The organism is Rhodococcus sp. MS13 (assembly GCF_013277835.1).
GTDB lineage: Bacteria > Actinomycetota > Actinomycetes > Mycobacteriales > Mycobacteriaceae > Rhodococcus_F > Rhodococcus_F erythropolis.
Map to the genome: position 1 here is coordinate 57672 of NZ_VBTL01000005.1, position 57671 is coordinate 115342.

Below are 57671 nucleotides of genomic sequence, written 5' to 3' on the forward strand. Positions count from 1 at the left end.
CGGCCGCCGACTGCCTCGGCACGGTGCATCGCCAAGGCGCCCTCTCGGTGACGGAATTGGATTACCACGTCCCACCTCCGGCACGCCGCGATCGAGATCGCGACCCATGGCCGTTGTGGCCGCGGGTCCTACGCAGCTCGCCGGCAGACGAGGAGGGCAGTGACAAACGATTCCGATGGGCGGCGCAGGAATTTCTCGACGACGGTGGGGGTGCGGTCCGCGCAATCCGGATGGTTCCGGTAGCCGTGTCGCGGGGGACGAATGGACAACGGACCCTGGTGGAGACCGGCGACACGACGGATCTGGTGTGCGAGATGGTCCTGCTCGCTCTGGGTTTCGACGGCGTCGAAACCGCCCCACTGCTCACCGACCTTGATGTCGGCACCGATCCACTCGGCAGAATCGAGTGTGATGTCGGGTGGCAGACCCGGACACCCGGCGTATTCGTCTGCGGCGACGCGCATCGCGGCGCGTCGCTGGTCGTGTGGGCGATTGCCGAGGGACGGTCGGCCGCACGTGCCGTCGACATGTTTCTCACAGGCGAGTCGGCGCTTCCGGCTCCGGTTCATCCAAAGGCATTTCCGCTGTTCGTGAGCTGACCAACTGAATCGAGTAAGTACAGAAAGTGCAGGTCGCAAATGCCGGATAGAAGTGCGGTGGGGTAGCGACTAGGCTCGAGCCGTGAACCGACGGACAAAAATTGTATGCACACTTGGACCTGCGACAGCTTCTGGCGACCGCATCCGTGAGCTCGTGGAGAGCGGCATGGACGTGGCGCGCCTCAACTTCAGCCACGGCGAGCATGCCGATCACGAAGAAAACTACATTCGCGTCCGCGCCGCGTCGGACGCCACCGGAAAGGCCGTCGGTGTTCTCGCCGACCTTCAGGGGCCCAAGATTCGCCTCGGCCGATTCAAGGACGAGCGGACCACCTGGGCCAACGGTGAAGAGGTTCGTATCACCGTCGACGACGTCGAGGGAACGCACGATCGCGTCGGGACCACGTACAAGGAATTGGCGCGCGACGCCAAGGCCGGCGATCGACTGCTGGTCGACGACGGAAAGGTCGGCCTGGTCGTCACGTCCATCGACGGCAACGACGTCGTCTGTCGGGTCACCGAAGGCGGTCCGGTCAGCAACAACAAGGGCCTCTCACTGCCCGGTATGAACGTCTCCGTTCCAGCCCTGTCGGGCAAGGACATCGCCGACCTCGAGTTCGCTCTCAAGCTGGGTGTCGACTTCATTGCACTCTCCTTCGTTCGCTCACCGGCGGACGTCGAATTGGTTCACGCCATCATGGATCGAGTCGGGCGCCGCGTTCCCGTCATCGCGAAGCTCGAGAAGCCCGAGGCCATCGACAATCTCGAGGCCATCGTGCTCGCGTTCGACGCCGTCATGGTCGCCCGCGGTGACCTCGGTGTCGAGTTGCCGCTCGAGCAGGTCCCGCTCGTTCAGAAGCGCGCAATCCAGATTGCTCGTGAGAACGCGAAGCCGGTCATCGTCGCGACGCAGATGCTCGAGTCGATGATCGAGAACTCACGTCCCACTCGTGCAGAGGCATCCGATGTCGCCAACGCCGTTCTCGACGGCGCCGACGCAGTCATGCTCTCGGGCGAGACTTCGGTGGGCAAGTACGTCATGGAAACCGTTCGCACCATGGCCCGCATCGTCGAGGCCGTCGAGAACGAATCAACCCGTGTCCCACCGTTGACCCACGTCCCGCGCACCAAGCGCGGAGTCATCTCGTACGCAGCACGCGACATCGGCGAACGTCTCGACGCCAAGGCCTTGGTTGCGTTCACTCAGTCCGGTGACACGGTGCGTCGACTGGCTCGTCTGCACACGCCGCTGCCGTTGCTCGCCTTCACACCGCTGCCTGCGGTGCGCAGTCAGCTGACGCTGACGTGGGGAACCGAGACGTTCCTGGTCGATGCGGTGGCCACCACTGACGAGATGGTGCGTCAGGTGGACAGTGCGTTGCTCTCCCTCGGGCGGTACGTCAAGGGAGACCTCGTGGTCATCGTTGCCGGATCCCCTCCGGGAACTGTCGGTTCCACCAACCTCATTCACGTCCACCGTATCGGCGAAGAGGACCACTGAGTGACCCACGCGAACGCGTCCACCGACCTCGGTACTCTTCTCGGTCTGTTGGATCTGGAGCAGATCGGTGACGACGCGTTCCGTGGATACCACCCGAAACAGGTAGGTTCGCGGACGTTCGGCGGTCAATTGGTGTCTCAGGCACTGATGGCCGCCGGACGGACTGTCGACGGTGATCGCCCCATCCATGCCGTGAACGCCCATTTCATTCGGGGCGGAGATGTGAAGGCGCCTATCGAGTACCGGGTGGAGCGTCATCGTGACGGGAGGGCATTCGCCAACCGTCAGGTGACTGCCTATCAGGGTGAGAACGAATTGTTCGTGATGCTCGCGGCGTTCCAGGACTCCGGCAAGGGGCTCGACCATGCTGTCGAGATCCCGGATGTTCCACTTCCGGAGTCGTTGCCTCCCATCGGCGATCATCTGGTGGGGTACGAGGAAAAACTGCCGCATTTCAGTGCGGCGCTCAAGCCGATCGACATGCGGTACGCCAACGATCCGGCGTGGATCCTCAAGGGCACCGGCGAGAAACTCAACCACAATCGGGTGTGGATGCGCCCCGACGGTGATCTGCCGGACGATTCGCTCATTCACGCTGCGACGCTGGCATATTCGTCCGACACCACCGTGCTCGATTCGATTCTGACCACTCATGGTTTGTCCTGGGGTCATGATCGTATCGTCGCGGCGACGGTCAATCATTCGATCTGGTTCCATCGCCCGTTCCGGTTCACCGACTGGGTTCTGTACGCCACCGAATCGCCGGTCGCCGCAGGTTCGCGCGGTCTGGCAACCGGACGGTACTTCTCGGTGGAAGGACTGCTGTTGGCGACGGTGGTCCAAGAAGGAATGATCAGGCATTTCCCGCGTAAAGGGGAATGAGATGCGGGCCCGAGACTGAACTCGGGCCCAGAATCAAGCAGACTTGCGATATTGCGGTGAGAGTTCGTCGGCGCGGTCCCACGGAGACCAGTCGACTTCGCGTCCATCGAGTTGGGCCGCAACAACTTCCAAGCCCGCGTGCCAGCCGGCGGCGTGGGCGTACGCGGACTCTTCGTCTTCCATCGTGTGGGTGAGGGTCAGCCAGCAACCGCCGGTGCCGTCCGGTGCCAGTTCCCAATGCAGAGTATCTGCGTCCCAGAGGAATTCGAGAATTCGGTGCGGGTGGACGCTGATGACCGTCCCGCGCGTCACGTGATCTGCGGGCAGTCCGAATCGCTCGACTTGTTCCGGGGTCACCTTGAACAGCAGATCCGCGCCTGGAGTGAGATTGAAATCGACGTCCGCCGGGAACCAGGCGTCGAGGTACTCGCGTTCCGTTATCACTTTCCAGACCTTGTCCGGTGCGTGCGGAATTGCCAGTTGGAAGCTCAGTGACACCCGACCGTCATAGGTCAGGTTTATCTTGCCGTTGTCCATCGGTGCCTCCAATGCTTGGTGCCCGTGCGGTTGCCCCCATCGTGCCATCTAATTGCTTGGGATGGAATAACTGCAGGTCAGATCGTTACCTATTGATAGGTTATGTCGATTTGTCTCGTTTTGAGAGCGGCGTTCCGGATGCGTTTCGTGGCAGTGAGACAAACGCGCGGTACGCTGACCACGCACGACTGGCGCGGGTGGGAATTACCACCGGGGAGTGCACATCGCGAGGCATCGACCGCCTGGGTGCTTCACACATCTTGTGTGAAGGGGGATTCATGTCTACCGAAAATCTGTCTACCGAAAATCTGCCCAGCCAGAACGTGGCCGCTCGAATAATCGACGGACGCGCAATTGCCGATGCTGCGCTCGCGGACCTGTCAGTGCGCACGAGGCAGTTTCGTGATGAGACGGGGCACGTTCCTTGCCTGGCCGCCGTCATCGTGGGAGCGGACCCGGCCTCGAAGGCGTATGTACAGATGAAGGCCAAACGGTCTGTCGCCGTCGGAATGACGTCGCGGACGGTCGAACTCCCGGTGAGTACAACCACCGAAGAACTAGTCGACGTGCTGAGAGCGTTGTCGGCGGACCCTTCGATCGACGGCATACTGCTGCAGCACCCGGTGCCAGGCCACATCGACGAACGGGCTGCGTTCGATGCCATCTCGGCCGACAAAGACGTCGACGGCGTTACCTCGGCAGCGTTCGCGGCAATGGCGTTGACCGGTGGGGGATTCGAATCATGTACACCGAGTGGCATCCTGCGCCTGCTCGACGCCACAGGCGTCGAACTCACCGGAAAGCATGCTGTCGTGGTCGGCCGAAGCCCGATACTCGGATTGCCGATGGGAATGCTCCTCCTGCGTCGAGGCGCAACGGTGACGTACTGCCATTCGCGAACCGTCGACCTGGCCGCCCACGTCGCCTCGGCAGACGTCGTTATCGCGGCCGTCGGTGTTCCGGAACTGATCAAAGGGGCGTGGATCAAGCCTGGGGCAGTGGTGATCGATGCGGGGTACAACGAGGGCAACGTCGGAGACGTGGAGTACGTCGCCGCACTCGCACATGCCGGTGCGATCACACCGGTGCCGGGTGGCGTCGGCCCCATGACGGTTGCCGTCCTGCTGGAACAAACACTGGCAGCAGCAGTTCGAGCAGCGGAAGTTCGGGCATGCAGTGAGAGTTCGGGCATGTAGTGAGAGTTCGGGCATGTAGTGAGAATCATGACAGTCGTGTTGGACCGGACCCAGCAATCGCCTCGGATCGATTGTGAGACCTCGGTTTCGAGACGGAGTATTCATCCGCCCCTCGATAACCGAATTACCGCGTCGAGCACCGCTGCGCTGGAATGGCTGAGCTGAGCGCGCAATTGGGTATTCGACAGTCAGCTGTCTGCCGTGGGGATGTCGATCATCAACTGGGACGGTGAATCGGATGTCGATACGGTGTATGCCGGACGGGTGTCGACCGTGCCGACAAACGACTGCAGGATCGCACTGTTCCTGGCCGCACTGTCTATGCGCGTGATGTTTTCGCCCTCGTGAGATACGGAGTTGAGCGACGAATCCGATTGGACTCCCATCAGGTCGACTTGAAGTATCGATCGACTTCCGACGTCCACGACTGTGCTGTCACCCGCTCGGATTGCTTCGCTGACGTATTCGGTTTTCCAGAACACTGATCCATTTCCGTCGAATCGGTAGGTGATTCGGGTGAAACCATCTTGATCGGTCACGTCGATCTCGGTCACGTCGACGCGCGGATTCGGTGAAGGGATCTCCGTGTCGTTCGGGAACGGAGCAAGCGTGGAGATCTCGGTTGGTGGGGCATCGATCGGGGGAGTGCCGACCTGAAGGGTGCCTGTCTGTGTTGCAGCATCGAGGACGGTCTGGGTGGAAGATTCGCCGGCAGTGTTGGATTCGCCGGCAGTGTCGGATTGGTCGTCAGTCTGACACCCGGGGAGCAGCGCGAAAACAGATATGGCTCCGAGCAGAGCAATCAGGCGACGACCGTTCATGGATCGAATCTAACTGCGGTCGATCTGGGGTACAGCCGAATGCCGAAACCTTGCGGTACGGCCAACTGCGGCAGGTGGTGCCCTCGGTGAGACTCGAACTCACACTGGACGGGTTTTGAATCCGTTTCCTCTGCCAATTGGGATACGAGGGCTTGTTGCGATGACTACATTAGAAGATGCGATTTCAATGTCAAACACCGGTACCCTCTAATCGTTCGCGTCTCGTGTCGGGGCGGTTCGATGGAGGAGGATGGTGGCCATGAATTCGCCGCAGCCGCAAGGCAATCAGCTCGCACCCCGTCGTGTTGTCGTCGCTGAAGACGAGGCGTTGATCCGCATGGATCTGGTCGAGATGCTCCGCGAAGAGGGCTACGACGTCGTCGGTGAGGCCGGTGACGGGCAGGTTGCGGTGGAGTTGGCCGAGTCGCTCAAGCCTGATCTGGTCATCATGGACGTGAAGATGCCCAGGAGAGACGGCATCGACGCCGCTTCGGAGATTGCCGCCAAGCGGATCGCTCCTGTTGTCATTCTCACAGCGTTCAGTCAGCGCGAGTTGGTCGAGCGCGCACGCGATGCCGGCGCCATGGCTTACTTGGTCAAGCCGTTCTCGATCAGTGACCTCGTTCCCGCTGTCGAATTGGCGGTCAGTCGTTTCCGCGAGGTGACGGCGCTCGAGCGTGAGGTCGCTGATCTTTCCGACCGGCTCGAAGCACGCAAGCTGATCGAGCGAGCCAAGAGTGTTCTGATGGTTCGCCAAGCGCTCACCGAACCTGAGGCGTTCAAGTGGATTCAGCGCGCCGCGATGGATCGGCGCTCCACGATGAAGGCGGTCGCACAGGTCGTACTGGAAACTCTGGGCGGTGAACCGGACGCTTGAGCAAAGTGTCCGGGTTATCCGGCTGCACTGAGTGGCTGCGTCGACCGTCGAAACGTCGCGCAGCGCTACAGCCGTGTAAACACTGTGCGCCTTCAGATAACAGTCAGGTCACAGGGCTTTCTTGAAGGATCGCGAAACGGTTCCAAGGTCTAGCGTCTGATCCCACAGCGAGCGCCAGTTCGGGTGGCGCGAGCACCGGCTGATCTTAGGAGCGTGGGATGGCTAGACGAACACTTGTGCGTACTGCTGCAGTTCTCGGCGCGGCATCACTGGCACTTGCAGGCTGTAGCTCGGACAAGTCGGATGACTCGTCTTCGAGTGGCTCTACGTCCGGCGCTTCCGCCGCGACGACATCCGTCACGACTGATTGCACCCCGGAGCAGGCCAAGGCCGGCGCCACCCCGTCCACGGAAGCGCTGCGTATCGGTACGCTTCTTCCCGATACAGGCAGCTTGTCGTTCCTCGGGCCGCCGATGGTCGCGGGCACCCAGCTGGGAGTCAACGACGTCAATGCAGCCGGAGGCGTTCTCGGCCAACCGGTCCAGCTGATTCCCGGCGATTCGGGTGACACCACAACGGACACCGCCAACACCACCGTCGACCGCGAATTGGCTGCAGGCACTCAGGTCATCGTCGGCGCCGCGTCGTCTTCGGTCTCGCTCAAGGTGATCGACAAGATCGCCAGCGCAGGCGTCGTGATGTTCTCGCCTGCCAACACCTCGGACCAATTCGTCTGCTACCCCGACAAGGGCATGTACTTCCGCACCGCTCCGACGGACGTACTGCAGGCTCAGGCCGTCGCACAGCTCATTTCGGACGACGGTGGTCAGCGCGTAGCGATCATGGCCCTCAACGACCCGTACGGGACGGGTCTGGCGGACAACATCGAAAAGAATCTGATCGATTCGGGCGTCCCCTCCGATCAGATCGAGAAGATCATCTACGACCCGAACGCGCAGTCGTTCAACTCCGAAGTCGATCAAGTCAAGAACTTCAATCCGGATGCAGTGGCATTGGTGGGCTTCGAGGAGTCGGCGAAGATCATCACGCGCATGCACGAAGTGGGCATCGGCCCGTCGGACGGAATGGCGATGTACGGCGTCGACGGCAACATGGGTAACGCGCTCGGCGAATCCGTGGCGAAGCCGTTGCTCGACACCATGCAGGGAACCACGCCCCTGACGGACGTCGGAGCTGCCTTCCAGGATCGTCTGAAGGCTGTGAACCCCTCTCTGATCGACTTCAACTACGCCGGAGAGTCGTACGACGCGGTGGTGATCTCAGCGCTCGCTGCCGAGCAGGCGAAGTCGACGGCCGGTACCGACATCGCAGCCAACATCAACAGCGTCACCGAAGGCGGCACCAAGTGCACGTCCTACGTCGAGTGCCTGCCGTTGGTGAAGGCGGGAACCGACATCGACTACGACGGCATCACCGGTGAGTTGGACTTCAACGATTCGGGAGAACCGTCCATCGGTTCGTACGGAAAGCTCAAGTTCGGCCCTGAGAACACGCTGACCACAGAAGGATTCGTGGTCGTGGGCAAGTAAGCAGCCAACGAGAATGGGCCAGGGTCGAGAGACCCTGGCCCATTCTCGTGTCTGTCCTACTTCTCTTTGCTTCCGGCGAGCGTTCCCAAGTACAACTCGATCACCTTGGGGTCGTTCATCAGATTGGCGCCGGTGTCGGTGTACGCGTTCTTACCCTGATCGAGTACGTAGCCGCGGTCGCAGATCTGAAGGCAGCGGCGCGCGTTCTGCTCGACCATGATGACCGAGACACCCGCAGCATTGATCTTCTTGCAGCGGATGAACACCTCGTCCTGGAACATGGGGGACAGGCCCGCGGACGGTTCGTCGAGCAGCAGCACCGACGGATCCATCATCAGGGCCCGGCCCATCGCGACCATCTGGCGTTCGCCGCCGGAGAGTGCGCCGGCCTTCACCTTTCGCCGTTCACTCAGAAGAGGGAACAGTTCACTCACGAAGGCGAATCGTTCCGCGAATGCCTTGGGACGCAGATAAATGCCCATTTCGAGGTTTTCTTCGATGGTCAGAGTCTGAAAGACGTTCTGTGTCTGAGGGACGTACCCGACTCCCTTCTGAACGAGGACGTGAGCGGGCGCAGACGTGATGTTGTCCTCGCGTAGGGTGACCGACCCTTCGCGTACCGGTATCAGTCCGAACAGTGATTTCAGGAGTGTCGATTTGCCTGCGCCGTTCGGTCCGATGATCCCGACGATTTCCCCTTCCTTCAGGAAGAAGTTGCATTCACGCAGGATGTTGACGCCGGGAATGTAGCCCGCGACGAGGCTGTCGGCGCGGAGTAGGGCACCTGCCGACAGTCGCTGATGCTCCTCGGCCGTCGCGGCGAACTCTGCAGGCGTCAGTGAACGTGCGTGGTTCTCGCTCATGGCTTCTCGTGCCTTCCGCGCGGTTCCTCGGGACTCGATTCCAGCGTCGCGGCGAGATCGGCCGGAAGGCTGTCGACGTCGGGTTCCGACAGGTCCCCGCCCGACTCGAGGGTTTCGACCTCGGCTTCAGCCAGGGCGGCGGCCAGAACGGCCGTCTCGCCCACCGGATTTCCGTTGTCGTCGAACTCGAGGGCCTGGTCATGGTGGCTGCCCAGATATGCGTCGACGACGGCTGTGTTGGACGAGAGTTCGTCCGGGGTGGATTCGGCGATGACGCTGCCCTGCGCCATGACCACCACCCAATCGCTGATATCTCGGATCACGTCCATGTCGTGTTCGACGAACACGACCGTCATTCCGTCGTCGCGCAATGATTTGATGTGTCCGAGCAGGCTTTGCGTCAGAGCAGGATTGACCCCCGCCATCGGTTCGTCGAGCATCACCACCGAGGGCGAGGTCATGAGTGCGCGAGCCATTTCGAGCAATTTGCGCTGCCCACCGGAGAGTGAACCGGCGAGGTCGTCTGCCTTGGTGTCGAGTTTGAATCGTGCGAGGAGTTCGTTGGCGCGTTCGGTGATCTCGCGTTCCTGGCCTTTCCAGATCCACGGAACGAGGGATGCAAAAATGCGTTCACCACGTTGGCCGGTGGCACCGAGACGTACGTTGTCCAGCACGGTGAGTTTGGAGAGCGCCTTGGTCAACTGGAACGTCCGTACCACTCCTTTCCTGGCTACCTGGTGGGGATACATGCGGCCCAGCGATTGACCGTCCATCGACCACGTACCGGTGTCCGGCCGGTCGAAACCGGTGAGGAGGTTGAAGAGCGTCGTTTTTCCGGCACCGTTTGGACCGATCAGACCCGTGATGCACCCTCGTTGAATCTCGAGGTGATCGACGTCGACGGCCTTGAGACCGCCGAACGTCCGCGAGACGTTGTCAGCGACCAACACCGGGTCGGGTTTCGCCGATCCGGGAAGGTGAGGAACGTCGGCAAAGATCTGTGCTCTGGTATCGGCGTCAAGCATTGAGTTGCACCTCCCGCTTGTTACCCAGTATTCCCTGCGGTCTGAAGACCATCAGGAGAGCAATCATCAATCCGAGCAGGACATATCTGGTGGCCCCGACTTGCTGTTCCGTGAGTGAAAGCAGCGGATTTTCGCCGGAGATCGCCTGACGCAGCAAGGCATCAGGGATGGCGAGGAGGAACCAGAACAACATTGCGCCGACCACCGGGCCGAATACCGTTGCCGCCCCGCCCAGAATCAGTGCGCCGAACGCGAAGAACGTCTGCGCGGTCGAGTAGAAGTCCGGGTTGATGGACTTGGTCTGCAAAGCGTTGAACACACCGGCCAGACCACCGATCACACCGCCGAGAACCAGCGCCTGCATCTTGTACACGAAGACGTTCTTGCCCAACGATCGCGCTGCGTCCTCGTCTTCGCGAACCGCCTTGAGGACGCGCCCCCACGGACTGTGCGTCAACAGGTAGACAAATCCGCACAAGATCAAGACCAGCGTCCACCCCACGACCATCGACCAGAGGTCGTCTCCGTAGAACTTCACGCCGAGAAATGAGTACTGCTTGGCCGAGTCGAAGGGGCTCAGTGCGGTGAACGGGTCTGCGAAACCGAACAGGCCATTGGTGGAACCGGTCACCGAATCCGACGCGGTCGAGCGGAAGATCAGACGCAGGATCTCCGAAGCGGCGATGGTCACGATGGCGAGATAGTCGGCGCGCAGACGCAGCGTCGGGATACCGAGCACGAGCGCGAGGAGCCCGGCTGCGGTAAGTCCGACGAGGATGCCGAGCCACAACGGCTGGTCGTAGGTCACGGTCATGATGCCGACGCCGTAGCCGCCGAGGAGGGCAAAACCGATCTGACCGAAGTTGAGCAGTCCGGCGTAGCCGAAGTGCAGGTTCAGCCCGATTGCCAGCAGTGCGTAGAAGATTGCCGACGGCCCGATCAACTGGGCGAAGGAAACCTGGAAAGCTCCCATGATGTCCATGTTCGTCACCCGATCCTTTGTCTGGATCCGAGGATGCCCTGGGGGCGAACCACGAGGATCACGATCAAGACGAGAAGTCCGCCGATGTATTTGAGATCGGGGTTGATGATGAGCGTCGAGAGTTGGACCAGAAGTCCCACGATGACGCAGCCGAGTAGCGCCCCGTACGCGGTTCCCAGACCACCGAGGGTGATTCCGGCGAACATGAGCAGCAACAGTTTGAAGCCCATTTCCCACTGGACGCGTCCGCCGAGTTCGGAGATACCGAACAGCACACCGCCTAGGGCGGCCAGTCCGCCGCCGAGACCCCAGACGAACATGATCACGCGCTCGACGTTGATACCGGACGAAGCGGCGAGGTCACGATTGTCGGAGACGGCACGCATGGCCTTTCCGATGCGAGTCTTCTGCAGAAGCAGTGCGACGCCGACCAGGACGACAAGACTGACGATCATGACTATCGCGTTGGCGTCGGTCAGTGCGATCGGGCCCCAGTTCTTCTCGACCTGGCCCTGGTAGTCGTCGAACGGTTCGGCGCGGTCGGAGAAGAAGATCAGGATCAAGTAGCGCAATGAAATCGCGAGACCGATCGAGACCACCAATTGCGCGATCAACCCGGTTTTGCGCTTACGCAGTGGTTTCCAGACGATTCCGTTGGTCAGCAGGCCGATGCCGATGCCGACGAAGATCGCGAGGATCGTGGCGGGAATCAGCGGAACGCCGAAGGACGTGTTGATCACCCAGGCAGCAACGGCTCCTAACGTCACCATCTCGCCGTGAGCGAAGTTGGTCAGGCCAGTGGTGCCGTAGATCAGGCTCAAACCCACACCGGCGATCGCGATCACGAGGCCGAACCGCAGACCGTCGACCGTCGTGCGGATCAGCTTCTCGCCGAAGCTGACATTCGAGGCGGTACGTACCTCGCCGAACGAGAAGATCACGGTGTTCGCGCGGCCGGCCACCACCTCGCGTTCGACAGCGGCTTGCACACTGACCCCGTCGGGAAGTGTGTCGGCAACGATCTCGAAGGTGTAGGTGCCCGGTGCCACGGCCAGTTCCCAACGGCCGTTCGATGCCGATTCTCCGGTGGCGACTTCCGTACCGGAAGAATCGAGCGCACGGACGGTGACGCCCTCGAGGCGTGTGCCGCCGTTGTTGAGATTGCCGCTGACGGGGACAGCGTTGTCGGGAACCGGTGCTGTCGGTGTTGCGGATGCTGTCGGGGTCGGCGGTGTAGGGGAAGTGGTCGGTTCCTGAGCCGAAGCAGTTCCGGCCAGGCTGAGTAATGCGAAGAACGTCAGTAATGCAAAGGCCAGTAGTCGGCTGAGTGTCGCGAGGGTCTGCCGTTTCACTACGGGTGGGGCCACGTACGTCCTCCGAGCGGGTCGGGAATAGCGCGTCTGGACAAAGGTGCCGCGCAGCACAGGCATTGTTTCGTTGCTGCGATTTCCGGACTCTAACGGCTCCGTTCGCTTGAGATGGGGTTCTGAGATTTCCGGGATGTTTCGGTTCCGTATCGAAGGCCGAAGGCTGCATCAATTGTCCGATTCTTGTGTCTGTTCCTGCGTAAACAACGGCGAAGGCGTCGATGTCGGTCGCGATCCCTAGACTGATGAACCGTGAGCCCCGCAACCACAACTCGGTCCAGCACGTCCACCGCTTCAGCCGGCACCACCGGCAAGGCGGACGATCGCCCTCTTCTGATGCTTCTCGACGGGCATTCGTTGGCATTTCGCGCCTTCTATGCGCTGCCTGCAGAGAATTTCAAGACACACAGTGGGCAGGCCACCAACGCGGTGTACGGCTTCACGTCGATGCTGATCAACCTTCTTCGTGACGAGCAGCCCACCCACTTGGCCGCGGCTTTCGACGTGTCGCGTCAGACGTTTCGCGCCGACCTGTTCCCCGAATACAAGGCGCAGCGCGCGAAGGCTCCGGACGAATTCAAGGGCCAGATCGACATCACCAAGGACGTTCTCGGCGCGCTGGGCATCCCGGTCATGGCCGAGGAAGGTTTCGAGGCCGACGACGTGATTGCCACGTTGACCACGCAGGCGGAGGCACTCGGATACCGGGTTCTCGTCGTGACCGGCGACCGCGACTCGCTGCAGCTGGTGACCGACAACGTCACTGTGCTCTACCCGAAGAAGGGTGTCTCGGAGCTCACCCGATTCACGCCGACGGCCGTCGAGGAGAAGTACAGCCTCACTCCGTCGCAGTATCCGGATTTTGCTGCCCTGCGCGGCGACCCGAGTGACAACCTCCCCGGTATCCCCGGCGTCGGCGAGAAAACCGCTACCAAGTGGATCCGTGAGTACGGTGACCTGCAGGGACTGGTAGACAACGTGGACAAGGTCCGCGGCAAGGTGGGCGACTCACTACGAGAGAACCTCGCAAACGTCCTGCTCAATCGTCAGCTCACCGAGATGGTTCGCGACGTTCCGTTGCCGTACACGCCCGAGCAGTTGGTCTTGGCCCCGTGGGACCGCGAGAAGATTCATGCGTTGTTCGACGATCTCGAGTTCAAGGTTCTCCGCGATCGACTGTTCGCGACCCTGTCGTCGTCCGAGCCCGAAGCAGAGGAAGGGTTCGAGGTCAGCGGCGACGCACTCGCCCCGGGTGCGGTTGCCGCGTGGCTCGACGCCCACGCGCGAACCGGTGAGCGTCACGGCGTCACGGTGCTCGGAACCAGAACTCCGTTTGCCGGCGACGTCACTGCACTCGCGATCGCGGCCTCCGACGGTGAATGTGCGTACATCGCGGCGTCGACGGCAACACCGGAAGACGAAGCAGCTCTCGGTGATTGGCTCGCCGATGCATCGCAGCCGAAGGCGCTGCACGAAGCCAAGTGGGCGATCCATGCTCTGCGTGGGCGTGGTTGGACGCTCGGTGGACTGACCAGCGACACTGCTCTGGCCGCGTATCTCGTCCGGCCGGGCCAGCGCAGCTTCAATCTCGACGATCTCTCGCTCCGCTACCTCAAGCGTGAACTGCGCGCCGAAACATCCGGCCAGGAACAGCTTTCGCTGCTCGACGACACCGAACAGCTCGATGCCGAAGCAGCCGAGACCGCGATGCTCAGCGCTCAGGCCGTTCTCGACTTGGCAGCCGCACTGGACACCGAGTTGGAGTCGATCGAGTCCAAGTCGCTCCTCTCCGACATGGAACTGCCGTTGACGATCGAGCTCGCTCAGATCGAGGCCACCGGCATCGCCGTCGACAGCGCGCATCTGCACGATCTTCAGAGCCGTTTCGCCTCCCAGGTCGCCGACGCCGCAAACTCCGCGTACGAGGTGATCGACAAGCAGATCAACCTGGGTTCGCCGAAGCAGCTGCAGGTGGTCTTGTTCGAAGAACTCGACATGCCCAAGACGAAGAAGACGAAGACGGGCTACACCACCGACGCCGAGGCGTTGCAGGGTCTGTTCGACAAGACAGGACACCCGTTCCTCGAACACCTTCTCGCGCACCGTGATGCGACGCGCATGAAGGTGACCGTCGACGGTCTTCTCAAGGCCGTGGCCGAAGACGGTCGCATCCACACGACGTTCAACCAGACGGTTGCCGCGACCGGGCGTCTGTCGTCGACCGATCCGAACTTGCAGAACATCCCGGTGCGAAACGACGCGGGGCGCGAGATTCGCGACGGATTCGTAGTCGGGCAGGGGTTCGACGTTCTGCTCACTGCCGACTACAGCCAGATCGAAATGCGCATCATGGCGCACGTGTCAGGCGACGAGGGGCTGATCGAGGCATTCAACACCGGTGAGGACCTGCACAGCTTTGTCGGCTCGCGCGCATTCGGTGTACCGATCGAAGAGGTCACTCCTGAACTGCGTCGCCGGGTCAAGGCGATGTCCTACGGTCTGGCCTACGGGCTCAGTGCCTACGGATTGGCGTCGCAGCTGAAGATTTCGACCGAAGAAGCGAAGCAGCAGATGGATGCGTACTTCGCTCGTTTCGGCGGCGTGCGGGATTACCTCCACGCGGTGGTCGAGCAGGCACGTAAGGACGGCTACACCTCGACGCTCTACGGTCGTCGTCGCTACCTGCCGGACCTCAACAGCGACAACCGTCAGCGTCGTGAGGTGGCCGAACGTGCTGCCCTGAATGCGCCGATCCAGGGCACCGCAGCCGACATCATCAAGGTCGCGATGATCAATGTTCAGAAGGCTCTCGCCGAAGCCGGATTGAAGTCGCGCATGCTGTTGCAGGTGCACGACGAATTGGTGCTCGAAGTGGTCGCCTCCGAGTTGGAGGAAGTCACCGCACTGGTCAAGGACAAGATGGCCACAGCCATCGAGTTGTCGGTACCCCTGGACGTTTCGGTGGGAACCGGTCGAAGCTGGGACAGCGCGGCTCACTGAGTCGGCGTCAAGACAGTCTGGCTACGAAAAGAGCGCGCTCCGAATCGAATTCGATTCGGAGCGCGCTCTTTTCGCTATTCAGCTGAAGCGGTCTGCTCTGCGATCTGCTTGCGGACCTCGTCCATGTCGAGTGCCTTGACCTGAGTGACGAGCTCTTCGAGCTGAGCAGCGGGAAGAGCGCCGGCCTGGTTGAACACGAGTACGCCTTCGCGGAAGGCCATGATCGTGGGGATGGAGCGGATGTTGGCGGCCGCTGCGATTCCCTGCTCGGCCTCGGTGTCGACCTTGGCGTGAACGACGTCGGCATGCTTCTCCGAAGAGGCTTCGAACGTCGGTGCGAACTGGCGGCACGGGCCGCACCAGGAGGCCCAGAAGTCCACGAGGACGACGTCGCTGCCGTTGATCGTTTCGTCGAAGTTCTGCTGGGTGAGTGTCTGGGTGGCCACAGGGGTCCTTTCCATTGTGCGGGCTGTTGGTGTGTGCAACGCCCCGGAACCGCTGATTCTTCCCTGAGCCGATTTCAGCTTGCGTTCTCGGTCGCCCGAAACGTCCGGCGGTAGGCTTGGGGCGTGGTGCAGCGAAGCCGGATGAAGTGCTGGCGAAGCACGGCGCCGCCGCCGAAACCGACGCGTTCCGCGATGACATCGACGGAGAGGTCCGAATTCTCCAGGAGTTGCTGGGCGGCCAGTACTCGCTGATCGCTGAGCCAGCGGGCGGGAGTTGTTCCCGTTTCCGCTTGGAAACGGCGGGCAAATGTGCGAGCGGACATGTTCGCTCGGGCCGCGACCATTCCGACAGTGAGGTCGAGGGCGAGATTCTCCGTCATCCAGTCGAGGAGTGGGGCAAGGGTTGCACTCGGCGTCGAGGTGAGGGGAGTGGCGACGTACTGGGCCTGCCCACCGTCACGGTGGGGTGGCACCACCATCCTTCTCGCGATGCCGTTGGCGACACGAGAACCCTGTTCCTTTCGCACGATGTGCAGGCACAGATCGATTCCTGCCGCGGTGCCTGCGCTGGTGAACACCGGATCTTCGTCCACGTACAACACGTCCGGATCGACCTTGGCTTCCGGATACGTCTGGGCAAGCCTCTCTGCGTGCCGCCAATGCGTCGTGCATCGCCTTCCGTCCAGTAGTCCAGCCGCGCCGAGGACAAACGCTCCGGTGCACAGGCTCGCCACCTTGGCGCCCCGGGCTACGGCCTCGTTGAGTTTCACCAGCAGGGGATCGACACTCGAGTCGGGACTCGGTGAGCACATGTACGCGTCGCCGGCGTCGTAGGTTCCGCCGGCGGAAACGACGATGAGGTCGGCGTCGTCGAGAGAATCGAGGTTGTACGGAACATCGATGTTGTAACCGAACCGCGTTCGGATCGGGCCCGGAACTGCGGCGATCAGCGAGAAGTCGTACGTGGGGAGGCCGTCGTCGGATCGGTCGAAGCCGAAGACTTCACATGCCACGCCGAGTTCGAACGCCTCGGTCATCGGCATCAGTGGGACTACCACTTTCGCGAGCATCTTTCGAGTGTGACAGAAAAACAGGAAAGTGGCAGAAAATCGTCCAAGTCTGGCTTTTCTGCCACTACTGCCACGTGGGACATTCCGTCAGGCTGGACACATGGCAATCATCGTCGTCAGCCTCCTGGTCCTACTGGTCCTGAACGTACTAGCTCTTGCCGGCCGAACGCCCGATACTCGTCACGACGTCAGTCCGCACGGAGACTTCACCCTTTGAGGGCAAGTCTGGCCTTTCAATACACCGCAGCTGCGGTGGTGTGGGGAGCTAGTTTCCTCTTCATGAAGATCGGGCTCGAAGGTCTGTCCTTCACGCAGGTAGTTCTGTGGCGCTTGGTCTTCGGTGCGCTCGCGCTGGTTCTCGTGTCAGCGGTCAGCCGGATCGGCCTACCGAGGGAATTTCGTGTCTGGAAGCACCTGGCTTTTCTCGCAGCGACGCAATGCATCGTTCCGTGGCTGCTGTTCAGTTGGGCGGAGCAGGACATGTCCTCGGGACTCGCGAGCATCTACAACGCCACCACGCCACTGATGACTATGGCTGTCTCCCTTGCCTTTCTGCCGGGGGAGACGCTGACGCGATACAAGTCGCTGGGGTTGCTTCTCGGATTCGGTGGAGTGCTGATCGTGTTGGCGCCGTGGAATCTCGGCGTCGGCGGAACCCTCAGTGCGCAGGTGGCTTGCCTGGGAGCGACTGCGTCGTACGGGATTTCGTTTGTCTACCTCAGGCGTTTCGTGCTTCCTCTCGGCGTCGACACTCGTACGGTCGCGCTTGTGCAGATCAGTATCGGTGCTTTCGTGATGGTTCTGGCCTCTCCGGTCGTCGCAAACACGCCGATGCACCTCACGCCGGCAGTTGTCCTGTCGATGATCGCTCTGGGCGCACTGGGGACCGGGCTCGCATTCATCTGGAACACCAATGTCGTTCAGGGGTGGGGGCCGACTGCGGCGTCCACCGTCACTTATCTCAGTCCAGTGGTGGGCGTCGCTCTCGGCGCAATAGTCTTGGACGAAAGCGTTGGCTGGAATCAGCCGGTTGGTGCGCTGGCGGTGATCGCGGGAATCCTGGTGACCCGACGTGCAACCCGCTCTGTCACACCGGCGGTGTCAGTAACCATTCCGTCTTCTGTTCGCCGTCCCAGCGCCTGATCCCGCCGCTGCGCCCTTGAATCACGTCGGTGCCCAGCAGGGCGATGGCTTCACCCAGACGTGCAGGTTCGACGCGTCGGGCGAGCGTCACATGAGGCGTCCACGCGCCGGGCTCGACGTGGGCGGGAAGTGCCGTCGAGCCAACTGTTGACTCGGCTATTTCTCGGTGCAGGTGAAGGAGTGCACGCGAAGGAACAACCGAGCGCGCCAAGACCATCTGCTTGCCGCCGAACACGACGTAGCCACCCAGCCGGACCTCGAAGTCCGGGGCCGAGAAGCGCCGCACCAACAGTTCGTCGATCTCCGCGGGGATCTCACGGGCGACGAACAGCGTGATGTGCGGACGGTTGGACGGGCTGTGATGAGAGGCCTGACTCGGTAATCCGGCGTCGGCGAGAAGCTGCCATTGTGCTCGCACTGCCGACTCACTCACCGGATCGAGGAGCAATTCCACCGACTGGACCATGGTGAGCAATGATTGCCTGATGACAGGTGCGAGCGCAATCGGTACTCCGGCCATGCGGCTGGGACTCATGCACGGCGACGGAATTGGCCACGAAATCGTCCCGGCGACACGGCAGATCGTGGATGCGGCGCTGTCATCGGTTCACGCTCCGCCCGTCGAGTGGGTCGAGCTTCCGCTCGGGAGTACGGCCATCGACACTCACGGCACGCCAATTCCCGACGAAACCATCGATGGGTTGGGGCAGCTGCAAGGCTGGATCCTCGGACCCCATGACAGCGCGTCGTATCCCGAGAGGTTTCGCGGACAACTCACCCCCGGCGGCGTCATCCGGAAAAAGTTCGAGTTGTTCGCGAACATCCGACCGGCAGCAGCATTCCCCGGCGTCAAGGCGATGGTCCCCGACATGGATCTGGTGATCGTCCGCGAGAACACCGAGGGGTTGTACGCGGATCGGAACATGGCAGTCGGCAGCGGCGAATTCATGCCGACGCCAGACATCGCCCTGGCCGTCGGTGTGTTCACCCGCGCTGCATGCGAACGGATCGCACGCACTGCCTTCGCGTTGGCGTCGCGTCGGCGCAATCACGTCACGATCGTCCACAAGGCCAACGTCCTGACACTGACCACCGGCCTCTTCCGCGACGCCTGCCGAACCGTCGCCGCGGAGTACCCCCACGTAGTCGTCGACGACGAGCACGTCGACGCGATGGCGGCGCACCTCGTTCGACGCGGCGGAGACTTCGACGTCGTGGTGACCGAAAACATGTTCGGCGACATTTTGTCGGATCTGGCGGGCGAGCTGTCCGGTTCACTCGGAACCGCGCCGTCGATCAACGCTTCCGAGACGCAGGTCATGGCTCAGGCTGCGCACGGTGCAGCACCCGACATCGCCGGGAAGAATCGGGCGAACCCGACGGCACTGTTCCTCTCGAGCGCAATGATGCTCGACTGGCTCGGTGATGCGCGGGGAGATCGCTTGTTGTCTGCGGCGGCACGCCGCATTTCAGACGCGGTTCGCACGACCATCGCGTCGGGTATCGCGACCGCCGACCTCGGCGGTTTGGCATCGACCAGCGAATTTTCCGAAGTCGTGTACGCGCACACTCTGCGTCGCTGATTCTTGTACGACAGGCCGGAATCCTGCGAAGTCGGCGACGGTGGAACTCCTGCCGTAACCTACCGTTCGACTGAATTTCGGATGGACGTTGCAAGTGCGGCGATCGACGAGTGGAGAGCAGAGTCGTGGTCGATGAAAACGCACGGGCACCAAGGCCACGTGGCGTGGGTTATGGCTCGAGCAGTGGCGGGCGTATCCGCACCAACGTGGTGCGAGTCTTGTTGGTGGGCTTGATCGTCGCCCTGTGCGGCGGATGTGTCACCAACAACGAGGGCCTCGTTCCGGAAGGGCCGCCACTTGATGTCCAGAAGGTGCCCGAGATCGCCGCACTTCTGCCGTCCAAGGTCACGGATTCGGGCAAGCTGCAGGTCGGCGTCAACATTCCGTACGCGCCAAACGAATTCAAGGACGCGGACGGCAACATCGTCGGTTTCGACGTCGACCTGATGAATGCCGTTGCCGCCGTGCTCGGTGTCGAAGCTGTCTTCAACCAAGCCGATTTCGACAAGATCATCCCCGCTATCCAGTCGGGAAGCTACGACCTCGGCATGTCTTCGTTCACCGACTCCAAGGAACGCGAGAAGACGGTCGACTTCGTCACGTACTACAGCGCAGGTATCCAGTGGGCGCAACGGCCGGACAAGCCAGTCGATCCGAACAACGCATGCGGGCTTCGGGTGGCGGTGCAGACCACGACCACCGAGGACATCGACGAGGTGCCTGCCAAGAGCGAGGCATGCGTGGCCGAGGGCAAGCCCCCGATCGACAAGATCAAGTACGACAGCCAGGACGACGCGGCCAACGCGCTCATCCTCGGTCGAGTCGACGCGCTGTCCGCTGATTCACCAGTGACCGGCTATGCGATCAAACGGAGCAAGGGCCGGATGGAAGCTGCGGGAGAACCCTTTGATTCGGCGCCGTACGGCTGGCCGATCGTGAAGGGTTCCGCCCTTGGGCCCGCCCTGCAGCAGGCAATGCAGTACCTGATCGACAACGGCGTCTATCAACAGATCGCGCAGACCTGGAGTGTCGAGGCCGGCGTCATCGAAGTATCCAAGATCAACGGCGCGGAAAGCTGATGAACATGACAACAACTGAGACCGGCGATCCGGTGCCGATCAAGGCGATTCCACTACGCAGACCTGGTCGTTGGATTGCCGCGGTCGTCGTCGTGGTCCTCTTCGGACTGTTCGTTTACGGCGCGGCGACCAACGAAGCCTTTGCATGGGGGACTTACGGTCAGTATCTGTTCGACAAACGGATCTCCGCTGGTGCGTGGACAACGATCCAGCTGACGGTGCTGGCAATGGTGATCGCGATCGTCCTCGGTGTGATTTTGGCAGTCATGCGACTTTCTCCCAACCCGGTGCTTCGCGCCGCGGCCTGGGGCTATCTGTGGATCTTTCGAGGAACCCCTGTCTACGTGCAGTTGGTCTTCTGGGGCCTGTTCCCGTCGATCTACAAGAGCATCGATCTCGGTATTCCCTTCGTACATCAGTTTGCGCACATCAATCTCCAGGACTTGCAGGCAGCGTTTCTGTTTGCGGTGATCGGTTTGGCATTGAACGAGGCTGCATACATGGCCGAGATCGTCCGTGCCGGCGTGAGTTCGGTCAACGAGGGCCAGACCGAAGCATCTGTTGCCTTGGGTATGACGTGGAGTCAGACGATGCGCCGAACCGTTCTACCGCAGGCGATGCGCGTCATTATTCCGCCGACAGGTAACGAAGTCATCAGCATGCTCAAGACCACCTCGCTCGTGACGGCGGTCCCTTACAGCTTCGAGTTGTACGGTCGAGCGCGCGATATCTCGGGCGCCAACTTCGAGCCGATTCCCCTGTTGATGGTGGCGGCAACGTGGTACCTCGCGATCACGAGTCTGCTCATGATCGGGCAGTACTACGTCGAGCGTCACTATTCGAAGGGTGCAACCCGAGCACTGACCACACGCCAGCTTCAGGCACTGGCCGACGCGCAAGGAAAAGCTACGGTAGTGGAAACGCTTCCGGATACCCCCGGAGGAGAACGCAAATGACACCCATGGTGAAAGCAGACCGAGTTTGTAAGAACTTCGGCGCACTGGAGGTCCTGAAAGGGATTTCGCTCGAAATCGACCCTGGCCAGGTCCTCTGCCTGGTCGGTCCGTCCGGGTCGGGCAAGTCGACGTTCTTGCGCTGCATCAATCACCTCGAGCAGGTCAACGCCGGCCGACTGTACGTCGACGGCGACCTGGTGGGCTACTCGGAGAAGAACGGCAAACTGTACGAACTCCACCCGCGAGCAGCGGCCAAACAACGCCGCGACATCGGGATGGTGTTTCAGCACTTCAACCTGTTCCCGCACCGCACCGCTCTCGAGAACATCATCGAAGCGCCGACGCAGGTGAAGCGCGTCAGTAAGAAGAAGGCTGTCGAACGAGCAAAGGACCTCCTCGATCAGGTCGGGTTGAGCGCCAAAGCCAACGCCTACCCGGCCCAGTTGTCGGGTGGTCAGCAGCAAAGAGTTGCCATCGCCCGCGCTCTCGCGATGGACCCGAAGCTCATGCTGTTCGACGAGCCGACGTCCGCGCTCGACCCCGAACTCGTCGGTGAAGTTCTCACTGTGATGAAGCAATTGGCCAAAGAAGGCATGACGATGGTGGTCGTCACCCACGAGATGGGTTTCGCCCGCGAGGTCGCAGATCAGTTGGTGTTCATGGACGGGGGAGTTGTGGTCGAGGCAGGCGAGCCCCGGGAACTCCTGGCCAATCCGCAGCACGATCGGACCAAGGCGTTCCTGTCGAAGCTGCTGTAGCCGTCAGGGTTTGACGGCGCTGAAAATTGCAGTGCCCGGAAAGAGTTGGCCGCGCAGGGGACTCCACTGTCCCCATTCGCGGTCCAACCACTCCGGCCATTCGGGCTCGATGATGTCGCGCATCTGAAGTCCGGCCGCGACGATCTCACGAACCCGGTCGCCGATGGTGCGGTGATGCTCGACGTAGGTGGGGACTCCGTTGTCATCGACCTCGACATAAGGGGTGCGGTCGAAGTACGGGAGGGTCGCGGTCAAGCCCTTCGGCCCGGGATCGTCGGGGAAGATCCATCGGATCGGATGGTTGACGGCAAAGACCCACGATCCGCCGGGACGCAGAACCCGGGCGACTTCGTTCATCACTCGCTGCGAATCGGCAACGAACGGGACGGCGCCGAACGCAGAACAGACGATGTCGAAACTCTCGTCGGCAAATGGCAGGAGTTCCGCACTTGCCTGAATCAACGGGACTGCCGGTCCGCCGGCATTCATCGCGTCCTGCCCGCGGGCGAGCATCCCCATCGAGATGTCGAGACCGACGGCCCGAGCACCGTGTCCGGCGAGCCATCGGGCACACGGCGCCGAGCCGCAACCCACTTCCAATATGTCTTTGTCGACTATGTCGCCGAGTAAGTGGTGATCGCCCTCGTGCAGCCCTTCGGGGCACCAGACGAATTCACCTTCCGCGCTGTTCACGCCCAGAAACTCGCCGTGGGTTCGGTGGTAATCGTCGGCGTCGGCGTCCCACCACGCACGGCTGGCACGGTCGCTGGCACTGGAATCGACACGGACCCGGCCGACACCGCTGGTGCCGAGAATGGAATTGGCGGCGGCATGGCGCTCGTCAGACATGAACAACACAGTAGAACGGGCGATGCGGGCGCAGGGTACCCGGGTTTGCCCGGCAAGATAGCCGACGCGTAGTCTTACTCACGCGAGTGTCTGTCATCCGACCGATTGTCTATACGGGATCTTTACCAAGGTCTCGGAATCAGTTGGACCGAGGGAGCTCGCGGTGCGCTTCCGTGGTGTGGAATGTGATCCGGTATTCGGTTGTTCGTTATTGATGCAGCTGGGTACTTCGATCTAGTACTTCACAAAAGTACTTCCAACATTTGTACGCCACAGTTGCGCATCTCGTCCGACAAAATCCATCAACCGACCACAACTCGTCCGGAGCAATTCAACATATGCCCTCCACAACCGTCACCTCGCCGCAGGTTGCCATTAACGACATTGGCTCCGCCGAGGACTTCCTCGCCGCCATCGATGCCACGATCAAGTACTTCAACGATGGTGACATCGTCGAAGGAACCATCGTCAAGGTCGACCGCGACGAGGTTCTGCTCGACATCGGTTACAAGACCGAAGGTGTCATCCCTTCTCGTGAGCTCTCCATCAAGCACGACGTCGACCCCAACGAGGTCGTCTCCGTGGGAGATGCGGTCGAGGCTCTCGTCCTCACCAAGGAGGACAAAGAAGGTCGACTGATCCTGTCGAAGAAGCGCGCTCAGTACGAGCGTGCCTGGGGCACCATCGAGGAGCTCAAGGAGAAGGACGAGGCCGTCAAGGGCACCGTCATCGAGGTCGTCAAGGGCGGCCTCATCCTTGACATCGGTCTTCGTGGCTTCCTCCCCGCTTCGCTCGTCGAAATGCGTCGCGTCCGCGACCTCCAGCCGTACGTCGGCAAGGAGATCGAGGCCAAGATCATCGAGCTCGACAAGAACCGCAACAACGTGGTCCTGTCGCGCCGCGCATGGCTCGAGCAGACTCAGTCCGAGGTTCGCAGCGAATTCCTGCACCAGCTCCAGAAGGGCCAGGTCCGCAAGGGCGTCGTGTCCTCCATCGTCAACTTCGGTGCATTCGTGGACCTGGGCGGCGTAGACGGTCTGGTTCACGTTTCCGAGCTGTCTTGGAAGCACATCGATCACCCGTCCGAGGTTGTCGAGGTCGGCACCGAGGTCACCGTCGAGGTTCTCGACGTCGACCTGGACCGCGAGCGCGTCTCCCTGTCGCTCAAGGCAACGCAGGAAGATCCGTGGCGTCAGTTCGCCCGCACGCACGCCATCGGCCAGATCGTGCCCGGCAAGGTCACGAAGCTGGTTCCGTTCGGTGCATTCGTGCGCGTCGAAGAGGGAATCGAAGGCCTCGTTCACATCTCGGAGCTCGCTGAGCGCCACGTCGAGGTTCCGGACCAGGTTGTCGGCGTCGGCGACGATGCACTCGTCAAGGTCATCGACATCGACCTCGAGCGTCGTCGTATCTCGCTGTCGCTGAAGCAGGCCAACGAGGATTACAACGCCGAGTTCGATCCGTCCAAGTACGGCATGGCCGACTCGTACGACGAGCAGGGCAACTACATCTTCCCCGAGGGCTTCGATCCCGAGACCAACGAATGGCTCGAGGGCTTCGACAAGCAGCGCGAAGAGTGGGAGAACCGCTACGCCGAGGCTGAGCGTCGTCACAAGATGCACACCACTCAGATGGAGAAGACCGCTGCAGACGAGGCCGCTGAGGCTGCCACCGCTGCTGCCGGCTACTCCTCGGAGACGGCTGCTGCAGACGATGCTGAGGCTCCGGCTGCTGCCGGCTCCGCTCCGGCAGAGTCCGCTGGCGGATCGCTTGCCAGCGATGCGCAGCTCGCCGCACTTCGCGAGAAGCTGTCGGGCAACGCATAAGGATTACCGCTTGATCTGATCAAGCGAGATCTTTGAAGAACCCCGCCCCTGCACTTGCAGGGGCGGGGTTCTTTTCTCGGTCAGGTACCACTGGCACGCGAAGAACTCAGTGAGTGAACACAGAAATGACCGGCACCGTAGGGTTGCCGGTCATTTTGTACTTCGTGAAAAAACTCAGTTTGCGGGAGCAGGCACCCAGTAGGTGGCGGTCGCTTCGGCTGTGCGCTTACGCATCGATGCGAAGCTGTGTCGGCCTTGGCTCACGAGCATCGTGAACCACGTACGACGGTGCTCTGCCAGGGCAAAAGCAACTTCGGGAAACTCTATGCAGTGCACGCCGTTCGGCATTCCGAGGCGGTGCTGACCGTGATGGTCGCGATCTGCTCGCATGGCGTCCACTTTCTCGAGAAGGTGCAGGTACAGGTGCGTTCGCTAGAACATAACCGCACGGTCACCGAAATTGTGGTATTTGAGCCTCGAACGCCTCGGCGTGTTCGATCGGTAGGCGTGTCTCAATCTCTCGGGCGCGGAGATGAGAGACTGTCGAGTGTGTTGAGAGTAGGCCTCACTGGAGGCATCGGAGCCGGTAAGTCGACAGTGTCGAAAATCCTCAGCGAACTGGGAGCCGTCATCGTCGATGCCGACCTGATCGCCCGAGAAGTGGTCGAGCCCGGTACTCCTGGCCTTGCCGCTCTGGTCGACGCATTCGGCGACGGGATACTGTCGGAGGACGGCAGCCTCAACCGCCCCGCGCTGGCCTCGTTGGCGTTTGCCGACGACACGTCACGCGGAACTCTCAATGGCATCCTTCACCCACTTATCGGTGCGCGGACGATGGAGCAGATCTCGTCTGCACCGTCGGATGCAGTGCTCGTTCAAGACATTCCGCTGTTGGTCGAGGGTTCGATGGCGCCGGCGTTCAACCTGGTCGTCATCGTCTACGTCGACGAGGAGGAACGAGTTCGACGCTTGGTGGGCTCACGCGGTATGCCGGAATCCGACGCTCGTGCGCGCATCGCAGCGCAGGCACATGACGATCAGCGTCGTGCGGTTGCCGACGTGTGGCTCGACAACAGCGGAGAGCCGGGTTCACTCGACGACGTGGTCCGCGACCTGTGGGCGAATCGACTTGTACCTTTCGAGAAGAACCTCCGCGAGCGCACGGTAGTACGTGCACTGCCGGAGCTGGCTCCAGCTGACCCGTCGTGGCCGGCACAGGCCGAACGGATCATCGGCCGGTTGTCGCTGGCGTCCGGCGACCGCGCGCGCCGTATCGATCACATCGGATCGACCGCGGTGCCTGGTCTCGATGCCAAGGACGTGATCGACATTCAGATCACTGTCGAGCACCTCGGCGTTGCCGACGACCTCGCGGAAGATCTGGCCGCTGCCGGGTTCCCCCGGATCGAGCACATCGTCGCCGACGACCCGAAACCGTCGTACCTCGGTGGTGAAACCGATCCGGCGGTGTGGGCAAAGCGGATTCACGGCAGCGCCGATCCAGGGCGCCGCGCGAACATTCACATTCGGGTGGACGGTTGGCCCGGTCAGCAGTTCGCGATCCTCTTCCGCGACTGGCTTCGCGCCGATGCGTCGGCGCGTGCCGAGTATGCCGAGCTCAAGGTCAAGGCAGCCGAGAGTGCCGCAGGCATCGACGACTACGCCGCTGCGATCGACGCTTACCTGGGAGTCAAGACGCCGTGGTTCGACGCCGCTTTCCACCGGGCGTGGGAGTGGGCCGAGAAATCAGGCTGGTCCCTCTAACCGCTCAGCGCCACGTGACCGGCATGCCCACCGAGGTGAGCCAGGCGTCGAGATCGTGACCGTGGGCGGCGATGCCGTCGATAGCGCGGGCCGCGTTCAGCATCGCGCGCTCTGACGTCTTCGGGTCGAGAATCCCGGCGGTGTTCGCCTCGAGTAATTCGTCGACGTCGAGCAATTCGATGGTGTGTCCGGTCCGCACGATCAGGTCGAGGTAGTGGTCTTCGGAGGTCCAGACATGCTCGCCGCGGATGAAGTCGCCGATGTCGACATAGAAATCCCAGTCGCGGACATGCTCTGGTGTGAAGTGGAAAATCGATGCTCGAATTCCGAGTTCGGGAATGATCCAGGACTCCAGGTAGTGAAACCGGGGATGGTCGGCGTGGCGCGCCATGTACAGCCCCCACGGTTCTTCGCGGTAGTGCTCGACAGGGCGAACGAAACCCTTGGGATCGACGTTGGTGCGAGCTGCGATGTCGAAGGTTTCGACCTTCGGCCGGTGAATGTGGGGACGTTCCTCGCTCATGGTCGAAGAACCTACCGCCGAACTGCATTTTCGGCTGAACGCGGACGAGCAGGCATTGTGTCGGTGGGTGCGCCTACCCTGGTTTCATGGCGTTTGCTTCCGAACATCCCGTGGTCGCGCATTCCGAGTTTCGGCCGGTTGGTGACATCGAGCGCTCAGACGCGCGCTTCGAGGTCGTCAGCCCGTACGAACCGGCAGGCGATCAGCCGGCAGCTATCGCCGAGCTTGAAAAACGGATCAATGAGGGAGAGAAAGACGTTGTCCTCCTCGGTGCGACCGGTACCGGTAAGTCCGCGACAACAGCGTGGTTGATCGAAAAGCTGCAGCGCCCGGCTTTGGTGATGGCTCCGAACAAGACCTTGGCGGCTCAGCTCGCGAACGAGCTTCGGGAAATGCTTCCCAACAACGCGGTCGAGTACTTCGTCTCGTACTACGACTACTACCAACCCGAGGCGTACATCGCCCAGACGGACACTTACATCGAGAAGGATTCGTCGGTCAATGACGACGTCGAGCGGCTTCGCCACTCGGCAACGTCCAGCCTTCTGTCACGACGGGATGTGGTCGTGGTGGCCTCGGTGTCGTGCATCTACGGCCTCGGTACACCGCAGTCGTATCTCGATCGCTCGATTCAGCTCGACGTCGGTGTCGAGGTACCGCGCGACGCGTTCCTCCGTCTGCTCGTCGACGTTCAGTACAACCGCAACGACATGGCGTTCACGCGAGGTTCGTTCCGCGTGCGCGGCGACACGGTCGAGATCATTCCTTCCTACGAAGAGCTGGCGGTCCGCATCGAATTCTTCGGTGACGAGATCGAGGCGCTGTACTACCTACATCCACTGACCGGGGACATCGTTCGCCAGGTCGACACGGTTCGCATCTTCCCGGCGACGCACTACGTCGCCGGCCCTGAACGCATGGAGCGTGCAGCCAAGGACATCGAGGCGGAACTGGAAGAGCGGCTCGCGGAACTCGAGGGCAAGGGCAAGCTTCTCGAAGCTCAGCGTCTGCGCATGCGAACGCAGTACGACCTAGAGATGATCAAGCAGGTCGGATTCTGCTCCGGCATCGAGAACTACTCGCGCCACATCGACGGCCGTGGCCCCGGAACTGCCCCCGCAACTTTGATCGACTATTTCCCCGAAGATTTCCTACTGGTCATCGACGAGTCACATGTGACCGTTCCGCAGATCGGCGCCATGTACGAGGGCGATATGTCGCGCAAGCGCAACCTGGTCGAATTCGGATTCCGGCTACCGTCGGCAACCGATAACCGCCCTCTGACTTGGGAAGAATTCAGTAAGCGGATCGGTCAGACCGTCTACCTGTCGGCGACGCCCGGTAAGTACGAGTTGGGTCAGTCCGGCGGTGAGTTCGTCGAGCAGGTGATTCGCCCGACCGGATTGATCGATCCCGAGGTCATCGTCAAACCCACCAAGGGGCAGATCGACGATCTCGTTCACGAGATCCGCGAGCGTGCCGAACGTGACGAGCGTGTGCTGGTCACGACGTTGACCAAGAAGATGTCGGAAGACCTGACCGACTACCTTCTCGAACTCGGAATTCGTGTCCGGTATCTGCACTCGGATATCGATACGCTCCGGCGAGTCGAGCTGCTCCGGCAGCTCCGCCTGGGTGAGTACGACGTGTTGGTCGGCATCAACCTCCTGCGAGAGGGACTCGACCTCCCCGAGGTGTCGCTGGTCGCGATCCTTGATGCCGACAAGGAAGGCTTCCTTCGTAGCTCCACCAGCCTCATTCAGACGATCGGTCGAGCGGCTCGAAATGTGTCCGGTCAAGTGCACATGTATGCGGACAAGATCACCGCATCCATGGCGCAGGCCATCGAGGAAACGGAGCGGCGGCGCGAGAAGCAGGTCGCCTACAACGAGAAGATGGGCGTCGACCCACAACCTCTACGCAAGAAGATCGCGGACATTCTCGATCAGGTGTACGAGGAGGCAGAGGACACTGCGGCGTCCGTGGACGTCGGTGGTTCGGGTCGCAATGCGACGCGTGGTCGGCGTGCGCAGGGTGAGGCCGGTCGTGCGGTCAGTGCCGGTGTGTACGAGGGTCGCGACACCAAATCGATGCCTCGGGCCGAATTGGCAGATCTGGTCAAGGAACTCACGGATCAGATGATGAACGCTGCACGCGACCTTCAGTTCGAGTTGGCTGGGCGATTGCGAGACGAAATCTCGGATTTGAAGAAGGAGCTCCGAGGGATGGACGCCGCGGGTCTCAAGTAGGTCGCCTCGCGTGGGTTCGTGCTCTCGACCGCTACGGTTTCAGGTATGGATGCACAGACTGCAGGCAAGACCGCGCGGACTCTCGAACTTCTCCACTCGTTGGCGTACTTCGTCCCGGAGACGGAGAAGGAGCTTGTCGGCGTCGGGTTGGAGCCTGGCCGAATGGTGTACTTCGCAGGGCGATCAGCACCGCTCGGCGCTCCACCCGCGACTGTCGTCACGGCCACCTTCTTCAACTTCAATCCCGAACTGATCGCCAGCGTCATCCCACGTGCCTGGGAATTGGCAAGGCCCACAGAGGTTGTCGCCGCGCGGTATCGGGCAATCGACGCGGCGTACGTCCGCCTGTTCGGTGCGGACGTGACAGGATCGGCAGACATGGCCGAGGCCGCCGAACTCGTGTCGATCGCGGCTCAGAACATCCCCGGAGTGGACGGCCGCCCCCTGTACGCGGGTTGGGCGTCGCTCGACTGGCCGATCGAACCGCACCTGCGTTTCTGGCACGCGCTGACACTGCTGCGTGAGTATCGCGGCGACGGTCACATTGCGGCTCTTCAGACCGCGGGATTGAACGGCCTGGACGCGTTGATCACGCACACCGCGACGGGAATCGGGTTTCAGCGCAAGTTCGCGCAGACTCGCCGCGGATGGTCGCAGGAACAGTGGGACGAGGCCGTCGAGAGTTTGAAGAACCGCGAACTGCTGGATCGTTCGTCCGGTGCACTGACCGAGGACGGGCAGGAACTGCGTGACGTCGTCGAAGACCTGACGGACGACCTCGCTTTGGCTCCGTGGGATGCGTTGGGTGAGGAGGGTGCCAAGCGGTTGCTGGAATTGGCGACGCCGTGGCGTACCGCCCTGGTCGAGCAGGAAGTTTTTCCGGCGGCGCTGTTCGGGCCCCGCTTCGGCAAACTTCGCTGAGTGGTCACCGCCGCACAAATGTGTCTGTGACGAAGAATCACATTCATTGTGGGCTTGTGGCGTGTACTGCAAATAACACTATCCGCGGCACAATCCCGCTAATGTCAGCGCAGCGGTTGTCGAGCGGGCGCAACAGCGTTGCGCCCGGTGCCGGCCGTACCGTCCGTCCCGTAACCATGGAGGAATGAATGAGTGCCTACCGGACCGTTGTCGTAGGAACCGATGGCTCCGAGTCGTCACTGAAGGCAGTCGACAGAGCTGCCGCCATTGCCAGTGGCTCGGACGCTCAGCTCGTCATCGCGTGTGCGTACTACCCGGCTGATCCCAAGGACGTCAGCGCTGCCGCTGATGCGTTGGGTAACGAGGCCTACCAGGTCACCGGTTCCGCTCCGACCTACGAGATCCTTCGCACCGCTCGTGAGCGCGCACATGCCCAGGGTGCCAAGGATGTTGTCGAGCGCGCTATCGTCGGCGCTCCCGTCGAATCGCTTCTCGCTTTGCTCGACGAGGTCAAGGGTGACTTGCTGGTCGTCGGAAATCGCGGATTGAACACACTGACCGGGCGTCTGCTCGGATCGGTGCCTTCCGATGCGGCGCGCAAGGCGACATCCGATGTCCTGATCGTGCACACCGTTCGCTGACCTACCGGCAGTAGTCGGCCTCGGCCGCATCGACGAACACTTCAGCCAGCTGATCGGCGCTGGGGGGCGTTGTCGATGCGGCCGAGTCGTTTCCGGTGGTGACCATCGGTTCGCTCGCGCCGTTCAGCGATACCGTCCGCAGATTCGCGATGATCATCGCTCGATCCGTGCCGGCCGCGAGCTGCTGGCAGACACCGTCACCGAGCGCCTGCAACATGTCGTCGGAAAAGGCTGGCTTGACCCCGGTAGATGCAAGCGCCGCCCGCAGCCGTTCTGCATCGTCTACCGGTTTTTCGGTCGGTGCGGCAGCAACAGCAGCGATGTCGTCGCTGCCTGCAGCAGTCGTTGAACTCGAATCATCCTCTGAACAACCGGCTGTCACCGCCGCAAGCATCCCGACACAGATCACCACGCGAGCGATCTTGCGGAAGGGTGCGGCGGAACTTGCGGGCAGGCCAAGCACGAGGGGTCATTCCTTCAGTCGTCGACACAAATTGGGGTGACACCACGATTCGTGGTGTCACGCACGAACCTACTCCGTGAGGCTCACGAATCGAAGGCCAACTCTGCTGCCGCGACGCCGTCGAGAACCGCGGGGAGCGATTCGACGTGAATGATGCCGAGCCTCTGGGTAGCGCGGGTCAACGCGACGTAGAGGTCGTTCATTCCGCGTGGTGACTCGTCGAGAATGTCGGCAGGTTCGACGATCAACACGGTGTCGAACTCGAGTCCCTTGACGTCCTTGACCGACAGGACACTTACGGTCTCACTCGCAATGCCCGCCAGATCGGCAACGACCTCGGAACCGGCGATCACTGCGGTGATACCGGGATGCGACTCGGACTCGATGCAACGGCGCACGGTCGATTCCAATTCTTCGGCCGTGGTCTTGAGTGCCCACGGCGCGAATCCGCTGTCGCGTACCGACCGGGGCACGGATTGCTCCGGGTCGATCTCTTCGAGCACACGGTGCGCGACATCCATGATCTCCGAGGGAGTTCGGTAGTTGACGGTCAGTTCGGTGAGCTTCCAGCGCTTGGCGACGTAAGGCTCGAGAATCTTCTGCCAGGACGAGGTTCCCGCGGGATCACCGGTCTGAGCTGTATCGCCGACCAACGTCATCCAGCGATTCGGTATGCGCCGCATCAGCATTCGCCACGCCATTTCGGAGAGCTCTTGGGCTTCGTCGACGATCACGTGACCGTAGGTCCAGGTTCGGTCGCCGGCAGCGCGTTCTGCCGTGGTCTGGCGCTGGCCCTGATCGTGGCGCTGGGCGAGTTGGCTGGCGTCGATCAAGTCGTACGCCATCAAGATCTCGGGGTCCATCTCGTCTTCGAGATCCTGTGGTGCAGAGCCGGTGAGGATGTCGAGGGCGCCCTGGGCGTCGGCGATCTGCGCGCGCCATTCACGTTGTGCGCGTTCGCGTTCGGCGGCATCGTCGACTCCGAGGATCTCGGCCAGTTCATCGAGGAGGGGAGCGTCTGCCGCACTGAAACCTGGTCCGACGCTCTGCAGAAGCTCGTCGCGTTGGGCGTCGTCGAGTTGCGGCGCTGCCTTGGCCAACCTCGCCGGAGAGGTCCACAGTTCCGCGAGGATTTGCTGCGGCGACAATTCAGGCCACAGCTTTCCGATGGCGGACATGATGTCCGCGTCCTCACGCATCTCGTCGCGAATGTCGGCGATGTCGTCGCGACTGAGGAGTGAGCCGCCGTCGACGAGGTTGCCGCCGATGAGTTCGGCCATCTGCAGTGCCAACGCCTCGATGACTGCTGCCACGAAGATCGGGCGCGCCAGGTTGTGTGGGCGACGCGACGACCGAGCACGTCCGCGAGCCTTCGTGACAGTCTTGCGATCCAGCTTCAAGTCGTACGTGTCGAATCGAAGGGTGATCGGCTTCGACGGGACTTCCTGCCGATCCCGGACGGCGTTCTTGAGTACATCGAGGATCGCGAGGGAACCCTTGATCTCACCGGCGGCGAGGGAATCCGTACGAGTCGCACGCACTCCGGGGTACAGGTCCCCGATCGTCGAGAGCAGAACTCCGGTCTCACCGAGTGAAGGAAGGACCTGGCTGATGTAGTCGAGGAACGTCGCGTTCGGCCCGATGATGAGAACACCGGCCTTGGCCAGTTGCTGGCGGTAGGTGTAGAGCAGGAACGCGGCACGGTGAAGGGCGACTGCGGTTTTGCCGGTACCCGGACCGCCCTGGACCACCAGAACGCTTTTGTGCTCGGAGCGGATGATGGCATCCTGCTCACTCTGAATGGTCTCGACGATGTCGTTCATCTGACCCGTACGCGCTGCGTTCAGAGCGTCCAGGAGTGCGCTCTCACCGGCGACGCCGCCGGCTTCGGTCACCACGCCGGCGGCTCGGGCAGCGTCGAGGTCCAGGTATTCGTCGTTGATTCCGGTGACTGTTCGGCTCCGACTGCGGATATGGCGTCGTCGCTTGACGCCCTCAGGTGCCGCGGGCGTCGCCAGATAGAACGGGCGTGCCATCGGAGCTCGCCAGTCGAGCAGTAGCGTTTCGTAGTCGTTGTCGGTGTCCAGAATTCCGAGTCGGCCGACGTAGCGTCGCTCGTCGTCGAAGTCGATGCGTCCGAAACACATTCCGTTCTCGGCTGCGTCGTACTTGGCGAGATCCTCGGTGTACATGGCATTGAAGGATTCGCGTTCACTGCGTGCTTGCGGGGTTCCGCCGGTCTCGAGGAGGACCGTGCTCAAGCGAGTTTGGGCATACTTTCGAAGATCGTCGAGACGGGAGTACAACATCGTCACGTACTGCTGCTCGAGCTCTTGCTCGTTCAGTGACGGGTCCGCGTCGGGCAAAGGATCTCCTAGGCTTGATGAGAAATTCACGCGCTGCAAAAGCGCCAAGACAGTCTAGTTCCCCCAGATGAACTGCCGCATAGATACAGGTCAGGCCACCCGAAGGTGGCCTGACCGTGTTTTTCGGTGCACTCAGTGCGTCAATTCGTCCTTCTTGGCGCGAGCCTTTTCGAGCGCCTTCTCGGCGCGCTTTCGGGCACGCTTACCCAGCACCTCGGTCTGCTCCGACGCCGTTTCGGCCCACTCGTTGCTCTTTTCGAGCGCGAGTTCGGCGAACTCGGAGCTGCGCTTGCTCGCCAGCTCTGCCAGTTCGGCGCTGCGCTCGCGTGCGGTCTCGGCCAGTTCGGAGCCGCGCTTCTGCGCGACTTCGAGGATGTCCGGGCCGCGTTCTTTGGCGACCTCTCCGAATTCCGCGGCACGCTTGCTCGCGATCTCCGCGAACTCGGAGCTGCGCTCCTTGGCAAGTTCGAGCCAATCCGTGCCGTGCGCCTTCGCGGTTTCGGCAAGTTCGGAACCGCGTTCGGACGCCACCGACAGAGCGTGTTCGACGCGATCGCTCGTGTGATCGGTCTGCGATGCGACCAACGGAAGTGCCGCGGCGATAGACGCCTGAGCCTTCTTCGCGGCGCGGCGGCCACGCCAGCCGAGCGACGGCTTGCCCTCTGTGTCGACGGACGCGATCATCAGTCCGCCGAGCAGGCTGACGTTCTTGATGAAGTTGGTCCGCTGCATCGCTCGCAGTGACGGATCGGTTTCGTTCCAGAAGTCGTGACCGGCAAGCGTGGTCGGTACCAGGCTCCCCGCGAGGACCAACGACGCGAGACGCGGCGCCTTGCCGGTGGCCAGCAGGGCACCGCCGCCGATCTGGACGGCGGCGTTGATCTTGACGAGTGTTTCCGGATCAGCAGGCACCTTCTGCGTCACTGCTCCTGGCAGCGTCTCGACGGATTTGTCGATCAGCGGCGACGCTTTGGCTGCTCGCTGAGCGGGGTTGCGCAAAGCATCGATTCCCCCGGCGATGAAGATCGTGGAAAGCAGTGGACGAGCAATTCGACGTACCAGCATGTTTCAAGCCTCCCGATGTAGGTTCGTTTTCCACCCTAGCGATCTCACAAGGAATTGGTCCGGTTCGGCGATCCCGCGACGCCTGACCCGGTTGACGGATTCCTGGTCGCCGAAGCGCGCTGTACTGCGTCGATGACTTCTCCACCGATCCGGACACACCGTTCTGAAGTATCCGTTACCGCGTATCCGCATACGGCGTGTTCGAAGGTGTCACACAATGCACACCGATCAACCACCATGGTGCGGTGACCACGAAGGTATCGCTGAGCCGACGCCGTCCGTGGTCTTCGATTTGGGTGCGGTGCCAGCTGCGACTCCAGGGGCGTGGGCCGCTCGAGTTGATGCGATCAACGCCGAAGCGTTGCGCTGTTTTGTCATCGATTGGAACGACGATCCCAACTTTGTCGTCCTGGACTGGCAGGATCCGGGCTACACCTTCTGCCATCCGTGGGAACGCACGCTGTGTGTTCGGGGAACGGATGGTCGAAGGACTCGGCCGGACTCTGTCGACCTGGCTTCCGCGACTTCGCGTCGACGGTGAACAGGTCGACGGCGAACAGGTCGATAGTCAGGAAGTCGGCTAGCGGGGTCTAGTACGGAACAGGTGAAACGTCACCAACCGCGCTCGCGCCATTCCGCCAGGTGCGGGCGCTCGGTACCCAGCGTCGTGTCCTTGCCGTGCCCGGGGTAGACGACAGTCGCGTCGTCGTACCTTCCGAACAACTTGTTTTCCACGTCGTCGAGCAGGGAAGTGAACTTCTCGGGGTCGGCGGTCTTTCCGACGCCTCCGGGGAAGAGTGAGTCGCCGGTGAAGAGGTGAACCTGCCCGTTCGGTTCGGTCAGAGCCAACGCAATGGAACCGGGCGTGTGGCCGGACAGGTGGATGACGTCGAGGCTCAGATTGCCTACTGTCACCTTGTCGCCGTCTTCGAGGAGTACGTCCGGGGTGACGGGAAGGACCTCCGCGTCGAGAGGGTGAGCGGCGGTCGGCACCTTGGTGGCAGCGTGGACGTCCTGCAAAGCCAACCAGTGATCGCCGTGTTGATGGGTGGTGACGATGGAATCGAAAACAGGTGCTTCCTGTTCGATGAGCGCAATGATCTTCTCGGCCTCGTTGGCCGCATCGATCAGGAGAGATTTCCCGGTCGCGGAACAGACGACGAGGTAAGTGTTGTTGTCCATGGGGCCGACCGACATCTTCGTGATGACGGCACCGTCGACTGTGCGCCGCTGAGGGGCAGAATCGGGGGAGACCTGACCGGTGTAGGAGTCGTCGATCACGATGGGCTGATTCGTCATGAAACGCAGGCTACCTTCGAATAGGGGCAGGTAGAGCGATGGGCTCGCCTGGTGAGATAAACGTGTCGGTGGCTCGGCCTACGATGACGATCGCTCGAGGACTCGCGTTTGCGAGGCCACTCGAGACTTCTCCGGGGGGACGGCCCCGGACGATTGACAATGAAGGGAATTGGTGTGGCGGATCGCCTGATCGTGCGGGGTGCGCGTGAGCACAATCTGCGAGGAGTCGATCTCGACCTCCCGCGAGACAGCCTGATCGTCTTCACCGGGTTGTCCGGCTCCGGCAAGTCCAGCCTCGCGTTCGACACGATCTTTGCCGAAGGTCAGCGCCGCTACGTCGAGTCACTCTCGGCATACGCGCGTCAGTTCCTCGGTCAGATGGACAAGCCCGATGTCGATTTCATCGAGGGTTTGTCGCCGGCGGTGTCCATCGACCAGAAGTCGACCAACCGCAACCCTCGTTCGACGGTGGGCACGATCACCGAGGTCTACGACTACCTCCGGCTCCTTTATGCCCGCGCAGGTTCGGCGCACTGCCCGGTGTGTGGTGAGAAGATCGCACGTCAGACGCCTCAGCAGATCGTCGACCAGGTGCTCGAGATGGAGGAGGGCATCAAGTTCCAGGTCCTCGCACCAGTGGTCCGTACTCGTAAGGGCGAGTTCGTCGATCTCTTCGATCAGCTCAACACCCAGGGCTACTCGCGTGTGCGCGTCGACGGAGTCGTCCATTCGCTGGCCGATCCGCCGAAGCTCAAGAAGCAGGAAAAGCACGACATCGAAGTAGTGGTCGACCGATTGCAGGTCAAGGCGAGCTCGAAGCAGCGCCTGACCGACTCGGTCGAGACCGCACTTCGATTGGCCGAAGGCATCGTGGTCCTCGACTTCGTCGACCGTGAAGAAAATGCACCTGATCGTGAGCGTCGTTTCTCAGAGAAGCTGGCCTGCCCGAATGGCCACGCACTCGCGATCGACGATCTCGAACCGCGCTCGTTCTCCTTCAACTCGCCCTACGGCGCCTGCCCGGAATGCACCGGCCTCGGTATCCGCAAGGAGGTCGACCCGGATCTGGTGGTTCCGGACCCTGACCTGAGTCTCGAAGACGGTGCAATCGCGCCGTGGTCGATGGGCCAGAGTTCCGAGTACTTCGGACGCCTGCTGTCCGGCCTCGGCGACATTCTCGGATTCGACATGAAGACGCCGTGGAACAAGTTGCCGGCGAAGGCCCGCAAAGCAATCCTCGAAGGCAGCGAAGAGCAGGTGCACGTCCGGTACAAGAATCGATACGGCCGTACCCGTTCTTACTACGCGGAGTTCGAAGGTGTGATGCCGTTCTTGCACCGCCGGCTCGAACAGACCGAATCCGATCAGATGAAGGAACGCTACGACGGGTACATGCGCGACACCCCGTGCCCGGCGTGTGGTGGTGCTCGCCTGCGCCCCGAAATCCTGTCGGTAACTATCGCGGCTGGAGACTTCGGCAGTAAGTCCATCGCCGAGGTCTGTGAACTGTCGATCTCCGATTGCGCGGATTTCCTGAACAGCCTCACTCTCGGCTCGCGTGAAGAGGCAATCGCGGGTCAGGTCCTCAAGGAAGTTCAGGCGCGCCTCGGCTTCCTGCTCGACGTCGGCCTGGAATACCTTTCCCTCTCGCGAGCCGCGGGCACGTTGTCCGGTGGCGAAGCCCAGCGAATTCGCTTGGCAACGCAGATCGGATCCGGGCTCGTCGGTGTGTTGTACGTGCTCGACGAGCCGTCCATCGGGCTGCACCAGCGTGACAACCGGCGACTGATCGAAACCCTGACGCGCCTGCGCGACCTCGGCAACACGCTGATCGTCGTCGAACACGACGAAGACACGATCCGTACATCCGACTGGGTGGTCGACATCGGACCGTACGCCGGCGAGCACGGCGGCAAGGTCGTCCACAGCGGACCGTACGAAGAACTGCTGACGTGTGAAGAGTCTTTGACAGGCGCCTACCTGTCGGGTCGCAGCTTCATCGAGGTTCCGGCCATTCGTCGGCCGGTGGATCGCAAACGTCAGGTCACGGTGGTCGGAGCTCGCGAGCACAATCTCGACGGCATCGACGTGAGTTTCCCGCTGGGTGTTCTCACCGCTGTCACCGGTGTCTCCGGTTCGGGCAAGTCGACGTTGGTCAACGACATTCTCGCGACCGTCATGGCGAACAAGCTCAACGGTGCACGCCAGGTGCCTGGCCGTCACACACGAATCAACGGTCTCGATCAGCTGGACAAGCTCGTGCAGGTCGATCAGTCTCCGATCGGCCGGACTCCGCGATCGAATGCGGCGACGTACACCGGTGTGTTCGACAAGATCCGAACCCTGTTCGCGGCCACCACGGAAGCGAAAGTCCGCGGTTACCAGCCCGGCCGATTCTCGTTCAATGTCAAGGGTGGACGCTGCGAGGCGTGCTCCGGCGACGGAACCTTGAAGATCGAGATGAACTTCCTGCCGGACGTGTACGTGCCCTGCGAGGTATGCCACGGCGCTCGGTACAACCGCGAAACGCTCGAGGTCCACTACAAGGGCAAGTCGATCGCCGAGGTACTCGACATGCCCATCGAGGAAGCAGCCGAGTTCTTCCAGCCGGTCACCTCTATTCACCGGTACCTCAAGACGCTGGTCGACGTCGGACTGGGCTATGTCCGACTGGGTCAGCCGGCTCCGACCCTGTCCGGTGGTGAGGCGCAGCGCGTCAAGCTGGCCGCCGAGTTGCAGAAGCGGTCCACCGGTCGCACGGTTTACATCCTCGACGAGCCCACCACGGGTCTGCATTTCGAGGACATCCGCAAGCTCCTGATCGTGATCAACGGTCTGGTCGACAAGGGCAACAGCGTGATCGTGATCGAGCACAACCTCGACGTGATCAAGACGTCGGACTGGGTCGTCGACATGGGGCCCGAAGGTGGATCCGGCGGCGGAACCGTTGTGGCGCAAGGTACCCCGGAGGACGTTGCCGCGGTCCCCGAGAGCTACACGGGCAAGTTCCTCAGTGAGGTTCTCACCGCACAGCACCCGCCCGTCAAGGCCAAGCCGATCACCAAGAAGCGTGCAACGAAGGCAGTTGCCGCAAAGAAGGCGGCGCCACGGAAGAAAGCTGCTTCCGTGAGCTAGTAGAAGGTGAGCAAGTAGAAGTCGGTCAGTGATGCCGGGTCGGAATCCGATCCGGCATCACTGCTTTGTCGATCAGGAAGCGGCGGCCTCGAGGATCACCTGGGCGACGTCTTCGGGGCGCGACCACATCGGCCAATGGCCGGTCGGGAGGTCGACGTACGTCACGGGGAGTTTCGCCAGTTCTGCGGCCATCGGATGACCTCCGTCGGCCATCTGGGCAATCACCGCGGACGGGAACGTGCTGCAAACGACGGTTGACGGCACCTGGTAGCGCTTTTCGTTCGTCAGGACAATTGGCTCACGCGCCGGCCCGGCCGGTTCGGGGACGGCGTTGGCGCGAAACGCCTCGAGAGCCTTCTCGTCGAGTCCTTCGAGGCTGCTGCCGTCTGCTTCAAGTTCTGCCCACGTCGGCAGCGGTACCTCGACGACGTCAGCGGCCAGATCCGGTCGCAGCGCCGCGCCGTCGGGCATGGGACCTGAATCGACGTAGACGATCCGCGCGACCCGATCCGGGATGCGATCGGTTACCGCGTATCCCACCGGGCCGGCGCCGCTGTGCACGACCAGTACCGTACGTTCGTCTGAATCCGATACAGCGTCGATGACTGCGCGGACGTGGGCGTCGAAGGTGACCGCTGATCTATCTGCATCGACGGCGTCGAGTCCGGGCAGCGTCAGGCTGGTCACGCGGGTGGTGTCGGAGCGCTCGAGGTGGGGGAGGACTGCGTCCCAAGCCCATGAGCCGAGCCAGAATCCGGGAACAAGAACGATGTGAGTTTTCATGGACTCACTGTGCAATCAGGTTGGTGACAACAGAGTGTCACCAATTATGTCACTGTTTGGTATCGAAATCTGCGACACTGGTGAACGTGAATCGAGCTGCGAGATTGCACGCTCTCGTCGAAGAGCTTCGGCGACAGGGCGATCGAGGGGCTACGTGTTCCCGATTGTCCGAGGAATTCGGTGTCACCACCCGGACGATCAAGCGGGATATCGAGACTCTGATGATGTCGGGCGCGGCGATCGAGGCGCGCTCGGGCCCCGGGGGTGGATACCGACTCGCAGGTCGCGCCACGCTACCGCCGGTCAATTTCACTGTTCCTCAAGCAGTTTCAATCGCGTTGGCCTTGACGGCGGCCGGTGACGCCCCGTTTGCGCCGGACGGACGAGCAGCTCTGGCGAAACTGCTCGACGTGATGGACGAGGAGAGTCGTCGTAAGGTCGCCGAACTCGGTGGCCGTGTGTGGATTCGCGGCGACGGCGGGGTAGTAGCGGATTCGCGCACGAACCGGCGGGCCGTCGAGCAGGGGCTCGAACAGAGTCGCGTCGTGTCGTTGCACTACGTGGATGGGGACGGTGCGGAGACGGTGCGGGCAGTTGAGCCGCACATTCTGGCGCAGGACCGTGGGCAGTGGTTTCTCATCGGCTGGTGTCGCCAGCGCGACGCGGTGCGGTGGTTTCGACTCGATCGAATGCGTCGGGCCACGCTCACGAACGATCACTTCACACCACGGGATTCGACCCTGTTCGGCCAACCGCCCGAAGACGCTCGGCCTGTAGCCCCACGAAGGTGACCTGTTCAGTCGATCATGTTGCGGGCTGCGGCAACGGAATCCGCGATCAGTTCGGTCAGGACTGCCATGTCGACGTCGCTCAGCCGTTTGACGTACAGGCAGCCCTTGCCGATCTTGTGCTTGCCGAGGCGCGCCAGTGTGTCGGTGTAGTCGTCGAAGTTCAGCGACAAATACAACGTGAGCGCGGTGGCCCTGGGGGAGAACCCGATCAGTGGGGTGTCACCTTCGTGGCCACTCGCATACCGGTAGTGCCGTGCCCCGAAACCGATGATGCTCGAGCCCCACATCACGGCAGGCTCGCCGGTCGCGGCCGACAGCAAGGAGATCAACTCCACGCTGTCGGCACGCTTGCGGTCGTCGACGCGTGAAATGAATGCGTCGACGTCACCGGGCGTCGGTTGAGTCTTGTTGGCGGTTGCCAACTCAGTAGACCGGACCGGTGAACTTCTCGCCCGGTCCCTTTCCTGGCTCGTCCGGGTGCGAGGAGGCCTCACGGAATGCGCGCTGCAGGGCTTGAAGGCCTTCACGGATGGGTCCCGCGTGGGGGCCGAGGTATTCGACCGACGCAGTCACGAGTCCGGCAAGCGCCGTGATGACTCGACGAGCTTCGTCGAGGTCCAGATAGGGACTGGAAGACGGATCGGCGTCGGAGAGGCCGAGTTTTTCGGCAGCCGAACTCATCAGCATCACTGCGGCGCGGCTGATGACCTCGACCGCGGGAACTTCGGAGAGTTCGCGGACGTCGGGGTTCGCGCCGTCGGTGTTCTGATCTGCCTCGAAGTTCTCACTCATGGTTGTAAGGATTCCATCAGGCCGTGGTGGTGTTGAATCGGGCCTCTCCCGGCAGCACTGGGAGCGGCACCGATTTCTTTCATCTGTGGCGACCTGTTACTCTTGTTGCAACGACCGCCTCCGACTTGTTCGGGGGCAGCAAGTGGAGTCCGACTCCCACCTCTGCACGGCAGGTGAAACTGCAGTTCAGTGGTTCCGGTCACCTGTTATCGGAGATCAATTCTTCGTCAGGTTCCTCGCTCAGTCGAGGAGATAGGTTTCGGCGTGAGCTGGATCTTATGTGATCGGTCGACATCGGGCCCCGCGGATGAGCAATCATCACAGCGGGGCTTTTTTGTTGGGGTGCGGGCGGTACGGGCTGCGTGCGGTCATGAAGACCGCACCGTTCAACCTAGGAGGCCCCATCAGCACTGAGACCCGCATCAACGATCGTATCCGCGTTCCCGAGGTTCGTTTGGTCGGACCTGGCGGGGAACAGGTAGGCATCGTGCGTGTTGAAGATGCACTCCGCTTGGCCCTTGAGGCCGACCTCGACCTGGTCGAGGTAGCTCCTGATGCCCGTCCACCGGTCTGCAAGATCATGGACTACGGCAAGTTCAAGTACGAGGCTGCGCAGAAGGCACGTGAGTCACGTAAGAACCAGCAGCTGACGGTCATCAAGGAGCAGAAGCTCCGACCCAAGATCGACGACCACGACTACGAGACCAAGAAGCGCAACGTCGTTCGCTTCCTTGAAGCCGGTTCCAAGGTCAAGGTCACGATCATGTTCCGCGGACGTGAGCAGTCACGCCCCGAACTCGGCTACCGCCTTCTGCAGCGTCTGGGAGCAGACGTCGCAGATCTCGGATTCGTCGAAACCTCGGCAAAGCAGGACGGCCGAAACATGACGATGGTCCTGGCACCGCACAAGGGCGCCAAGACTCGCGTCAAGGCGCAGGAGAGCGCTCAGGCGCCAGTGGCTCAGGCTGCTCCGCGTCCGGCTCCGGCCGCACCGGCTTCCAGTGAAGCAGCTCCGGAAGCACCGGCGACCGGCGATGCCGCTCCCGAGGCTCCGGCCAGCTAGTCGATTTCCCAAGATCCACCACGTAACAAGAACTGAGGACTCCATGCCCAAGATGAAGAGCCACAGCGGCGCCTCGAAGCGATTCAAGGTGTCCGGCAGCGGAAAGCTCATGCGCCAGAAGGCCGGCCGTCGCCACCTTCTCGAGCACAAGTCCAGCAGGGTTACCCGTCGTCTCGACGGTGTCGCTGTTGTCAGCCCTGACGACGCTCCGCGCATCAAGCGCATGCTCGGCATCTGAGTCGCCCCCTTACTGACCACCCGGGGCCGTATTTTCAGCCCCTAGATTGACAGGATTTTTCAAGTGGCACGCGTAAAGAGGGCGGTCAACGCCCAGAAGAAGCGTCGTTCAATTCTTGCTGCATCCAGCGGCTACCGTGGACAGCGTTCGCGTCTGTACACCAAGGCCAAGGAGCAGCAGCTCCACTCGCTCACCTACGCGTACCGCGACCGTCGTGCGCGCAAGGGCGAGTTCCGCAAGCTGTGGATCACGCGTATCAACGCTGCAGCTCGCGCAAACGACATCACGTACAACCGCCTCATCCAGGGCCTGCGTCTGGCAGAGGTCGAGGTCGACCGCAAGATCCTGGCCGAGCTCGCTGTCTCCGATGCCGAGGCCTTTGCCGGCCTGGTCGCACTCGCGAAGGCAGCTCTGCCGGCTGACGTGAACGCTCCTGCCGGAGAAGCAGCCTGATTCACGCATCACAGCAACGGCCCGTGGACCCGCTCACCGAGCGGACTCCGCGGGTCGTTTCTGCTGTCAAGCTCCTGCGCACAGCAGAACGACGCAAAGCAGGACGTTTCCTCGTAGAGGGCGAGAACTCGGTCACCGAACTGTTGAACGGTGCACTCTCGCACGGCGAGGCCCGCCCGGTACACGACCTCTTCTACACCGAGGACGCAGCCGAGCGCTATCAGCACGTCATCGATCGGGCGCTGACCGCTGGAGTTCGTGTTGCTCTTGTGACCGATCGAGCAATCAAAGCTCTGAGCGACACCGTCACGCCGCCCGGTCTCGTTGCCGTCAGCGATCTACTGGATGTACCGCTGAGCGCAGCCGTCCATCAGGAGACCCGCCTGCTCGCAGTGCCGGTCGAGGTCAACGAACCAGGTAACGCGGGCACCGTCATTCGCATCGCCGACGCAGTGGGTGCCGATGCGGCAATCCTCGCCGGTGACAGCGTCGATCCGCACAACGGCAAGGTCGTTCGTTCGTCGGCGGGCAGCCTCTTTCACCTGCCAGTCGTCCGCGATCGAGACACGGTGTCGGTGATCGAGCAGATTCGCGCAGCCGGCATTCAGATTCTCGCGACTGCAGCTGACGGCGAGGTCGATCTCGACGAGGCCGACGAGTTGCTGAGCAAGCCGACGGCTTGGCTGTTCGGTAACGAAGCTCACGGTCTCGATCCGGCGATCGCCGCGCAGGCTGATCATCGGGTCAGGATTCCGATCCATGGCCGCGCCGAAAGCTTGAACCTCGCGACAGCGGCGGCAATTTGCCTGTACGCAAGCGCGCGGGTGCAAAATCGCGCCGCCGATCACGGCTGAAAGCGCACGCGAAGACCTCACGGAATCCCATTTGCGGAAGCCTGAGACAATACAAGAGCAGAGACAATGCTCGAGCGAGTTCGAATGCTCGCTCGCAGTACAAGAAGTAAGCAGTACAAGAAGCACGCAGTACGAGAAGTAAACCGAGAAGCGACAGGAGCGTCACAGCCGTGGCCAAAAATGAGGGCGCGACACCGCCGGAGGTCGACGCGAGTGTACTCACCGAAGAGGCGTTGACCGCTGCGGCTGAGAACGCCGAGAAGGCGCTGGCGGACGCCGCTGACCTGGACGCGCTGGCGCACGTCAAGGTGGAGCACCTGGGGGACAAGTCCCCGATCGCCCTCGCGCGCCGGGGACTCGGCAGCCTTCCGGGCAAGGAAAAGGCGGACGCCGGTAAGCGCGTCAACATCTTCCGCACTCGGATCAACAACGCGTACGACGCTCGTCGTGAGGTTCTCCTCGCCGAGCGTGACGCCGCGGTGTTGGTTGCCGAGGCAATCGACGTCACTCTGCCTTCCGATCGCCACCCCGTCGGGGCTCGTCACCCGATCAGCCTGATTTCCGAGCAGGTCGCCGACGTATTCGTCGCGATGGGTTGGGAAGTTGCCGAGGGTCCGGAGGTGGAGACCGAGCACTTCAACTTCGACGCGCTCAACTTCTTGCCGGATCACCCTGCGCGCACGATGCAGGACACCTTCCACCTGGCACCCGAGAACTCTCGCCAGGTGCTGCGTACCCACACCTCGCCGGTGCAGGTCCGCACCATGCTCTCGCGTGAGGTGCCGATCTACGTGGTGTGCCCGGGCCGCACGTTCCGCACCGATGAACTCGATGCGACCCACACGCCTGTCTTCTCGCAGGTCGAAGGCCTGGCCGTCGACAAGGGCCTGACCATGGCCAACCTGCGCGGGACTCTCGACGCGTTCGCTCGTGCCCTTTTCGGCCCCGAGACCCGTACCCGTATGCGCCCCAACTACTTCCCGTTCACGGAACCGTCGGCCGAGGTCGACGTCTGGTTCGCGAACAAGAAGGGCGGCGCAGGCTGGGTCGAGTGGGGCGGCTGCGGCATGGTCAACCCGAACGTTCTGCGCGCCAGCGGTATCGATCCCGACGAGTACTCGGGTTTCGCATTCGGCATGGGCCTCGAGCGGACCCTGCAGTTCCGCAACGGTATCCCGGACATGCGCGACATCGTCGAAGGTGACGTGCGTTTCACGCTGCCCTTCGGTGTCGCAGGCTGACCGATCCGGTCCGCGGAACTTTCACAAAGACTTATCGACAAACGAGAGAGCTGAGCAGACGTGCGAGTAGCGCAATCCTGGCTGACCGAGATCCTGCAGCGGGCAACTCCGGACTGGGAGGTGACCCCGGAAGAGCTGGACGCCGGGTTCGTCCGGGTGGGACTCGAAGTCGAGGAACTCGACACACTCGAGGCGATCGACGGCCCGTTGGTCGTCGGCAAGGTCGTCTCCATCACCGAACTGACCGAGTTCAAGAAGCCGATCCGCTTCTGCCAGGTCGAGGTCGGCGAACCCGAGCCTCGCGGCATCGTCTGTGGCGCACGCAATTTCAACGAGGGTGACCTCGTCGTCGTTGCGCTGCCCGGCGCGGTGCTGCCCGGCGGATTCGAAATCGCCACTCGCAAGACGTACGGCCAGGTGTCCGACGGCATGATCTGCTCCGTCTCGGAACTCGGTATCGGCAAAGACCATTCGGGCATCTTGGTGCTCGAGCCTGGTACCGCCGAACCCGGCGCAGATGGCAACGAGTTGCTCGGTCTCGGTGACACGATCATCGAACTGAACATCACCCCGGACCGTGGTTACTGCTTCTCGGTCCGCGGTCTCACACGAGAGCTCGCGTGCGGCTTCGATCTCGAATATGCCGATCCCGCTTCGGTTCCCGCGCACCCGGCTGAGGGTGAAGCCTGGCCGGTGCGCCTCGAACCGGAGTCCAAGGCTTCGCGTTTCGTGATGCGGAAGATCACGGGTATTGATCCGCAGGCAGTGAGCCCGTGGTGGCTGCAGCGTCGACTTCTGCTCTCGGGTGTTCGCCCGATCTCGCCGGCCGTCGACGTCACCAACTACGTGATGCTCGAACTCGGCCAACCTCTGCACGCGTTCGATGCGACCTCGGTGCAGGGCGACCTGGTGGTCCGTCGCGCCAAGGTGGGGGAGAAGCTGACGACGCTCGACGACGTCGAACGCACGCTCGATCCCGAAGACGTTGTCATCGCCGACGATTCCGGAGTCATCTCGCTGGCTGCCGTCATGGGCGGCGCAACCACCGAGGTGGGAACGGCAACGACGGACATCCTCCTCGAAGGAGCTACTTGGGATCCGCTCGCAGTCTTCAAGACTGCGCGCCGGCACAAGCTGCCGAGTGAGGCGAGCAAGCGTTTCGAGCGCGTCGTCGATCCGGCGATTCCGCTCGCGGCCGTCGACCGCGCAGCCGCTCTGCTGGTCGAGATTGCCGGCGGACGGATCGAGCCGGTCCTGACCGACGTGGGCGATGTTGCCCCTCGCGCTGCCATTCGCATGGATATCGACCTGCCCGATCGTGTCGCCGGAGTCACGTACCCCAACGGCACCGCAGCTCGCCGCCTCACCCAGGTTGGCTGCAACGTCGAGGTCGGCGTCAGCGAAGAGGGACACGGCCAGTTGGTCGCGACGCCGCCGTCGTGGCGTCCGGACCTGGTGCAGCCTGCGGACCTCGTCGAGGAAGTTCTTCGCCTCGAAGGTCTCGAGCAGATCCCGTCGGTGCTTCCCGCCGCTCCGGCCGGACGCGGATTGACTCCGTCGCAGCGGCGTAAGCGCATGGTGTCGAAGGCCGTGGCTCACGCCGGTTACGTCGAGGTACTTCCTCCGGTCTTCCTGCCCACCAACGTCTTCGACGTCTGGGGCCTCGACGCGGATGATCCGCGCCGCAACACCAGCAAGGTCCTCAACCCGCTCGAAGCCGATCGTCCGGAGTTGGCGACCACGCTGCTCCCGGGTCTGCTGGAGATCCTGGCTCGCAACGCTTCTCGCGGTCAGCGTGATCTTTCGCTGTACGGCATCGCGCAGGTTGTCCTGCCGGGCCCCGATACCAAGCCGGTGGATGCATTGCCGGTGGATCGTCGCCCGACGGACGAGCAGATCGCGAACCTGATCGCGTCGTTGCCGGCTCAGCCCGTGCACATCGCTGCAGTGTTGAGTGGTTTGCGTGAGCCGAGCGGCCCCTGGGGTCCTGGCCGTCAGGCCGAGGCTTCGGACACTTTTGCAGCAGTGCGGGTCATTGCAGCTGCAGCAGGCGTCGAGGTGGAACTGCGTGCGGCGCAGTACCTGCCGTGGCATCCCGGCCGTTGCGCCGAGGTTGTCGTTGACGGCAACGTAGTCGGTCATGCGGGCGAACTGCATCCGGCTGTTCTCGAGCGTGCGGGATTGCCTGCGCGCACTTGTGCACTGGAGATCGACCTCGACGCTTTGCCGTTGGTCGAGAACCTGCCGGCGCCGCGCATTTCGCCCTTCCCTGCAGTGCTCCAGGACGTGGCGGTTGTTGTCGATCGCGATATTCCTGCGGCGAAGGTCCAGGAAGCTCTGCGTTCCGGCGGCGGCGAACTTCTCGAAGACATTCGCCTCTTCGACGTCTTCGAGGGCGAGCAGGTCGGTGAAGGCCGCAAGTCGCTCGCGTTCGCGTTGCGATTCCGTGGTGTCGACCGGACACTGACCGAGGACGAGGCAAGCGCGGCTCGCGATGCCGCGGTCGAGGCTGCCTCCAAGGCCGTCGGTGCGCAGATGCGCGGCTGATCTACTCAACTGATCACAGAGCCCACGTCCACTCCCGGTGGTCGTGGGCTCTGTCGTGTTATCGGTTTTCCGGTGAATCGGTGCGGCTCGGCAACCACACATCCGGGGCGATCGTCGAGGTTCTGCGCCCGTCCTGATCGAGTACGTGACCGAGCAGTTTGCGCAGGTGCAGCACGATGGATCGTTCGGTGACGTAAAGCCCCGAAATCTCCTTGCGCAGACGAATTTCGAATGCATCGAGTTCTGCAGGAGAATGCAGCCACAACTGAACCACCAGATTGTCGGCGCCCACCACCGCAAAACAGTTTCGGACTTCCGGCGCTCGGCTCAGTAATCGGCCCGCAGTATCGAGAAGTTCGGGTTCGACGCGGCACCACAGTGTGGCGAGCACGGGAAGCCCGGCCAGCGGCCGGGCAAATTCACACCGCAGCGCCACCAACCCCGAAGACGTGAGCCGGTCGATCTGGCGTTTGCACGCAGCCGGACTGACACCGATCGCGTCGGCCAACTCCTTCATGGGAGTGCGCCCGTCGTAGGCGAGGATCGTGAGAACCTTGCGATCCTTTTCGGAAATGCCGGTCGACCGAGCGCGCACGGCAGTACGGTTTTCGCTGGTGGTCAGCACACCCTTCTCGGACGGTGCCAGCGCATTGAGTCTCCATCGCCCACCTTCGGTGAACCAGCGTGTGATGATCGAGGTTCGTGTCGCGAGTACGCCGTCGATGGTTGCGATCTCTTCCGAGATGAAGCGCGACATCGACGCCAAGTCTGCAGTACCGGCTGTGACGAGCAGATCGGCTCTACCTGTTGATACTTCGATGGTCACGGCGTGGGCCAAGACGGTGAGACGTGCCGCGACGGTGTCGAGAAGTTCTGGTGAGCAATCGATTTCGATGATCGCTGTGACGATGGTGCCCAGCACCTGTGGCCCCGGAGTAACCGTGACCCAGGCCAACGACGATTCGGACAGTCGATTCCAACGCCGGGCGAGAGTCGCGGCGTCGAGTTCGAGTGGGCCGGCCAACGCAAGCCACTTCGATCGCGGAGCGAGCTGCAGCGCATTGATTATCCTCAGATCGATTTCATCTATCCCGCGATCGTTGTCGGCATCGAGTGCGCTCATAACGTCATTATCCTGCACATTGCCGCAAGATTCGAACTATCTGCGACGCTCGACCCATGAGCACAGAGGGCAAGTACGCGCTGATCGGAGCGGGTCCGTCTGGATTGGCCGGCGCACGAAACCTCGATCGAGCCGGCACAGCGTTCGACGGCTTCGAGAGCCACGACGACGTCGGTGGGCTCTGGGACATCGACAACCCGCACAGCACCGTCTACGAGTCGGCGCACCTCATTTCGTCGAAGGGCACCACCGCATTCGCGGAGTTCCCGATGGCGGATTCGGTTGCCGACTACCCGAGCCACGTCGAACTTGCCGAGTATTTCCGCGACTACGCCGATACCCACGATCTTCGCAAGCACTTTGCCTTCGGCACTACCGTCATCGACGTTTCGCCGGTCGATTCGCTGTGGCAGGTCACAACGCGTAGTCGCAGCGGTGAGACGACAGTCGCGCGGTATCGAGGCGTGATCATCGCGAACGGAACGCTGTCGAAGCCGAACGTACCGACGTTCCGGGGCGACTTCACCGGCACGTTGATGCACACGAGCGAGTACCGCAGCGCCGAGATCTTCCGCGGAAAGAGAGTGCTGGTCATCGGAGCGGGCAACAGTGGATGCGACATCGCCGTCGATGCCGTCCACCAGGCCGAGTGCGTCGATTTGAGCGTTCGGCGAGGCTACTACTTCGTCCCCAAGTATCTGTTCGGGCGACCCTCGGACACCTTGAATCAGGGAAAGCCGTTGCCGCCGTGGATCAAACAACGCGTCGACACCTTGGTACTCAAGCAGTTCACGGGAGATCCGGTGCGGTTCGGATTTCCGGCACCGGACTACAAGATCTACGAATCGCATCCGGTCGTGAACTCGTTGATCCTGCACCACATCGGGCACGGTGACGTGCACGTGCGCGCTGACGTCGACCGGTTCGAGGGGAAGACGGTGCGGTTTGTCGACGGATCGTCTGCCGACTACGACCTCGTTCTCTGCGCCACGGGGTATCACCTCGACTATCCCTTCATCGCGCGCGAGGACCTGGACTGGTCGGGCGCTGCCCCGGACCTGTTCCTCAACGTCGCGAGTCGCCGTCACGACAATCTCTTTGTGCTCGGCATGGTCGAAGCATCCGGTCTCGGGTGGCAGGGCCGTTACGAGCAGGCCGAGATGGTGGCCAAATTGATCACCGCACGCACCGAAGCCCCCGCCGCGGCGCGCGAATTCTCGGCAGCGGCGGCCGGCCCTCCTCCCGATCTGTCCGGGGGATACAAGTACATGAAGCTGGGACGAATGGCCTACTACGTGAACAAGGACGCCTACCGATCGGCGATCAGACGGCACATCGGACTGCTCGATGCCGCTCTGACGAAGGGAGGTCAGTGATGCCGATCGATGACGTGGTGCTCAACTTCAACCCGGGATCGTTGATGATCCTCAACGTGGTGCTGGCCGCGATCATGCTGGGGATCGCCCTCGACACCTCGGTCGACGACTTCCGTCGTGCGCTCACCAAACCCAAGGCGATGGCGGTGGGTATCGCTGCCCAGTTCCTGCTGCTGCCGGCAGTGACTTTTCTGCTGACGCTGATTCTCTCGCCCGCTCCCTCGGTAGCGCTCGGCATGATCCTGGTGGCGTGCTGCCCGCCGGGCAATATCTCGAATGTCCTGACTCACCGGGCGGGCGGCGACGTCGCACTCTCGGTGTCCATGACGGCGGTGTCGAACGTCTTCGCGATCTTCCTCATGCCGCTCAATCTCGCGTTCTGGGGGAGCCGACGCCCGGAGACCGACGCTCTGTTGCAGTCCGTGAACCTGAATGCGCTCGAGATGGTCGCGCAAATCGCCCTGATCATCGGTGTGCCGTTCGTTCTCGGCATCTGGGCGGCACAAAAGTTCCCGGAGATCGCCGCGAAAGCGCAGCCGTGGGTGAAAAACGGTTCGTTGGTGGCGTTGTTGATCTTCATCGTCGCGGGGGTGTCAGGGAATGCGTCGTACTTCGTCGACTACATCGGGGTGGTACTGCTCGCGGTCTTCCTGCACGACACGGTTGCCCTCGCACTGGGATACTTCTGCGGCGCCGTCACCGGGTTGAACGAATACAGCCGTCGCGCCGTCTCTTTCGAGGTCGGCATCCGCAATGCCGGACTGGGGCTTGGCCTGGTGTTCACGTTCTTCGACGGGCTCGGTGGCATGGCCGTCGTGGCCGGCTGGTGGGGGATCTGGGACATCATCGCCGGGCTGGCTCTGGCGACGGTCTGGTCCAAGCGACGCGCCCGAAAGGCGGTACCGGCATGACCGTCGCACTCGTCACGGGCGGGAACGGGTTCCTGGGTACCGCTGTCATCGACGCACTGATCGCGCAGGGCATCACCGTCGTCTGTGTCGACCTCACCGTCAAGGACACGCCGGACGATCGCATCCGCCGCGTTAGGGCGGACGTCTGCGACCCCACAGAATTGGGGCGGGTGTTCGGTCAGTACCGACCGAACGTCGTGATCCACCTTGCGTCCATCGTGAATCCCGGCAAGAACACGACAGCAGAGCAGGAGTACCACGTCGACGTCGACGGGACACGAAACGTGCTCGCGGCCTGCGTCGAACACGGGGTTGGACGGATCGTCGTGTCTTCGTCCGGAGCGGCGTACGGCTACCACTCCGACAACCCACCGTGGATCACCGAGGACGTACCTGTCCGAGGCAACGACGAATTCACTTACAGTCGCCACAAACGGATGGTCGAAGAGATGCTCGCCGAATATCGCGTCGAACACCCGGAGTTGGAACAAGTTGTCTTCCGGATCGGCACGATCTTGGGTGAGAGCGTCGACAATCAGATCACCGCGTTGTTCGATCGCCGCAAGCTGCTCAAGGTTGCCGGGAGCGACAGCCCCTTCGTGTTCGTCTGGCACACCGATGTCGCGGGCGCTTTTGCGGAGGCCGTGACCGGAAACCAAGTGGGCATCTTCAACGTCGCGGGCGACGGCGCGTTGACCGTCGACGAGTTGGCTTCCCGGATGGGCAAGCGCACGGTGACGCTTCCTGCATGGCTGTTGCGAGGCGTTCTACGCGTCGGACGGCGATTGGGCGTAACGGAACACGGTCCGGAGCGCGTCGGATTTCTCCAGTACCGACCCGTTCTCGACAATCGGCGGCTCAAGGAACAGTTCGGGTACGTCCCCGAATATTCGAGCGAGGACGCGTTTGCCGCTTACCTCGCCTCACGCTGACCCCTTCGGCAGACAGTCGTGGAAGGATCGGAGTTGTCCGTCGGCATTTCGAGAAGGGACTGACAGTGTCACGAAATGATGGGCCCGAACATGATGGGTCCGAGCACGATGGTTCCGTGCACCAGGTGGTCGAGGCCGCCAGTGCACTCGACGACAAGGACTTCCTCGCGGTCGTCCGCGCAGTGGTCGAGCGTCGTCCGAGCTTGTCGGTCCTTCTTTCCGTGGTGGACACCGCTGCCGCGAGCCTCGAGTCGCACCGTGTAGAGGACGACAACACGATCACCGACGCCGAAGAAGTCGAACTGCCCGACACCGTTGTGGAGGTCGACGAGATCATCGACGTCCCGGTGGTACTTGCGACCGACCCGAGAATTCCCGAACCCGACTACACCGAAGGGGGAGTCCCCACTTTCGACCGTGTTCGGGAGAAGATAGAGGGGCGCTTCGGTACTTCCATAGGTTCGGCCGAATTGGCACACGAGAGTCCTGCCGGAAAATCCGTCGACGAGCAGTGGGACGAGCGCCAGAAGGCCGCAAAAGCCAAGCTCGAGGAGATCCGGCGTTCCATGGGTAAGTAATTATGCATTCCGATGCACAATGATGCATACTGTGTGACATGACTGAAGGTGGTACGACCGAGAACGCACGCAAGCCGATCAGAGTCGCCGTTGCCGGCGCCAGTGGGTACGCCGGTGGTGAGGTTCTGCGTCTGCTCCTCGGGCACCCGTCCTACGCCGACGGCAGTCTGGTGATCGGTTCGCTGACCGCCGGTGGCAACGCCGGTTCGACGCTCGGTGAGCATCATCCGCACTTGCTCCCACTCTCTTCGCGGGTACTCGAAGAGACCACTGTCGAAATCCTCTCGGGTCACGACGTCGTCTTCCTCGGTCTCCCACATGGAAATTCGGCTCAGTACGCCAAGTTGCTGCCCGAGTCGACGGTCATCATCGACTGCGGCGCGGACTTCCGGCTGCAGGATCCCGCAGCCTGGGAGAAGTACTACAAGAGCACTCACGCCGGTACCTGGCCATACGGTCTTCCTGAATTGCCCGGTGCCCGTGAGAAATTGGTAGGCGCAACCCGCATTGCCGTTCCGGGCTGCTACCCGACGGCAGCGAGCCTCGCGCTGGCCCCCGCCGTTGCCGCGGGGATCGTGGACTCACACGTGAACGTGGTTGCGGTCAGTGGCACTTCGGGCGCCGGCCGGGCGCCGAAGGCCGATCTGCTGGGTTCCGAGGTCATGGGCTCCGTCCGCGCATACGGTGTCGGAGGTGTCCATCGCCACACCCCTGAGATCATTCAGAATCTTTCGGCCGCAGGCGGCAAGGACATCAGTGTTTCTTTCACTCCAGTCCTCGCGCCCATGCCGCGCGGCATCCTCGCGACCTGCACGGCAGCCACCACGGCCACCGAAGAGCAAGCGCGCGAAATCTACGAAAAGGCATACAACGACGAGCCGTTCATCCACGTGCTGCCTGCCGGAGTCTTCCCGCAGACCGGTGCCGTGATCGGATCCAATGCCGTGCAGATCGGGGTCACCGTTGACGCCGACGCCGGTCAGCTCGTTGTCATCTCGGCAATCGACAATCTCACCAAGGGCACCGCCGGTGGCGCGGTGCAATCGATGAATCTCGCCCTTGGCCTACCCGAGACCGCAGGTCTCTCTACCGTGGGAGTAGCTCCGTGAGCACCGACAATCCGCAGCAGATCGACAACGCAACCGAGCCTGACGCGACAGTTGCAGACGTGGTTCACGTCGCCGGGGGACGTCTGCTCCGCACACAGGGCGTTACCGCACCTGCCGGATTCCGCGGTGCCGGAATTGCTGCCGGTATCAAGAAGAGTGGCAAGTCGGACCTCGCATTGGTGCTCAACGAGGGACCCGATCTGGCCGCTGCCGGCGTCTTCACCCTGAACAAGGTCAAGGCTGCTCCGGTGCTGTGGTCTCAGCAGGTTTTGACGACGGGCAAGCTGCGCGCGGTCGTGCTCAACTCGGGCGGCGCAAACGCGTGTACCGGCGCGGGTGGATTCCAGGATGCGCACAAGACTGCCGAGGAAGTTGCCTCGGCACTGAGCAATTGGGGAACCGAGACGGGCGCGATCGAGGTCGCCGTCTGTTCGACCGGCCTGATCGGTGACCGCTTGCCCATGGACAAGCTGATCCCCGGTGTCACCGAGGTAGTGCACGAACTGGCCGGCGGAATCTCCGGCGGTACCGACGCGGCGTACGCGATCATGACCACCGATACCGTGCCGAAGCAGGCGTCGCTGCACCACGCGAACAAGTGGAACGTCGGCGGAATGGCCAAGGGTGCAGGCATGCTCGCGCCCGCACTGGCGACGATGCTGTGCGTCGTCACGACCGATGCTGTCGCAACGGCCGAGCAGCTCGATACCGCTCTGCGCGCCGCCACCCACCTGAGCTTCGATCGCCTCGACGTCGACGGCGCCACGTCCACCAACGACACGGTGCTCCTGTTGGCCTCCGGCGCCAGCGGTGTCACACCGACCCAGGACGAACTCAACGCCGCGGTCTTGGCAGTGTGCGACGATCTCGCGGATCAGTTGATGGCAGACGCCGAGGGCGTCACCAAGCGGGTCAAGGTGACGGTTCGCGGCGCAGCGTCCGAGTCCGATGCGTTGATCGGCGCCCGGACCATCGCCCGCGACAGCCTGGTCAAGACGGCACTGTTCGGATCCGATCCGAACTGGGGCCGCGTCCTCGCAGCAGTGGGTATCGCTCCCATCGAGCTCGATCCCGATCGAATCAGTGTGTCCTTCAACGGGAGTCCCGTCTGCATCGACGGCGTCGGCGCTCCGGGAGCGCGTGAGGTGGACCTGAGCGGGATCGACATCGAACTCGACATCGACCTGGGAATCGGCAACGAGTCCGTGAGCATTCGCACCACGGACCTCTCGCACGCGTACGTCGAAGAGAACTCGGCGTACTCGTCATGACCGAGACGTATCCCGTGATCAGCGAGCATCAGAAGGCGCATGTCCTCGCCGACGCGCTGCCGTGGCTGCAGCGATTCCGAGACAAGGTGGTCGTGGTCAAGTACGGCGGAAACGCCATGATCGACGAGACACTCAAGACCGCCTTCGCCGCGGACATGGCGTTCCTGCGGACTGTCGGCATCCACCCCGTCGTCGTGCACGGCGGCGGCCCGCAGATCAACGCGATGCTGGCACGCCTTGGCATGAAGGGTGAGTTCCGCGGTGGTTTCCGGGTCACGACGCCCGAGGTGATGGACGTCGTCCGGATGGTGCTCTTCGGTCAGGTGGGCCGTGAACTCGTCGGCCTGATCAACGCGCACGGTCCGTACGCGGTCGGTATCTCCGGTGAAGATGCGCACCTGTTCACCGCTACTCGACGCACTGTTGCGGTCGAGGGGGAGCAGACCGACATCGGCCTGGTCGGAGACGTCACCACCGTGAACCCAGACGCGGTACTCGATCTCATTGCGGCAGGACGCATTCCGGTGGTCTCGACCATCGCGCCCGATGCCGACGGCGTCGTCCACAACATCAACGCCGATACCGCCGCTGCCGCACTGGCCGAGGCGATCGGTGCCGAGAAGCTCGTTGTCCTCACCGACGTCGAAGGCCTGTACACCGATTGGCCGGACCGATCCTCGCTGGCCACCGAAATCGACACTGACGCCCTTGCCCAGTTGTTGCCGAGTCTCGATGCCGGCATGGTGCCCAAGATGGAGGCCTGCCTTCGCGCGGTGCGCGGAGGTGTGCCGTCGGCGCACGTGATCGACGGCCGGCTCGAACATTCAGTCCTACTCGAACTTTTCACCGGTGAAGGAATCGGCACGATGGTCGTGCCCGGCTCCTCGGTCGCCGGTCCCCAGCAGGGAGCTACTTCATGAGCACGATCGATCTGCAGCAGCGGTGGTCCGCTTCGCTGATGAACAATTACGGCGTACCCCGGGTTGCTCTCGTCCGCGGTGACGGCGCCGTACTCACCGACGCCGACGGCAAGCAGTACGTCGACTTCCTTGCCGGAATCGCCGTCAACATCCTCGGACACGGACATCCGGCCGTCGTCGAAGCCGTCACTACTCAGTTGTCGACACTCGGCCATGTTTCCAACCTGTACGCCAGCGAGCCGGTCGTCGAGTTGGCCGAGCAGTTGCTCGCTCATCTCGGCAACGTCACCGGGCGCGCGTTCTTCTGCAACTCCGGTACCGAGGCGAACGAGGCTGCCTTCAAGCTCGCTCGCGCTACTGGCCGGAAGAAGATCATCGCGGCCGAGGGCTCTTTCCACGGTCGCACGATGGGGGCACTCGCTCTGACGGGTCAGCCGGCCAAGCGGGCGCCGTTCGAACCGATGCCCGCCGGTGTCGAGTTCGTGCCGTACGGCGATGTCGAGGCACTGGAGCGGGCAGTCGATTCCGACACCGCTGCTGTGTTCCTCGAACCGATCATGGGTGAGGGCGGCGTCGTGGTGCCACCCGAGGGATACCTAGTCGAGGCTCGGCGGATCACCGCCGAACGCGGGGCGCTGCTCGTACTCGACGAAGTTCAGACCGGCATCGGCCGGACCGGCTGGTTCTACGCACATCAGGCAGTCGGCATCGTGCCGGACGTCATCACTCTTGCGAAGGGACTCGGCGGCGGAATGCCGATCGGCGCCTGCATCGCGACCGGAGCAACGGCAGAGTTGTTCGGACCGGGCAAGCACGGTACGACGTTCGGTGGCAATCCGGTGTGCGCTGCGGCGGCGCTTGCCGTGCTGAAAACCATTGCAGCGGAAGACCTGATCTCACGCGCCGACAGCTTGGGCAAATCGATCTCGGCGGGCATCGAAGATCTGGGCCATCCGTTGGTCGACTACGTACGGGGATCAGGACTGTTGCTGGGTGTCGTGCTGACCGAGGACGTCGCGCCGGCGGTGGAAAGTGCCGCGCGCGAAGCCGGGTACCTTGTGAATGCAGCGCAACCCGGAGTGATCCGGTTGGCGCCGCCGCTCATCCTCACGGATGAGCAGGCCGAAACCTTCGTGGCAGCACTACCTGCCATCTTCGACAGTGCACTATCGGCTGACCAGCCGGGGGAGAAGTGACTACCGTGGTGAAACACTTTCTCAGGGACGACGATCTGACTCCGGCGCAGCAGGCCGAAGTTCTGGAACTCGCTGCGATTCTCAAGAAGGACCCGTTCGCTCGGCGTCCACTCGAGGGTCCTCGCGGAGTCGGCGTCATCTTCGAGAAGAACTCGAC

55 protein-coding genes and 1 tRNA gene (2 of these 56 cut by a window edge) are annotated in these 57671 nt (G+C 62.3%); 35 read left to right on the forward strand and 21 right to left on the reverse strand.

Annotated features, from left to right (window positions below; all coding sequences use genetic code 11):
• From FEZ59_RS13370 to FEZ59_RS13380, 3 genes are all read left to right on the forward strand, one after another.
• On the forward strand, positions 1–599 hold the end of the coding sequence (locus FEZ59_RS13370) for a glutamate synthase subunit beta (RefSeq protein WP_020969747.1). It extends 904 nt beyond the left edge of the window; only the last 599 of its 1503 coding nucleotides appear in the window; the start codon falls outside the window, past its left edge; its stop codon occupies positions 597–599.
• Between the two features lie 82 nt (positions 600–681).
• Positions 682–2100, forward strand: a complete 1419-nt coding sequence (gene pyk / locus FEZ59_RS13375) for a pyruvate kinase (RefSeq protein WP_003944038.1) — start codon at positions 682–684, stop codon at positions 2098–2100.
• Positions 2101–2982, forward strand: a complete 882-nt coding sequence (locus tag FEZ59_RS13380; RefSeq protein WP_019748651.1) for an acyl-CoA thioesterase II — start codon at positions 2101–2103, stop codon at positions 2980–2982.
• A 33-nt stretch (positions 2983–3015) separates the two neighbouring features.
• Here FEZ59_RS13380 and FEZ59_RS13385 read toward each other — a convergent pair whose 3' ends face one another.
• Positions 3016–3519: an SRPBCC domain-containing protein gene (locus FEZ59_RS13385; protein ID WP_003944006.1), complete on the reverse strand. Its 504-nt coding sequence runs from the start codon at positions 3517–3519 to the stop codon at positions 3016–3018.
• A gap of 278 nt (positions 3520–3797) precedes the next feature.
• Between FEZ59_RS13385 and FEZ59_RS13390 the strand changes: the two genes are divergently transcribed.
• Positions 3798–4715: a tetrahydrofolate dehydrogenase/cyclohydrolase catalytic domain-containing protein gene (locus tag FEZ59_RS13390; protein WP_060939342.1), complete on the forward strand. Its 918-nt coding sequence runs from the start codon at positions 3798–3800 to the stop codon at positions 4713–4715.
• 188 nt (positions 4716–4903) lie between these two features.
• Here the strand turns inward: FEZ59_RS13390 and FEZ59_RS13395 are convergent, their stop codons facing one another.
• Both FEZ59_RS13395 and FEZ59_RS13400 read right to left on the reverse strand, forming a co-directional pair.
• The gene (locus FEZ59_RS13395) at positions 4904–5536 is read right to left on the reverse strand and encodes a hypothetical protein (protein WP_172932765.1); all 633 of its coding nucleotides are present in this window, start codon (positions 5534–5536) and stop codon (positions 4904–4906) included.
• Positions 5537–5611: 75 nt separating this feature from the next.
• Positions 5612–5688, reverse strand: a tRNA-Leu gene (locus FEZ59_RS13400).
• 107 nt (positions 5689–5795) lie between these two features.
• On the opposite strand from FEZ59_RS13400, the gene FEZ59_RS13405 reads away from it, so the two are divergent.
• Both FEZ59_RS13405 and FEZ59_RS13410 read left to right on the forward strand, forming a co-directional pair.
• A complete protein-coding gene (locus FEZ59_RS13405) occupies positions 5796–6413 on the forward strand; it encodes an ANTAR domain-containing response regulator (protein WP_003944029.1) in 618 nt (205 codons plus the stop codon).
• A gap of 218 nt (positions 6414–6631) precedes the next feature.
• Entirely contained in the window at positions 6632–7963 is a 1332-nt protein-coding gene (locus FEZ59_RS13410; protein ID WP_003944031.1) for an ABC transporter substrate-binding protein, read from the forward strand.
• Between the two features lie 56 nt (positions 7964–8019).
• Here FEZ59_RS13410 and FEZ59_RS13415 read toward each other — a convergent pair whose 3' ends face one another.
• From FEZ59_RS13415 to FEZ59_RS13430, 4 genes are read right to left on the reverse strand one after another with little or no spacing between them, the layout of a single operon-like run.
• Entirely contained in the window at positions 8020–8826 is an 807-nt protein-coding gene (locus FEZ59_RS13415) for an ABC transporter ATP-binding protein (RefSeq protein ID WP_007728720.1), read from the reverse strand.
• Complete coding sequence (locus FEZ59_RS13420; protein ID WP_020907906.1) at positions 8823–9851, reverse strand: ABC transporter ATP-binding protein; 1029 nt, start codon at positions 9849–9851, stop codon at positions 8823–8825. The genes FEZ59_RS13415 and FEZ59_RS13420 overlap by 4 nt, the downstream gene beginning before the upstream one ends.
• Positions 9844–10833, reverse strand: coding sequence for a branched-chain amino acid ABC transporter permease (locus tag FEZ59_RS13425; RefSeq protein WP_003944088.1), 990 nt, complete (start codon positions 10831–10833; stop codon positions 9844–9846). Before FEZ59_RS13425 ends, FEZ59_RS13420 begins: the two co-directional genes overlap by 8 nt.
• A 5-nt stretch (positions 10834–10838) precedes the next feature.
• On the reverse strand, positions 10839–12149 hold the full coding sequence (locus tag FEZ59_RS13430) for a branched-chain amino acid ABC transporter permease (protein WP_037120375.1): 1311 nt from the start codon (positions 12147–12149) through the stop codon (positions 10839–10841).
• 303 nt (positions 12150–12452) lie between these two features.
• Between FEZ59_RS13430 and polA the strand changes: the two genes are divergently transcribed.
• Positions 12453–15200: a DNA polymerase I gene (polA, locus tag FEZ59_RS13435; protein ID WP_019748643.1), complete on the forward strand. Its 2748-nt coding sequence runs from the start codon at positions 12453–12455 to the stop codon at positions 15198–15200.
• 74 nt (positions 15201–15274) lie between these two features.
• Here polA and trxA read toward each other — a convergent pair whose 3' ends face one another.
• Both trxA and FEZ59_RS13445 read right to left on the reverse strand, forming a co-directional pair.
• The gene (trxA, locus tag FEZ59_RS13440) at positions 15275–15646 is read right to left on the reverse strand and encodes a thioredoxin (protein ID WP_003944106.1); all 372 of its coding nucleotides are present in this window, start codon (positions 15644–15646) and stop codon (positions 15275–15277) included.
• Between the two features lie 74 nt (positions 15647–15720).
• Positions 15721–16716, reverse strand: a complete 996-nt coding sequence (locus tag FEZ59_RS13445; protein WP_020969741.1) for a helix-turn-helix domain-containing protein — start codon at positions 16714–16716, stop codon at positions 15721–15723.
• Between the two features lie 213 nt (positions 16717–16929).
• Between FEZ59_RS13445 and FEZ59_RS13450 the strand changes: the two genes are divergently transcribed.
• Complete coding sequence (locus tag FEZ59_RS13450) at positions 16930–17859, forward strand: DMT family transporter (protein ID WP_060939345.1); 930 nt, start codon at positions 16930–16932, stop codon at positions 17857–17859.
• Here FEZ59_RS13450 and FEZ59_RS13455 read toward each other — a convergent pair.
• Positions 17804–18379, reverse strand: coding sequence for a 2'-5' RNA ligase family protein (locus FEZ59_RS13455; protein ID WP_223257901.1), 576 nt, complete (start codon positions 18377–18379; stop codon positions 17804–17806). The genes FEZ59_RS13450 and FEZ59_RS13455 overlap by 56 nt on opposite strands.
• Between FEZ59_RS13455 and FEZ59_RS13460 the strand changes: the two genes are divergently transcribed.
• The 4 genes from FEZ59_RS13460 (at position 18345) to FEZ59_RS13475 (ending at position 22235) form a co-directional block, all read left to right on the forward strand.
• On the forward strand, positions 18345–19442 hold the full coding sequence (locus FEZ59_RS13460; protein ID WP_060939360.1) for an isocitrate/isopropylmalate dehydrogenase family protein: 1098 nt from the start codon (positions 18345–18347) through the stop codon (positions 19440–19442). The genes FEZ59_RS13455 and FEZ59_RS13460 overlap by 35 nt on opposite strands.
• 206 nt (positions 19443–19648) lie before the next feature.
• Positions 19649–20521, forward strand: a complete 873-nt coding sequence (locus FEZ59_RS13465) for an ABC transporter substrate-binding protein (RefSeq protein ID WP_024487476.1) — start codon at positions 19649–19651, stop codon at positions 20519–20521.
• The gene (locus FEZ59_RS13470; RefSeq protein ID WP_019748635.1) at positions 20521–21477 is read left to right on the forward strand and encodes an amino acid ABC transporter permease; all 957 of its coding nucleotides are present in this window, start codon (positions 20521–20523) and stop codon (positions 21475–21477) included. Before FEZ59_RS13465 ends, FEZ59_RS13470 begins: the two co-directional genes overlap by 1 nt.
• Entirely contained in the window at positions 21474–22235 is a 762-nt protein-coding gene (locus FEZ59_RS13475; protein ID WP_019748634.1) for an amino acid ABC transporter ATP-binding protein, read from the forward strand. The genes FEZ59_RS13470 and FEZ59_RS13475 overlap by 4 nt, the downstream gene beginning before the upstream one ends.
• A gap of 3 nt (positions 22236–22238) precedes the next feature.
• Here the strand turns inward: FEZ59_RS13475 and FEZ59_RS13480 are convergent, their stop codons facing one another.
• Positions 22239–23084 carry a class I SAM-dependent methyltransferase gene (locus FEZ59_RS13480; RefSeq protein ID WP_153212163.1) on the reverse strand — a complete coding sequence of 282 codons (846 nt, stop codon included), beginning with the start codon at positions 23082–23084 and terminating at the stop codon, positions 22239–22241.
• 338 nt (positions 23085–23422) lie between these two features.
• On the opposite strand from FEZ59_RS13480, the gene rpsA reads away from it, so the two are divergent.
• Positions 23423–24910 (forward strand): 30S ribosomal protein S1, encoded by a 1488-nt coding sequence (rpsA, locus tag FEZ59_RS13485; protein WP_019748632.1) that lies wholly within the window; start codon positions 23423–23425, stop codon positions 24908–24910.
• A gap of 174 nt (positions 24911–25084) precedes the next feature.
• Here rpsA and FEZ59_RS13490 read toward each other — a convergent pair whose 3' ends face one another.
• Positions 25085–25300: a hypothetical protein gene (locus tag FEZ59_RS13490; RefSeq protein ID WP_003944056.1), complete on the reverse strand. Its 216-nt coding sequence runs from the start codon at positions 25298–25300 to the stop codon at positions 25085–25087.
• Positions 25301–25459: 159 nt separating this feature from the next.
• On the opposite strand from FEZ59_RS13490, the gene coaE reads away from it, so the two are divergent.
• Positions 25460–26674, forward strand: coding sequence for a dephospho-CoA kinase (gene coaE, locus FEZ59_RS13495; RefSeq protein WP_021334024.1), 1215 nt, complete (start codon positions 25460–25462; stop codon positions 26672–26674).
• A gap of 4 nt (positions 26675–26678) precedes the next feature.
• On the opposite strand, the gene FEZ59_RS13500 is transcribed toward coaE, so the two are convergent.
• Positions 26679–27197, reverse strand: coding sequence for a DUF402 domain-containing protein (locus FEZ59_RS13500; protein ID WP_172932766.1), 519 nt, complete (start codon positions 27195–27197; stop codon positions 26679–26681).
• A gap of 86 nt (positions 27198–27283) precedes the next feature.
• On the opposite strand from FEZ59_RS13500, the gene uvrB reads away from it, so the two are divergent.
• The 3 genes from uvrB (at position 27284) to FEZ59_RS13515 (ending at position 31008) form a co-directional block, all read left to right on the forward strand.
• Positions 27284–29446 carry an excinuclease ABC subunit UvrB gene (uvrB, locus tag FEZ59_RS13505; RefSeq protein ID WP_019748629.1) on the forward strand — a complete coding sequence of 721 codons (2163 nt, stop codon included), beginning with the start codon at positions 27284–27286 and terminating at the stop codon, positions 29444–29446.
• Positions 29447–29491: 45 nt separating this feature from the next.
• Entirely contained in the window at positions 29492–30367 is an 876-nt protein-coding gene (locus FEZ59_RS13510; RefSeq protein WP_172932767.1) for a hypothetical protein, read from the forward strand.
• Between the two features lie 188 nt (positions 30368–30555).
• Positions 30556–31008 carry a universal stress protein gene (locus FEZ59_RS13515; protein WP_019748627.1) on the forward strand — a complete coding sequence of 151 codons (453 nt, stop codon included), beginning with the start codon at positions 30556–30558 and terminating at the stop codon, positions 31006–31008.
• Position 31009: 1 nt separating this feature from the next.
• Here the strand turns inward: FEZ59_RS13515 and FEZ59_RS13520 are convergent, their stop codons facing one another.
• The 3 genes from FEZ59_RS13520 to FEZ59_RS13530 form a co-directional block, all read right to left on the reverse strand.
• A complete protein-coding gene (locus tag FEZ59_RS13520) occupies positions 31010–31471 on the reverse strand; it encodes a DUF732 domain-containing protein (protein WP_172932768.1) in 462 nt (153 codons plus the stop codon).
• An 83-nt stretch (positions 31472–31554) separates the two neighbouring features.
• Positions 31555–33837: an ATP-binding domain-containing protein gene (locus FEZ59_RS13525; RefSeq protein WP_020969733.1), complete on the reverse strand. Its 2283-nt coding sequence runs from the start codon at positions 33835–33837 to the stop codon at positions 31555–31557.
• A gap of 132 nt (positions 33838–33969) precedes the next feature.
• Positions 33970–34902: a DoxX family protein gene (locus FEZ59_RS13530; RefSeq protein ID WP_003944048.1), complete on the reverse strand. Its 933-nt coding sequence runs from the start codon at positions 34900–34902 to the stop codon at positions 33970–33972.
• Positions 34903–35119: 217 nt separating this feature from the next.
• Here FEZ59_RS13530 and FEZ59_RS13535 point away from each other — a divergent pair, with 217 nt between their 5' ends.
• Entirely contained in the window at positions 35120–35443 is a 324-nt protein-coding gene (locus tag FEZ59_RS13535) for a DUF2716 domain-containing protein (RefSeq protein WP_242459808.1), read from the forward strand.
• A 71-nt stretch (positions 35444–35514) separates the two neighbouring features.
• Here the strand turns inward: FEZ59_RS13535 and FEZ59_RS13540 are convergent, their stop codons facing one another.
• The gene (locus tag FEZ59_RS13540; RefSeq protein WP_020969731.1) at positions 35515–36201 is read right to left on the reverse strand and encodes an MBL fold metallo-hydrolase; all 687 of its coding nucleotides are present in this window, start codon (positions 36199–36201) and stop codon (positions 35515–35517) included.
• A gap of 174 nt (positions 36202–36375) precedes the next feature.
• On the opposite strand from FEZ59_RS13540, the gene uvrA reads away from it, so the two are divergent.
• Positions 36376–39336 carry an excinuclease ABC subunit UvrA gene (gene uvrA / locus FEZ59_RS13545; protein WP_176607706.1) on the forward strand — a complete coding sequence of 987 codons (2961 nt, stop codon included), beginning with the start codon at positions 36376–36378 and terminating at the stop codon, positions 39334–39336.
• 72 nt (positions 39337–39408) lie between these two features.
• On the opposite strand, the gene FEZ59_RS13550 is transcribed toward uvrA, so the two are convergent.
• Entirely contained in the window at positions 39409–40119 is a 711-nt protein-coding gene (locus FEZ59_RS13550; RefSeq protein WP_172932770.1) for an alpha/beta hydrolase, read from the reverse strand.
• 80 nt (positions 40120–40199) lie between these two features.
• On the opposite strand from FEZ59_RS13550, the gene FEZ59_RS13555 reads away from it, so the two are divergent.
• Positions 40200–40910 carry a WYL domain-containing protein gene (locus FEZ59_RS13555; RefSeq protein ID WP_172932771.1) on the forward strand — a complete coding sequence of 237 codons (711 nt, stop codon included), beginning with the start codon at positions 40200–40202 and terminating at the stop codon, positions 40908–40910.
• Positions 40911–40915: 5 nt separating this feature from the next.
• On the opposite strand, the gene FEZ59_RS13560 is transcribed toward FEZ59_RS13555, so the two are convergent.
• Together FEZ59_RS13560 and FEZ59_RS13565 are read right to left on the reverse strand one after the other, a co-directional pair.
• The gene (locus FEZ59_RS13560) at positions 40916–41332 is read right to left on the reverse strand and encodes a DUF1801 domain-containing protein (RefSeq protein WP_172932772.1); all 417 of its coding nucleotides are present in this window, start codon (positions 41330–41332) and stop codon (positions 40916–40918) included.
• Between the two features lies 1 nt (position 41333).
• Positions 41334–41702: a DUF1844 domain-containing protein gene (locus FEZ59_RS13565; RefSeq protein WP_020907885.1), complete on the reverse strand. Its 369-nt coding sequence runs from the start codon at positions 41700–41702 to the stop codon at positions 41334–41336.
• 370 nt (positions 41703–42072) lie between these two features.
• On the opposite strand from FEZ59_RS13565, the gene infC reads away from it, so the two are divergent.
• From infC to pheT, 6 genes are all read left to right on the forward strand, one after another.
• Positions 42073–42765 (forward strand): translation initiation factor IF-3, encoded by a 693-nt coding sequence (gene infC / locus FEZ59_RS13570; RefSeq protein ID WP_003944008.1) that lies wholly within the window; start codon positions 42073–42075, stop codon positions 42763–42765.
• Between the two features lie 43 nt (positions 42766–42808).
• Positions 42809–43003: a 50S ribosomal protein L35 gene (gene rpmI / locus FEZ59_RS13575; RefSeq protein ID WP_003944043.1), complete on the forward strand. Its 195-nt coding sequence runs from the start codon at positions 42809–42811 to the stop codon at positions 43001–43003.
• Between the two features lie 63 nt (positions 43004–43066).
• The gene (rplT, locus tag FEZ59_RS13580) at positions 43067–43456 is read left to right on the forward strand and encodes a 50S ribosomal protein L20 (RefSeq protein ID WP_019748616.1); all 390 of its coding nucleotides are present in this window, start codon (positions 43067–43069) and stop codon (positions 43454–43456) included.
• Positions 43457–43479: 23 nt separating this feature from the next.
• Complete coding sequence (locus tag FEZ59_RS13585) at positions 43480–44310, forward strand: RNA methyltransferase (protein WP_172932773.1); 831 nt, start codon at positions 43480–43482, stop codon at positions 44308–44310.
• A gap of 170 nt (positions 44311–44480) precedes the next feature.
• Positions 44481–45551: a phenylalanine--tRNA ligase subunit alpha gene (pheS, locus tag FEZ59_RS13590; RefSeq protein WP_003944109.1), complete on the forward strand. Its 1071-nt coding sequence runs from the start codon at positions 44481–44483 to the stop codon at positions 45549–45551.
• A gap of 60 nt (positions 45552–45611) precedes the next feature.
• Entirely contained in the window at positions 45612–48098 is a 2487-nt protein-coding gene (gene pheT / locus FEZ59_RS13595; RefSeq protein ID WP_172932774.1) for a phenylalanine--tRNA ligase subunit beta, read from the forward strand.
• A gap of 58 nt (positions 48099–48156) precedes the next feature.
• Here the strand turns inward: pheT and FEZ59_RS13600 are convergent, their stop codons facing one another.
• Entirely contained in the window at positions 48157–49221 is a 1065-nt protein-coding gene (locus FEZ59_RS13600; protein WP_172932775.1) for an Lrp/AsnC family transcriptional regulator, read from the reverse strand.
• Positions 49222–49277: 56 nt separating this feature from the next.
• Between FEZ59_RS13600 and FEZ59_RS13605 the strand changes: the two genes are divergently transcribed.
• From FEZ59_RS13605 to argF, 9 genes are all read left to right on the forward strand, one after another.
• The gene (locus FEZ59_RS13605) at positions 49278–50597 is read left to right on the forward strand and encodes an NAD(P)/FAD-dependent oxidoreductase (RefSeq protein WP_172932776.1); all 1320 of its coding nucleotides are present in this window, start codon (positions 49278–49280) and stop codon (positions 50595–50597) included.
• Complete coding sequence (locus FEZ59_RS13610) at positions 50597–51508, forward strand: bile acid:sodium symporter family protein (RefSeq protein ID WP_172932777.1); 912 nt, start codon at positions 50597–50599, stop codon at positions 51506–51508. Before FEZ59_RS13605 ends, FEZ59_RS13610 begins: the two co-directional genes overlap by 1 nt.
• Positions 51505–52440 (forward strand): SDR family oxidoreductase, encoded by a 936-nt coding sequence (locus FEZ59_RS13615; protein WP_151531541.1) that lies wholly within the window; start codon positions 51505–51507, stop codon positions 52438–52440. The genes FEZ59_RS13610 and FEZ59_RS13615 overlap by 4 nt, the downstream gene beginning before the upstream one ends.
• Positions 52441–52556: 116 nt before the next feature.
• Positions 52557–53018: a hypothetical protein gene (locus tag FEZ59_RS13620; RefSeq protein WP_024487478.1), complete on the forward strand. Its 462-nt coding sequence runs from the start codon at positions 52557–52559 to the stop codon at positions 53016–53018.
• Positions 53019–53056: 38 nt separating this feature from the next.
• A complete protein-coding gene (argC, locus tag FEZ59_RS13625; RefSeq protein ID WP_019748609.1) occupies positions 53057–54127 on the forward strand; it encodes an N-acetyl-gamma-glutamyl-phosphate reductase in 1071 nt (356 codons plus the stop codon).
• Positions 54128–54147: 20 nt separating this feature from the next.
• Positions 54148–55398, forward strand: coding sequence for a bifunctional glutamate N-acetyltransferase/amino-acid acetyltransferase ArgJ (gene argJ / locus FEZ59_RS13630; RefSeq protein ID WP_051720865.1), 1251 nt, complete (start codon positions 54148–54150; stop codon positions 55396–55398).
• Entirely contained in the window at positions 55395–56318 is a 924-nt protein-coding gene (gene argB / locus FEZ59_RS13635) for an acetylglutamate kinase (RefSeq protein ID WP_019748607.1), read from the forward strand. The genes argJ and argB overlap by 4 nt, the downstream gene beginning before the upstream one ends.
• Entirely contained in the window at positions 56315–57514 is a 1200-nt protein-coding gene (locus FEZ59_RS13640) for an acetylornithine transaminase (RefSeq protein ID WP_172932778.1), read from the forward strand. The genes argB and FEZ59_RS13640 overlap by 4 nt, the downstream gene beginning before the upstream one ends.
• Positions 57511–57671, forward strand: partial view of an ornithine carbamoyltransferase gene (gene argF, locus FEZ59_RS13645; RefSeq protein WP_019748605.1) — the start only. Its footprint extends 790 nt past the window's final position; only the first 161 of its 951 coding nucleotides appear in the window; the start codon lies at positions 57511–57513; its stop codon lies beyond the right edge, outside the window. The genes FEZ59_RS13640 and argF overlap by 4 nt, the downstream gene beginning before the upstream one ends.

Bases quoted from the DNA above. Each gene is read 5' to 3' on its own strand.
- FEZ59_RS13455 (WP_223257901.1), bottom strand. From the start codon at position 18,379: ATGGCCGGAGTACCGATTGCGCTCGCACCTGTCATCAGGCAATCATTG.
- argB (WP_019748607.1), top strand. From the start codon at position 55,395: ATGACCGAGACGTATCCCGTGATCAGCGAGCATCAGAAGGCGCATGTC.
- FEZ59_RS13415 (WP_007728720.1), bottom strand. From the start codon at position 8,826: ATGAGCGAGAACCACGCACGTTCACTGACGCCTGCAGAGTTCGCCGCG.
- FEZ59_RS13535 (WP_242459808.1), top strand. From the start codon at position 35,120: ATGCACACCGATCAACCACCATGGTGCGGTGACCACGAAGGTATCGCT.
- FEZ59_RS13405 (WP_003944029.1), top strand. From the start codon at position 5,796: ATGAATTCGCCGCAGCCGCAAGGCAATCAGCTCGCACCCCGTCGTGTT.
- FEZ59_RS13510 (WP_172932767.1), top strand. From the start codon at position 29,492: ATGGATGCACAGACTGCAGGCAAGACCGCGCGGACTCTCGAACTTCTC.
- FEZ59_RS13600 (WP_172932775.1), bottom strand. From the start codon at position 49,221: ATGAGCGCACTCGATGCCGACAACGATCGCGGGATAGATGAAATCGAT.
- rpsA (WP_019748632.1), top strand. From the start codon at position 23,423: ATGCCCTCCACAACCGTCACCTCGCCGCAGGTTGCCATTAACGACATT.
- FEZ59_RS13500 (WP_172932766.1), bottom strand. From the start codon at position 27,197: ATGAGCGAGGAACGTCCCCACATTCACCGGCCGAAGGTCGAAACCTTC.
- FEZ59_RS13395 (WP_172932765.1), bottom strand. From the start codon at position 5,536: ATGAACGGTCGTCGCCTGATTGCTCTGCTCGGAGCCATATCTGTTTTC.
- FEZ59_RS13550 (WP_172932770.1), bottom strand. From the start codon at position 40,119: ATGAAAACTCACATCGTTCTTGTTCCCGGATTCTGGCTCGGCTCATGG.
- FEZ59_RS13460 (WP_060939360.1), top strand. From the start codon at position 18,345: ATGACAGGTGCGAGCGCAATCGGTACTCCGGCCATGCGGCTGGGACTC.
- FEZ59_RS13530 (WP_003944048.1), bottom strand. From the start codon at position 34,902: ATGCTGGTACGTCGAATTGCTCGTCCACTGCTTTCCACGATCTTCATC.
- FEZ59_RS13385 (WP_003944006.1), bottom strand. From the start codon at position 3,519: ATGGACAACGGCAAGATAAACCTGACCTATGACGGTCGGGTGTCACTG.
- FEZ59_RS13490 (WP_003944056.1), bottom strand. From the start codon at position 25,300: ATGCGAGCAGATCGCGACCATCACGGTCAGCACCGCCTCGGAATGCCG.
- FEZ59_RS13605 (WP_172932776.1), top strand. From the start codon at position 49,278: ATGAGCACAGAGGGCAAGTACGCGCTGATCGGAGCGGGTCCGTCTGGA.
- FEZ59_RS13480 (WP_153212163.1), bottom strand. From the start codon at position 23,084: ATGTCTGACGAGCGCCATGCCGCCGCCAATTCCATTCTCGGCACCAGC.
- FEZ59_RS13615 (WP_151531541.1), top strand. From the start codon at position 51,505: ATGACCGTCGCACTCGTCACGGGCGGGAACGGGTTCCTGGGTACCGCT.
- FEZ59_RS13475 (WP_019748634.1), top strand. From the start codon at position 21,474: ATGACACCCATGGTGAAAGCAGACCGAGTTTGTAAGAACTTCGGCGCA.
- uvrB (WP_019748629.1), top strand. From the start codon at position 27,284: ATGGCGTTTGCTTCCGAACATCCCGTGGTCGCGCATTCCGAGTTTCGG.
- FEZ59_RS13410 (WP_003944031.1), top strand. From the start codon at position 6,632: ATGGCTAGACGAACACTTGTGCGTACTGCTGCAGTTCTCGGCGCGGCA.
- argC (WP_019748609.1), top strand. From the start codon at position 53,057: ATGACTGAAGGTGGTACGACCGAGAACGCACGCAAGCCGATCAGAGTC.
- FEZ59_RS13420 (WP_020907906.1), bottom strand. From the start codon at position 9,851: ATGCTTGACGCCGATACCAGAGCACAGATCTTTGCCGACGTTCCTCAC.
- FEZ59_RS13515 (WP_019748627.1), top strand. From the start codon at position 30,556: ATGAGTGCCTACCGGACCGTTGTCGTAGGAACCGATGGCTCCGAGTCG.
- FEZ59_RS13470 (WP_019748635.1), top strand. From the start codon at position 20,521: ATGAACATGACAACAACTGAGACCGGCGATCCGGTGCCGATCAAGGCG.
- FEZ59_RS13640 (WP_172932778.1), top strand. From the start codon at position 56,315: ATGAGCACGATCGATCTGCAGCAGCGGTGGTCCGCTTCGCTGATGAAC.
- FEZ59_RS13425 (WP_003944088.1), bottom strand. From the start codon at position 10,833: ATGGACATCATGGGAGCTTTCCAGGTTTCCTTCGCCCAGTTGATCGGG.
- FEZ59_RS13565 (WP_020907885.1), bottom strand. From the start codon at position 41,702: ATGAGTGAGAACTTCGAGGCAGATCAGAACACCGACGGCGCGAACCCC.
- FEZ59_RS13540 (WP_020969731.1), bottom strand. From the start codon at position 36,201: ATGACGAATCAGCCCATCGTGATCGACGACTCCTACACCGGTCAGGTC.
- rpmI (WP_003944043.1), top strand. From the start codon at position 42,809: ATGCCCAAGATGAAGAGCCACAGCGGCGCCTCGAAGCGATTCAAGGTG.
- FEZ59_RS13390 (WP_060939342.1), top strand. From the start codon at position 3,798: ATGTCTACCGAAAATCTGTCTACCGAAAATCTGCCCAGCCAGAACGTG.
- FEZ59_RS13610 (WP_172932777.1), top strand. From the start codon at position 50,597: ATGCCGATCGATGACGTGGTGCTCAACTTCAACCCGGGATCGTTGATG.
- infC (WP_003944008.1), top strand. From the start codon at position 42,073: ATGAAGACCGCACCGTTCAACCTAGGAGGCCCCATCAGCACTGAGACC.
- FEZ59_RS13445 (WP_020969741.1), bottom strand. From the start codon at position 16,716: ATGCTCGCGAAAGTGGTAGTCCCACTGATGCCGATGACCGAGGCGTTC.